Source organism: Helicobacter felistomachi, assembly GCF_030296895.1.
In the GTDB taxonomy this organism is placed as follows: Bacteria; Campylobacterota; Campylobacteria; order Campylobacterales; family Helicobacteraceae; genus Helicobacter; species Helicobacter felistomachi.
The window spans coordinates 1,595,706-1,651,832 of sequence record NZ_AP028022.1 but is presented as its reverse complement, the minus strand read 5'-3'; the positions used below and the strand labels follow the sequence as shown (position 1 = coordinate 1,651,832).

Below are 56,127 nucleotides of genomic sequence, written 5' to 3'. Positions count from 1 at the left end.
CCCTAAAAAAACCCTCTTGCCTCTTATAGCTTTGTTGAACTAAGCACACAGGTAACGGTCGTTTGGGCGATTGACATTAGGGATTGAATGAAGAGAAAAGTTTTAATCATTGGGGGCGGAGCGCGCGAGTATGCACTAGGGCGCAAGCTAAGAGAGGACCCTAGAGTGAGCGAGCTGTTCTTTTGCCCGGGCAATGGCGGGACGCAGAGCATTGGCGAAAATGTCTTGTTGCCAGACTTCGCCAAGATCGCCGCTTTTGCCAAAGAGAAGATGATTAATTTCGTGCTAGTGGGGACGGAAGGGCCGTTGGTGGGGGGTTTGGCGGATTTTTTGCAAGAAGCGGGCGTGGCGGTCTTTGGGCCAAGCAAGCAAGTGAGCAAATTAGAGGGCTCTAAGAGCTTTGCTAAAGAGCTGGCCACCACCCATAATATCCCCACCGCCCCTTATGCCATCGCCACAAGCGTGCAAGAAGCCCTAGAGTTAGTCCCAAGCTTTGGCTACCCTGTGGTGCTCAAAGCCGATGGGCTCGCGCAGGGCAAGGGTGTGGCTATAGTGCAGAGTGAAAATGAAGCCAAAGTGGCTCTAGAAAGCTTGTTTAAAGTGCATTCTAAAGTCGTTTTAGAGAAGTTTCTAGACGGCGTTGAGCTGTCCATGTTTGCGTTTGTGAGTGGACAAGATTTTTTACTTTTGCCGGCTTGCCACGATTATAAAAGATTGCACCCAAATGGACCGAACACGGGGGGGATGGGGGCGTTTGCACCCTCCCCTATGGGATGACACTCTAAAAGAAAAGCTTGTAGAGCGCATTTTAAAGCCCACCCTTAACGCCTTGCACGCACAGAACACGCCCTTTGTGGGGGTGCTGTATGCGGGGCTCATGCTCGTGGAGCAAGAAAGGGCTTTAGAGCCTTATTTGTTGGAGTTTAATGTGCGCTTTGGCGACCCTGAGTGTAGCGTGCTCTTGCCCTTGCTTAAAACCCCTCTACTGGACTTATTAGAAGCCACCTTACAGGGCAATTTGGCGCAGGTGGAGTTAGAATTGCACCCACAGCATGCCTTGGGCGTGGTCTTGGCAAGCAAAGACTACCCCCACCAAATCTCGCAAGGACAAAGCGTCTACATAGACCCCATTGATGAGAAAAACGCCCATTTGGACTTAGGCAAAATCACACAAGAGAATGGGGTGTTCTTGGTTGCGGGGGGCGGGTGTGCGTGTGTGTGGGTTGGGGCAAGTCGCTGGCTGAGGCTAAAAGCCACGCCTACCACCTAGTAAAGAAGGTGCAGTTTGATGGCATGCAGTTTCGTGAGGACATTGGAGTGCTTTGATTGGATGCCAAACTAGAAGAGAAAATTTACAAGGAAAGGCTCGTGATCGCCCCCTTTTGGTGGCGGGTGGGGGCTTACTTGGTGGATTTGCTCTTGATTTGTTTTTTGGCGTGGGATTTGCATCCTTACTTACCCCTGCACTCCGTGTTTTTGCGCTTTTTATGCGCCTTTGTGGCGGTGCATGTGGTTTACGAGTCTTTGTCTATGCTGGGTTTTGCAAGTAGTGTAGGCAAACTCGTGTTTCACTTACGGGTCTTGGACTTTAAAAGTCTAGACAAGCCCCTATTTGCCGCCCGTTTAAGGCGGTATTTATTGAAGGAACTCTTGCTTTTTTACCCCTTAGGTTATTTCTTTAGGGATAAATTTGGGCGGACTTTTTATGACAGACACGCACAGACTTTTACCATCGTGTCTAAATGAGTGGTGTGGCGCGGTACTTTTATCATTGTTCTTTTCTTGGGTGTGTTGTTTGGCAAGCAACAGCAAGTGGCCGTGCAAAAGTTTGACAAGAAAAACCATAAAATCTTTGAGCTACTAGCCGACCGTGTGGACGCTAAGAACAATGTTGTTACGGCTACGGGGCATGCGGTCTTACTCAATTACGATGTTTATATTTTGGCGGACAAAGTGAGCTACGACACGAAGAAAAAAGAAGCCACGATGGATGGGCATGTCAAAGTCTATCGGGGCGAGGGACTCTTGGTGCAAAGCGAGCACATGAAGGTGCGTATGGACGACAAATACGCCCTCATGTTCCCCTTTTATGTGCAAGACAGCGTTACGGGCATTTGGATCAGCGCGGACATCGCCCACTCGCAAAAAAACCACTACTACATCAAAAACCTCACCACCTCCGGTTGCGACATTGAAAATCCCATTTGGCATGTCAACGCCTCTTCGGGCAAGTACAACGCCGACAAACAACATTTGTCCCTCGTCAACTCCAAAATCTATTTAGGCAAAATCCCCGTGTTTTACCTGCCCTATCTTTTCACGTCTACAAGCACCAAACGCTCTAGTGGGTTTCTCTACCCTGAGTTTGGGACTTCTAACCTCGCCGGCTTTATTTATTTACAGCCCTTTTACATTGCCCCCAAAGATTCGTGGGACATCACGTTGACTCCGCAGATCCGCTCTAAAAGGGGTTTGGGCTTAAATTTTGAAGGGCGTTTGATTAACTCCCATCAAGATAAATTTTTATTCAACGCGCGGTATTTTCGCAACTACAACGCCTACACTAAAAAATACGACTTAAGAAACCAAAATGTCTTTGGGTTTGAAGTTTTGCACGCCAGCCGCCAAGCCTTGCAAAAATATTTTGGACTAAAAAAGCCCCTAGACAACGCCTTTTATTTAGACTTCTTGTATATGAACGACCTAGACTATGTGCGCTTTGAGAAGGTGAATAAGCGCATCACGGACGCGACCCACATGTCTAGGGGCAACTACTATGTGCAGACGAACAACCACTTTTACGGCTTTTACCTCAAATACTTTTTAAATCTGAATAAAATCAACAACAACAACACCTTCCAATCCCTACCAAATTTGCAATACCACAAATACCTCAACACCTTGGGTTGGAAACACCTGCTCTACTCGTTAGATTATCAATTCCACAATGTCGTGAGACAAGTGGGCTATGGCTACGCCCAAAACACCATCAATGTCCCCCTGGGCTTGCAATTTTCCATGTTTAAAAAATACCTCTCTGTGGGGCTGTGGAACACGGTGCAACTCAGCAACCTTGCGATACTCAACACTAAAACAAGCTACATCCCGCAGGTGAGCGGACAATCCAAAGAGTTTGGCAATTACTTTTCTAGCTCCTATGCCCTGTATTTAAACACCGACCTAGCTAGAGAGTATCACAAGCTCTTACACACCATCCAATTTCAAGCCCTACTTAGCGGGGCTTACTACACCTTTGCTAATGGGCTGTTTGACACACAAATGTATGATTTAAGCGCACAGGCACTTAACAACTTCACTTCGCCCACGCTCAGCAACTACGCCGTGGGGGGGCGTTTGTACGATGCCGTGTGGAATCCCTCCCTGCTTTTTGCCCCAAACCCTTCTAACAGCCAACTTTATTTGAACTTAACGCAGTATCTCTATGGACTAGGGGGGCAAGAGTTGCTCTACTGGCGCATTAGCCAGGTGCTAAACTTTGCTGACCCAACTTCTATCGCCAGCTCACCGATGGAGAGCAAAATCGGGTTTTCGCCCTTAAGAGGGCTTGATGTTTACGGGACTATCTTTTATTCGTGGTATTACAACAGTCTAGAGGAAGCGTCTATCAACGCCAACTACCACCGTAAATTTTTAAGCGCAAACGTTTCCTACTATCTTAAAAAGAACTTCGATGAAAGTGGCATTAATAAAATCTCGACAAACAACTCTAACTATTTAAAGGCCGGCCTTAGCAACGACTTTCGGTGGTTTTCTTTAAACGCTTCGGTGGGCTACGACATTGAAAATAATGTGATTTTAAATTGGCGCATCGGCATTTTTAAACAAATCCGCTGTTTTGGCATCGGGCTACAATTTGTCAACCAACGCCGCCCCGTTTTAACCAGTAACCCCGCCGACCCCTTAAGGGTGTATGAGAACAACTATATTAAATTGACCCTAGACTTCTCACCCATCACCAAAACCAACATCACCTACCGATCATTGAGGCGTTGAATGAGTAATTTAGTCGATGATTTCATGTTTGCTAGCCCTGAAGACGCGTTGCAGTTGCTGATGAATGAGATTTTAATCCGCCATTTAGACACCAAAAACGCCTTAATGCTCGTAACAAGCCTAAAGGGCTTGAAGTTCGCCCATGTTTTGGCGCAAAAACTAAACACCCCCCTAGATTTTCTTTTCACTGCCCCCATTTACGCCCCCCTTAATCGAGAGTGTGAAATTGCCTTAGTGAGCGAGAGCATGGATATTTTAATGAACGAGAATTTAATCAACTCTTTTGAAATCACCCTAGATTATGTCTATGGGGAAGCTAAACGGGTGTATGAAGAAGAGATTTTATCTAAGATTTATAAATACCGCAAGGGCAACACGATCAAATCCCTTGAAAATAAAAATGTTTTCATCATAGACTATGGCATTGAAACGGGCATCACGGCGAATTTAGCCATCCAAACCTGCATGGCAAAGTCGTCTAAAAACATTTATGTACTCACGCCTATTTTGCCAAAGAGTGTGGCGGATGCCTTAGCCATGCTTTGCGATGGGGTGGTGAGCGTGTACCGCCCCGATTATTTTGTCAGCATAGACCACTACTACAAAACCCCGATACAAATTGAGCCCACCGAGATTGAAGCCATTTTAAAGAAAATTGAAGAAGCCCAAATGAAAGGAAATGATGCAAAAAATTAACATAAACAACGAAGAATTTATTTTAGATTACATGGCGCGCCAGGCCACAAGTTCCCTGCTTTACCGCCATAAGGACACTACGATTTTAGCCAGCGTGGTGGTGGAGCCACAAAGCGTAGAAGAGGACTTTCTGCCCCTAAGCGTGCAATACACCCAAAGGGCTTATGCTGTGGGTAGGCTACCGGGCAGTTTTACCCGCCGTGAGGGCAAAATGGAAGACTTTGAAACCTTGACTTCAAGGCTCATTGACCGCTCTTTGCGCCCCCTTTTTGCCAAAAACTACCGCCATCCCACACAAATCACGCTCTTGCTGCTAAGCCACGCTTATGAAAGCGATTTACAAGTATGCGCCCTAAACGCCGCGGCAAGTGCCCTTTACTTAGCCAATGTGGGCGTGGAAGAAACGATTCATGCCATGCGCTTAAAGGAAAAGGGCGATCTCTTTGTGGCAGGCAGTGTGGATAAGATCTTAATGATAGAAATGCAGGCAAATGGGGCGCACAACCCCTTAAGCGAGGCGCAGCTTTTAGACCTACTTGCCACCGCCCACACCCACATTAAAACCCAATGTGCCCTTTACACCGAGCATTTTGCCCCCCATAGAAAAGCCAAACTAGAAACCCCCCGAGAAAAGCCATTAAACCCCCATTTAATGCAGATTTTAAGCACCCGCTTTAAGCCCCAAATCCTAGAAACCATGTCCTTAATGGCAAAGAGCGAGCGGGGCGCACAGCTAGAACACCTCTTAGATCACATCGCCCATGAGCTGAACGAGCATTGCCCCACAGAGTTACAACACGCCCTGCACGCCTGTTTTAAGGAACAAATGCATAGAAGCATTTTAGACAGACAAGAGAGGGCGGATGGACGGAGTTTAAAGCAAATCCGCCCCATACGCATAGACACAAACCTACTCCCAACTTGCCACTCCAGTGTGTTTTTTGAAAGGGGGCACACGCAAGCTCTAGTAACCTGCACTTTGGGGGCCGAGGGCGATGCCAAACAAAACTTTGGCTTGCAAGAGGCAAGCCCCAGCAAAGAGCGCTTCATGCTCCACTACAATTTTTACCCCTTTAGCGTGGGGGAGGCGGCCCCGCTTAATGCGCCCAGCCGCCGCGAGCTAGGGCATGGGTATTTAGCCCAAAAGGCATTGGCTTGCTCTTTGCCCGAAAACGCCCCCGTGATCCGCCTTGTGTCTGAGATTTTAGAGTCCAATGGCTCTAGCTCCATGGCGAGCGTGTGTGCCGGCTCTTTAGCTCTAAAGGCGAGCGGCATTGAGCCCACCGCCTTAGTGGCTGGCGTGGCGATGGGGCTTGTCTTTGATGGCACAAGGCACGCTATTTTAAGCGACATCAGTGCCCTAGAGGACATGCAAGGGGACATGGACTTTAAAATCGCGGGCACAAGTGAGGGCGTGGTCGCCATGCAAATGGATACAAAGTTGGCGGGCTTGCCTTTAGAGTGGTTGGCAGAGATTTTAGAGCAGGCCAAAGAAGCCCGTTTGGTGGTGCTAGAGCGCATGCAAGAGGCGGTGGTCTCCATGCAAATCAACACAAATTTACCCACCACCCAGAGTTTTTACATCCCCGCGCAGAAAATGAGCGCGCTCATTGGTCCCGGGGGCAAGCACATTAAAGACATTTTGCAACGCTTTGGCGTGCAGATTGACTTAGACAAAACAAGCGGGCTTGTAGCGATCAGGGGTATGCAAGAGGCGGCAACACAGGCTAAAGAGTACATCAACCAAGCCCTGCAACTGCAAAATTTGAGCGTGGGGCAAAAGGTGCAAGCCTTTGTCAAACGGGTGGTGGATTTTGGCGTGTTTGTGCGCTTAGAGGCAGGGGGTGATGCCTTGTTGCATAAGAGCAATGTGGGGGATTTGGACTTAGAAAGCCTAGAAAATGGCGCGCCGCTTTTGTGTGAAATCTCTAAAATTGAGCAGGGCAAGGTGCATGTCATTTTAGCTTAAGCTTAGAGTTGCTATAATTGGGGCTTGTGTAGATTTTAAATAGCAAAGCGAGGTTGTGGCGGTATGAAGTTTTTTGTGCTTTTCTTTTTAGGAGCTTTAGGGCTAGCCTTTGGAGCAGATATGAGCGGGGTGGATATGATTAAATCCTACTCTGTCGTGGGGGCGGTTGTGGGGCTAGGCGTGGCTGCCTGCGGGGGCGCAATCGGTATGGGCAACGCCGCCGCCGCCGCCATCACAGGCACAGCCCGCAATCCTGGCGTGGGTGGTAAATTACTCACCACCATGTTCATCGCGATGGCGATGATTGAGGCGCAAGTGATTTACACCCTTGTGTTTGCCATCGTGGCGATTTACAGCAACCCTTTCTTGGCCTAAAATCAAAAGGGAGGGGGATACAAGCACTGGTGGTGGAATTGGTAGACACGCCATCTTGAGGGGGTGGTGGGGCAACCCGTGCGAGTTCGAGTCTCGCTCAGTGCACCACACGCAAAACCGAAGGTTTGCAAAAATCAACGCGAAGTGTCTGTTCGCATGCGTGGTGTTTGTGCGTTCATAGTTTTAGTGGCTTGGTCGTTAGACTTAAGTGCAAAAAGCCAAAATGGTGGAATTGGTAGACACGCTAGACTCAAAATCTGGTGGAGGCAACTCCGTGTCGGTTCGAGTCCGACTTTTGGTACCATTTAATCAATCTTTCAATTTTTAGACATTTTGGGTTAGAATAGGGGCTTTCAAAAAAGGATTGACATGACCCAAGAAACCCCCCCCATTATCTTACTCATTGACTTACAAGAGCGTTTGTTTCAGGCCATGCCCCAAAAAGAGGCGTTGCTAGAAAACTCTTTACGCTTTTTGCAAATCGCGAAAACCCTTAAAATCCCCATTGTCGCTACAGAGCAAAACCCCGCTAAGCTGGGCGCAACTTTGCAAGAGGTTAACCCCTTTTGCCAAACGATTGCCACCAAAGAGAGCTTTAGCGCCTACCGAGTGCTGGATTTGCCTAAAGCCCCCTTGTTTGTGCTTGGCATTGAGGCGCATGTGTGCGTGTATCAAAGCGTGCTGGATTACTTAAAGGCGGGTTTTAGTGTGAGCGTGCTGGCAGAATGTGTGGGCTCAAGAAAGCCCACGGATTGCACCCTAGCCCTAGAGGATTTACGCACACAGGGGGCGAGGATTGTCTCCATTGAAATGTGTGCCTTTTCTTGGCTACAAACCTACACCCACCCGCAGTTTAAAGCCATTTCTAGCTTGATTAAATAGGACGGTTTGTGCGGATATTTTATGTGATTTTGCTCGGGCTACTCTTGGGGGCGTGTGCCATGAAACACAGCCTTAGTGCGAGTTTGGTAACCTTTGACATCGCCCATCAAGGGGGTGTGGTGAAGACTTACTGGCGAAAACTAGGCGACAAGCCGTCTAAGGAGTTTGTGCTGGGCGATAATAACTGGGTGTTGTTGCTGTTTAAAGACCCTTTTAAAAAAGCCAAAATAGAGCAACGCTACTTAGAACCGGGGGTGTATTATCTCGCGTCCTTTGTGTTGCAGGTGGGCGATCGCTTGCTAAAGAGCCAAAGCACCTTGCCTAGATGGCGCACAGGCTGGGACAAGGTGCATAATAAGCCCCTCTTTTTAGCCTTTGAGGTCAAGCCCCACACCCCGCTCAAACTGCCCCCCATTGAGCTAGTCGTGCGCCACATTTTGCCAAATAAAAAGCAAAAGATTAAAGAGAGTTACAAGGTTAATTTTCTCTTTAACGACAAGAACCATGTCTTCATCAAGGGGGCTTATCTCAAGTCGTTTTGAATTTGGTTATAATGGGGGTTTAAATTTTAGGGGAGTTTATGGATAGTCTCTTGAACTTTTTGACGAATATCAATGTCATTTTTTATATTTTGGGCTATGTGGTGGGGGGCATGCCCTTTGGGTATTGGCTGGTGAAGGTCATGTATAAGGTGGATGTTACAGCACACGGGAGTGGGGGCATTGGGGCGACTAATGTCGTGCGGGTGCTTAAAAACATTGACCCGGATAAGGCCAAAAAAATCGGTTCTCTTGTCTTGATCTTGGACTTAGTGAAGGGGGTTTTTTGTGTGTTGCTTGCCAAAATAGCAGGCTTGAACTTTGCGGCACAATGGATGGTCGCCATCGCCACAATTTTGGGACATTGCTATTCGCCTTTTTTAAACTTCAAGGGTGGTAAGGGGGTCAGCACCACAATGGGGGCGGTGCTTTTATTGATCCCGGTAGAAAGTTTGATCGGGCTTGCCTTGTGGGCGGTGATCGGCAAGGGGCTTAAAATCTCGTCTTTAGCGTCCATTGTGGGGGTCGGCACGGCGACTATTCTCATTTTTTTCATGCCTAAATTCTTGCCCGCTCCCATTAATATTGTACATGAGGTCGGTACGCAAACGCCCATGGTGCTGATTTTTGTTTTCACACTTTACAAGCATTGGTCTAATCTACTCAATCTCTTAAGCGGGCAAGAGGGCAAGATTTTATGACCCTAAGCGTACAAGATTACCAAATTGATGCCATCATTGGGGTGCTAGAGAGCGAGAAAAAAGCCCCGCAGCCCTTGATTGTGGATTTAAGCATTGAGTACAACTACACCCCCCAAAACCACCTAGACTACATGGACATTTTAGAGGTGGTGCAAAACAAACTGGCCACCACACAATACGGACTTTTAGAGGAGGCCTTAAGCGAAATCACAGCGTGGCTTAAGACCTGTTTTCCCATCATCACGCAAATCACCATGGCGATCAAAAAACCCCAAGCTTGCCAAAAGGCGTTGGTCGGGGTGAGCTTGTGCGTTGCTTTTCCATAAAAGTGCGGTGTTTAGGGGCTTTTTTGGGGAGTTTTTAGAGAAAATTTAGCAAAACTCTAGTAAAAATACGCATGCTAAAAATTCTACAAAAAAGGGGTTTTCGTGTCTTTATTGGTTAGTCAAGAGTGTATTGCTTGCGATGCGTGCCGGGAGGAGTGCCCCACAGAAGCCATTGATGAAAGCGACCCGATTTATTGCATTGACCCGGATCGGTGCACCGAGTGTGTGGGCTACAGCGATGAGCCTAGCTGTGTCGGAATTTGCCCGGTAGATGCGATTGTGCCCGACCCCAACAACGCCGAAACCCAAGAGGAATTGCAGTACAAGTACGAAAGCCTGCGCGAAGAAATCTAGACTTTTATGGCAAAAATCACCACCATCATTGACATTGGCTCGAACTCTGTACGCATGGCGATCTTTAAGAAAACGAGCCAATTTGGCTTTTACCTGCTCTATGAGATCAAGGCCAAAGTACGCATTTCGCAAGGCACTTACGAGCATAAGGGAGTTTTGCAAAAAGCCCCACTAAAACGGGCGTTGCGGGCACTCAGCGACTTTAAGGACATTGCTGAAAAATACAAGAGTCGTAAGATTTTATGCGTGGCAACTTCAGCCGTGCGCGATGCGCCCAACTCTAAAGAGTTTGTCGCCCTTGTCAAGCAAGAATGTGGTTTGCAGGTGAAGGTCATTGATGGCAAGAAAGAGGCGTTTTATGGGGGCGTGGCGTGTGCGAATCTCTTGCACCACAGAGATGGGATCACCATTGACATAGGCGGGGGGAGCACCGAGTGTGCGCTGATTGAAAATGGTAAAATCAAGGATTTGATCTCGGTCAATCTAGGCACCATCCGCCTAAAAGAGTTGTTTTTTGACAAAAACCTAGATTTGAATTTGGCAAAAGAGTTTATCCAAAAAGAACTAGCCAAGCTCCCCCCCCACTTCAAAACAAGCTGTGTCTTTGGCGTGGGCGGGACGATCCGCTCTCTGGCTAAAGTCGGTATGTTTCAAAACAACTACCCCATTGATGTGATCCACGGCTATGAAATGGATGTCAAAAGCAACTGGCATTGGATGCAACAAATCATAAAAAGCAGCGAGTCGCAACTTGCCGAGTTTGGCATTAGCGAGGATCGCAAAGACAGCATCCGCAGCGGGACCTTGATTTTCACCATGTTTTTGGAGCATTTTAAAGCGAGCACCATTGTGGCTAGTGGGGTGGGTGTGAGAGAGGGCGTGTTTTTAAGCGACATGCTAAGAAGCCACAATCACAGCTTTCCTAAGGGCATTAACCCCTCCATTTTATCGCTCCTTGATCGCTTCTTGCCCCACTCTAAACACAGCCAAGAAGTCAAAAAAGAATGTGCCAAACTCTTTGAAGCTCTGCAACCCTTGCATGGCATTCATGAAAAATATTTATACCATTTAAAAATCGCGGGGCAACTCTCTAGCATTGGTAAGGTGCTGAACTTCTACAATGCCCACAAGCACGGGGCGTATTTGAGTTTGCACTCTTTGAGCTATGGCTTTTCCCACCAAGATCGGGCGATCATCTGCCTATTGGTGCAATTTAGCCACAAGAAAATCCCAAGAGACAGCAACATCGCCCACATCAGTGCCATCATGCCCCCCATTTTGACCTTGCAGTGGCTCAGTTTCATTCTAGGGCTTGCTGAAACCATGTGTCTAGCCCGCGTGCCCAAAGGCACGCACTACAGCCTAAAACACAAGACCCTACAAATCAAATGCCCGAGCGACACCTATTTATGCCAAGAGATCGCCGCCAAACTCACCAAACCCGTACCCTTTGAAATTGAGTTTGTATGAAAATCGCCATCATTCGGCTCTCAGCCCTAGGCGATGTGATCGTAAGTGCCGTGTTTTTACCCTTTTTGAAGCAACACTACAAGGGGGCTAAGATTCATTGGTTTGTGGACGAAAACTTTGCCCCTATGCTCAAAAACTCCCCTACATTGATGTCTTACACGCCTTGCCCTACAAAAAAACCTTGCGCTCCAAAAACCCCCTAAAAATTTGGCGTTTTTATTGGCATTTGCGCTCTTTGGGGGTGTTTGATCTCATCATTGACATGCAAGGGTTGTTAAAATCCGCTTTAATCGGGCTATTTTTGGCAAAGAAAAAGCCTAAATATTTTGTGGGTTTTGACAAGCACTCCATTCGAGAAAAGCTCGCAAGCTTCTTTTACACCCATAAAACTGCTATCCCCTACAATGCCCACATTCTAAAGCGCAACGAAGAGGTCTTGCACTGCGCCTTTAACCTTGCCTTTGGGGCACAAGAGTGGGGGGACACTTTAGCCTCTAGAAACCTCGCCTTTTTCTGCCCCAACAGCCCTAAGTTAGAGCCGATCTTAAATACCCCCACGCCCAAGGTTTTGTTTGTGCTAGAAACTTCTAAGGTGCATAAAACCTACCCTTTAGAGGGCTTTAAGCAAGTGGGGTTAGCCTTGAGGAATCACGGGCTAGAAATTTTAATCCTAAGCCACGCCCATGTAGAGCAAGCCCAAGAGCTTTACACCGATTTAAGCCCCCAAGTGCAAGTTACACTTTTGCCCCCCTTAAGCCTAGAAGAGGTGAAAACCCTTGTGGCTAGGGTGAGTGTGGTGGTGGGTGGAGATACGGGTGTGGTGCATTTAGCGTGGGCTTTAAAAATCCCTTCGGTAACTCTGTATGGCAACACGCCTAAAGAGAGATTTGAACTAAAGGGCATAGGGCATGTTGCCCTAGTGGGTAACCCTAAAGCCGACTACAACAAAAACGACCACTCTATTAAGGACATCCCGCCCCTTGCCATTCAAGAGGCGGTGCTAACCATATTGAAAGGGACAAACAAACTTGGCTAAAGAGAGCGGTATTCAAAGGGAGTGGGGGATATTTTGGGGCAAGGTTTTAGAGTGGGCTTTAAATGGATTGGGCTTTGTGTTGGCACGCTTGCCCCATTCTTGGTTTGTGGGCTGTGTGCGGGCTTTGGGATTTGTCTTTTACAAGCTAGACAAGAGGCGTTACTACGATGCTAAGGCGAATTTAGACTTTATTTTCCCCGAAATGGATCACGTCCGTAAAGAAGCGATCATTAAAAGGGCTTACCAAAACTTCGCCTTCATCATCTTAGAGAGCGTACGGGTGGAGTTTCTACCTAAAGACATTTACGATGCCCGCTTCACGCTCATCGACCAAGAAAATGTCTTAAAGTCTTTAGCCAAGAACGGGCAGGCGGTGGTGATGGGCATGCACTTTGGCTACTGGGAGGCGGTGGGGACTTCTTTGGCACAATATTATGCCCAATACGATCGGGGGTCTTTGGGGCGTTTGACGAAATTTGAGAGCATTAACCGCTTGATTGTTAAACACCGAGAGGCTTTTGGGGTGCGTTTTATCAACAAAGTCGGAGCGTTTAAAGAACTCTTAAAAGTCTATAATGGAGGCAAGGGCTTGGTGGGGATTTTAGTCGATCAAAACATTTCGCCCAAAGAGGGGGTGGAGGTGGATTTTTTCGGACATAAGGCGACCCACACGACCATAGGCTCTATTTTAGCCCGCCGTTACAACATAGACATTGTGGCGGTGATCATTGACTTTAACGAGGATTACAGCCACTACTTCGTAACTTACTACCCCCCCATTAAAATCAACATCACAGAAGACAGCCAAGCCGACATCCAAGAAGCCACGCAAGCCCAAGCCACACTCAGCGAGCAAATCATTAGAGCACACCCTGAGAGTTGGTTTTGGTTCCACCGGCGCTTTAAAAGCACCCACCCGGAGATTTATAGAAAGCCTACTTAAAGCGGCTGGTTAAAAACAACACACATAAAATGCCGACACTAAAGCCCGCAATGAGTGCCCCGATAGTATGCGCATTAAGATAAATCCTTGCGCCCATTGTTAAGAGGGCTAGGGGCAAAAAGCCTAGCCACCCCCACCCATAGCGGCGCACTAAAAAGCCCAAAGCACAAGCGACCATCGAAGAATGTCCGCTCGGCATGTTCTTGTTGCTCCCATTGGGCCGCTCGCCCAAACGCCGCCCAAAAAGCACGACATCATTTAACCCCCATTTAAGCGCGTGTGTGGCGATCGTGGTGGCGATGCTGACATGGATGATTTGCACCAAGCCCACAATGTCTCTTTTGGCTAAAGGCAGGGCAAAAGAGGCGATGGTGGGGATGAAGCGGGCGTAATGCTCGGTAACGCTAAAAGCGGTGGGGACTTGGGGCTGTTTGGCAATCTTGGGAAAGGGGGTGATGACCCCCGCCAAAAAGAGCAGGAAAAAAAGCACAATGCTTTTGATCGGTAAGTGCTTAGGCAGACTGCTTAAACAAAGGGTTTTAAGCGTCATTGGAAAATATCCAAATGGGGGTTATAAGCGGGGCTTTTTTGCAACCCAAAGGCGTGCAAGACACTGGAAAAAATCACATCTTGATGGTAGTTGGGTTTTATAGGTTTGGCTTGCAAACTCGTTTGGAAGGCGGGGTTGATGTAAACAATGAAGGGGACTTGTTTTTGAAAATCGGGGGCGATAAAATAGGGTGTGCCGTGTAGATACAACCCATGTTCGCCCAAACTCTCGCCGTGATCGCTCATGTAGAGCAACACCGCTTGGCGGGATGTGTGGTGCAAAGCGTGGATGGCTAAATCCAAAACCCGATCGTTGTAGGCGATGGTGTTGTCGTAGGCATTGATGAGCTGTGAGGTTTGGCAAGTGTTGAGCTCATTGTGGGTGCAAATGGGTTTAAAGGGAGCGAAGTCCTTGGGGATTTTATCCACATACAGCGGGCCATGCGAGCCCTTGAGATGCAAGATCACCAATAAATTGTCTTTAGGGTAGCGTTCAAACAAATGGGGCAAGGCTAGAGCTAGGGCTTCATCATAGTTTAAAATCTTAGGCGCAACCCCTCTTTCTTTCAGCCACTCTTGCCACATAGATTTAGCAGGTTCCCAGTCCACATCCATGGGTCCTGGCCCATCATTAAGGCTCAGCCACACCACCTTAATCCCTTGTCGGTGCAAGAACAAGGGCAAGTTCTCATACCCGCTCTTGGCGTTTAAAATGCACGCCAGTGCAGCGGTGGTGTAGGTGGCGCAAGAGGTGGCCTTAAGGGCTAAAATTTCGTGGCGGTTTAAAAGCTCTTGCAATTTGGGCGTGGTGGGCCTGTTGTAGCCATAGATGCCATAGTTAGCCCGCCTTGCGCTCTCGCCAATGGCTAGCACCACCACCCGCCCCTGCACCTGCATAGGGACTAAGCCAAAGCGTTTTAAGGGGGTTGTTTTTAAGGAGAGCAGGGCGGCACGCACGGTGTTGATGCTATAGTTATAGGGCGCAACCAGCCCGCCGATGGCCTTAGCATGGCGGTCAAAAAAGAGCCATTGTTTTGTGTGCGTTGCCCCCCACAGCGCGAAGACAAGCCCCGAGCCTAAGAAAAAATAGGCTTTATTTCTAAAGGGAGCTGTTTTTAAGGGCAAGGCCCAAAAGATAGCCCCCACAACAAGCCCTAGCAAGACATAAGCCCACAGATGCCCACCTAAAAAGGCACTGGCTTCATTGAAGTTGGTGTTGAGGACATTGCCCATCATTTCTCTTGTCAATAGGGCGTGGTAAGTGCCAACAAAGTAAAGGGCTAGGGCATTGAGCAGGCTAAAAAGGGCAAGCAAAAAACGCAGCACGACCAAGCCAAACACCGACAGAATCGCAAAGACCATGTTTGTGGTGCAAATGTAGGCGGCGCACACGCTAAAAGCCACGCTAAAGCCCCCATTTTCTCTCAGCACAAATCCCAGCAAGGGCAGGTTAAAGAGAACTAAAGAGACAACGCTGTAGATCAATAAGCCCCAGCTGAGGGGCAGGGGCGCGACACGAAAGGACATTAAAACCTATTTACCGATGTAAACCTGTCTAGGGCGGGCGATTCTAGCTTGGGCGTTTTTGACATGCTCTAAAAGCTGGGCGCACCAGCCCACCGTGCGCCCGATCACAAACACGGGGTGAAAAAGCGCACGGGGATTTGCAGGGCCCGCAAAATCGTGCCGGAGTAAAAGTCTACATTAGGATAGAGGTTACGCTCAATGAAGTAATCGTCTTTTAAAGCGACTTCTTCGACTTTAGCGGCGATTTCATCGAGTTTGGGGTTCATTTTAATCCCCTTGGCTTGCAAGTCGTCTTTGAGTCGCTTTAGGATCTTTGCCCGTGGATCGTAGCTCTTATACACCCGATGCCCAAAGCCCATGAGTTTAAATGAGTCGTTTTTGTCTTTCACCCGTGCGATGTATTTATCTACATTTTTCACATCGCCGATCTCTTCAAGTTGGTTTAAGACCTTTTCATTTGCCCCGCCGTGTAAATGCCCCCAAAGTGCGCTGATGCCTGCGCTGATCGCCGCATAAGGGTGCACGCCCGTAGAGGCAACATTGCGCACGGTGGTGGTGGAAGCGTTTTGCCCGTGATCGGCGTGTAAAGTGAGGATTTTGTCTAAAGCCTCCACTTCTAGGGGGGTGATCTCCACCTCGCCATTGAGACCATGTTTAAGCCGCTCGTGCGGGTAGGCTCTTAGCATGAATAAAATGTTCTCAATGTAGCTGCGGCTGATGTCGGGGTGGATGATGGGCGCGCCAATCTCGTTGCGGTAGCAAATGGTCGCTAGGGTTGGTATTTTTGCCACAATGCGCCTTGCCATTGTTTGGCGGTCTTCTTCGCTGTCCATTCTGGCGTGATCGAAATAAAAAGTGGAGAGGATAGACACTCCACTGCTGAGTTTTGCCATAGGGTGGGCGTTTGTGGGGAAGGCGGAAAACATGTTCATCAAGGTTCTATGGATAAAACTGCGGTGGCGTAGTTCTAACTCGAACTCTAGCGACTCGGTCTCATTTTTTGGCAATTCATCGGTGAGCAAGAGCTTACACACATCCACATATTTATATTTGGCGACCAGCTCTTCAATGGGGTGCCCCTTATAGTAGAGCTCACCCTTTTTGCCATCAATATAGCTAATGGTGGATTTGCACCCAGCCGTAGAAGCGTAACCCGGATCGTAAGAAAAAATTCCCGAAGTTTCAAAAAGCTTAGAGAAATCGATCGCATTGGGACCACGGGTGCAATGGATGGTCTCAAACTCAAACTTCTCGTTTGTTTCATTGTTGATCAGTGTGATAGACATGGGCTTCCTTTCTAAAATATCTTAAATTATACACACAAAATGTAAAAGGAAACCACTTTGGTGGGTTGTGTACTTGCCCTATTGTCGGGGTGGCTTACACTAAAGTGCGCAATCTACACAACCTATAAGCCAAAAACTCCTCTCACCATTGTGTGTTTGACTTCTCAAAAAGTAACTTAAAAGTGAGCACCACTTGGGTAATTGCCCCCTCTTCTTGTTCTTTACTCATTTTTATTTTGGGTTTTTGCAAGGTGATGAGCTTGTCTAGCTCCATGTTCTCTCCCTGCCAAAGCACCCGATCCCTCTTGCTAAAGAGTCCAAGTAGGGGGATTTTAAGGTTGTTGGCAATATAGGCGTTGCCCGTGCTGGGCGAAATGAGGAGCCAAAGGCGGGAGATGAGCTCAACCATGTTGAATAAATCGCGATTGTTTTTAAAAACCACAATATTAGGCAGTGTGGGTGTGAAATCAAGGGCAATGGGATTGCCCTGATAAGTGGGTAGAATGAAAAGAACTTGCGGGTAAAGTTTGGCAAGTTTGCAGGTGAGATTTAGCCAGTCCTGAAGGCTGAGATTATGCACGCATGTGCGTGAAAAGGGGTTTAAGCAGACCAGCTTAGAAAACGCACCATAGGGAGCAAAAAATGAATCGATTCTTTCTTTTGTGTTTAGGGAGGGTTTTTAGGCGTGTGACTTTGACACACTCCCCCTAGCTAAAGCTAGGGGGAGTGTGGAATCATCAAGGTTTGCCCACTAGGCATGTTTTACAGCCTTGACTCCAAGAGCAAGCCCGCTCTCTATGAACATCAATGCTTGCATTGAAGTCTCTATCCAAAGAAAAGCCACAAGAGAGATAATTTTGGCAGGCATTATAGGCCCGCTCTCTATCTTTTAGGCTCAAATCCTCTTTAAGTGCTCCACAGCTAGAACAAGTTTTAGAGCTGGGAACAAAAGCAACGCTTTTGATGAGACCTATAACCACTTGGGTTTTTCTCTCTAGAGGATAGCCCTTGCATTATAACAGTCCTCGCAGTTTGGCATTAGACGCGCAACCCTTCGGCTTGCGCACCCCCAAAGTTTAACCATACCCTTCAAGTTCAAGTCTTCAATGAAAATAGTGGCGTATTGTCTGGCTAGACTATTGGCAAGCTTGTAGAAAAAGTCTGTTCTCAGGTTTTTGATTTTTCTGTGCAATCTAGCAAGCCTTCATCTAGCTTTCAAGCGGTGATTCGAGCCTCTTTTCTTTTTAGAGATTTAGAACAAGATTTCATCAAAATAATATTTAGAGAAAAATAAAGGTAAGGGGATTTGTGCGCCATGAGAGCAGGTGAGAAATGTTTTTAACCCAGCAAGCCCCACGCTGTTAGTGCCTGCAGGTTTAGGGGAAAACGCTTGGCGTTTTTCTCCACACACCAGGCACAAGAAAACATCGCCTAGATTATCTCTTTTAATGGTTAAGGTCTTAGGTTTGCCATTGAACTCGTAGGTTTTAACAAACTTAAAGCAACAACCACTAAAAGAAATAATATTGTCTTGGATTTTATAACCCGTTTTCCCTTTAAAAGTGAAAGATTGATATAGAGCCACTCTTTTAAATCTAGGAGGTCTGCCTTGTTTTTAAAAAATCTTTGATAAGCCTTGTCTATCCTCTCTACTAACTCCTGCAAGGTTTGAGAACCCAAAGTTTTAAAAAAGCAAAGTGTGTTGTTTTCATTGAGTTTGGTGATGTGCTTTGCAGAGTGTAGAGATTTAAGTGTTTCTTGTAGAGCCTTCATATCTCTTATGCCAAGCCATACCATGGTTGTAGCAAATGCCATAAAAGCGTAGAAGCTTGCTGATGTGCTTGTGCTTGCTTGCATGGTAGAGTTTCTGCTTGTAGGCGATTAACATCGTCTTTCCACTTGTTTTCAAAGGCGCACCCCCCTATAGAAGAAATCAAACAAGAGTTTGTCCATGGTGTGGGTAGTCTTGTTCTCAAATGCACAAACTCTTGCCTTAAAAGCCGACTGCTTCTGCCTTTAGCTGTTCTAATAAACTTCATCACTCCAAAATGAGCGCAGCGGAGTTTCTATGCTCCTTTCTGTTTCCATTTCTAAAATCTCCACCTCTAATTCTTGTGCCACTTCTAAAACAATTTGTTTCAATCTTATCTCTACCTGATTTACAAGAACTTTTCTCTTGTATTTAGGACACCACACAGCATGGTATTTGCAAGTATAGACAAGATTGTTGTTGCTCTTGTATTTGATCGTGGTTTTCGTACAAAGTGCCATGCAAGATTATATTAACTGACACTTTAAGATGATTGTCTTTTGTTATGCTCTCAAGAGCATGCGTGGTAATCCCCTTAGCTAAAGAGCAAAGCATTCTGCTTTGTGGGGCTTTAGGGCGCGGTTGGTAAGATGTCTATATCCACGGGCTCAAAGACCACCCGCACCGCGAAACGGCGTAAAAACTCCCGTTTCATGCCACATTCTATCAAGTCTTCACTGGTGAAGTGGGGGATTTTGGGGACTTTGCCAAACAGCACATTGTTAGGCTCTTTAGGTTCGTTGTTGTGCCACAGCTTTTCAAAATGCCCTAGGATGATAAAAAGCATGTTCTCCGTCTTTAAGGTAATCTTCTCCCCCATAGCCCGATTCCCATAGTCAAAGGACACAAAGCCCTTTTCAATGACTTTTAAAAGTTCGTTTTGCACCCCCTGCCGCCACTCTTTGTCATGCCAGCCGCCCTGCCCGAGTTTGTCGATCTCATCTAAAACCAGCACCCCTTGTTCGGCTTTTTCTTTATCATTGCCCGCATTGCTATAAAGCGTGGCAAACATTTGGTTGGTTTCATTGCCTATGTAGCCCGTGGGGGTGAAGGCGGCGGCGTTGGCGATGCAATAGGGGATGTCTAAATACTTGGTTACCATTTCAATTAAAAAAGTCTTGCCACTCCCTGATGGTCCTATACAAATGGCATTGGCTTTTTCTAAAGTGGATTGTCCGTTGATGCGCTTATAGTGGTCGCTAAAAACTAAACTCATTTGTTTTTTAGCATTCTCTTGTCCAATGACAAACTGATCCAAATACGCCTTAATGGCTTTGGGGAAGTGATCGATGCTTTGGGGTTGTGGGGTTTCTAGCTTGGAGGTTTCTAGTGTGCTTTCTTTTGGGGGGTTGTTGCCTTTAGATCTTCAAGAAAAACGCCATGATCATTAAAAAAATGTGCTTGTGCTCTAATGACTAATTTTAAAAAGGCGGGTCTGTCATCAAAAAATAGGGCTTGCTTATCTTCACTGATATAGTCAATGACTAAAGCAATAAAACGATCTATCAGGCTCTCTGTCGCTTTGTCTAGGGCTTGTTTAGCTTTTAAGGTGGCATTGATCAACTCTTGTTTATCGCTTATGGAGTCTGTGATGGGGGTGATTTGCTTGGCGCACCACTCTAAAACATGCACCCAAAAATTTGTATTTTCTTGGAGAAATTGCTGTTGCATTGCAAAGATTTGTTTAAAAAATGAAACTTGGTGATCAAAAAATAAGGCTTCTGTGTAGGCATCGATCTTGTCGGCGCACCATTCACAAAATGCTCGTTCTAAACCCGTAGGCACTAAAAGGGGGTAGGGTGTGGGCTTTATAGATTTGTGTTCTTTAAAGTTTAAAAAGCAAGTGCAAAAACTCTAGGCTGTGGGGGCGGTTGTTTAGATAAACATGGGGTTTAAAGTCAGGATTTGGCACGACCACACCACTACACGACCACACCACTATTTTTAAGCATGATGGGCAAATTTAAATGGCTTGCAAGGGCGTTTATCGTGCTATCTATCCCGGCGTGTCTTTAGTTAAAGACTTTTGAAAACTCCAGGGCTTGTGCAGAACCATGCTTGAGTCTTTTTAATAAGGTGTGCTCGATTTCTTGCATTTCAATTGAGCCGTTAAAAATCTCTAACAAGCGTTGCAAAATCCATATCTGTAGGGCGTATTCAAAGTAGTAATGCTTGTGTTTATTAAAAGTGAAGCGGTGCTTGTGTAGAGCACTATACGCTTTAGGGCGGTCTAAATTAAAGGTTTTAAAATCTTGGGGGGCTAGTATGCCACAAGTTTCTTGCAAGCGGAGTTTAGCGATTTGCTTACGGGTTTTGCGCTTGAGTTTTGGCTTGTTCTTGGGGCGTACAAGGCTATCGACCACACCCGCTAAAGCCCCTTGATAAATCCTTAAATATTCCTTAATGTTATGATATAGAATATCTCGATCAAAGGTGGGCAAGTCCTTAGGCTTTCTGTGCGTGGTTTGAAACCTATAAAAATCTCCATCGTGGTAGAGTTCTAAAACTGGGGCGATTTCTTGAGGCAAAAAGGGCATGGCTTTTATGCAGAGTTTGGCGCAATCGGGAGCAGTTTGTAAATTTTTCTTTAAGCGATCTGTAAAATCTAGCTCCCATTCTTTGAGAATTTCTACATACAGACGCGCGCTAAAATGCTCCATATCTACATCTACATATTGCATGGTGTCGTGGGCGGCACTCAAATGAAAAACATGGTTAGGGTCTTGGATGGCAAAGGGCTTAAACAGATCTACTGAAAAGCAGATCACCTCCCCAACATTTGTAAAATTAATGCTGCATGGTCTTGGTTTCTGTAGTTGGGGGGGGGCTTTAAGCTTGTTTAGTTGTTTAGCATGTCTATCAAACCACTTGATAATACTCTTACACAGATTAAAGGCAAGAGTGACGACAAGAATGCATAAAATCAGCCCGACTTCGGCACAAAGCCAAATCAAAATGCAATGCATGCAATCCCCTTAAGTTATCTGTTATTTTGCTCTTTTTGGGTTAACACAATGTTTTAATGACCACTTCAGCTCCCCTTAAGCTCCAAACCGCTAGTATTGCGTTTTGCTTCTAAGAAAGCTTACATCGAAAAGGTGAAAACTTTTTTCTAAAGCGTCAATCTTAAAAGCGTGTTATTTGACTTTTTATTGTCAATAGCCTATGTAAAGGTAAAAACTACAAAGCCAAAAGAATTATACTCAATAAGGCGGTGTGGCTCTTATGCAACGCTCTAGCGGATATGCTAGAGTGGCAAACAAGATATTAAGAGTGGATGGTGGATGCCTTGGCAAAGAGAGGCGATGAAGGACGCACTAGACTGCGATAAGCTACGGGGAGCTGTCAAGAAGCATTGATCCGTAGGTGTCCGAATGGGGCAACCCAATCCACAGCAATGTGGATTACTCTATTTATAGAGAGCGAACCTAGCGAAGTGAAACATCTCAGTAGCTAGAGGAAAAGAAATCAACGAGATTCCCTCAGTAGTGGCGAGCGAAAGGGGAAAAGGGCAAACCGGGTGCTTGCACTCGGGGTTGAGACACGGCAACATTCAAGGGGTTTTCTAGCAAAGTTGTTTGGAAAGACAAGCCATAGAAGGTGATAGCCCTGTATGCGAAAGGAAAACCCTAGATAGCCGGATCCAGAGTAGGTCAGGACACGTGAAATCCGGGCTGAAGCCGGGGAGACCACTCTCCAACCCTAAATACTACTCTTTGACCGATAGCGCACAAGTACCGTGAGGGAAAGGTGAAAAGAACCGTGGGTAACGGAGTGAAATAGAACCTGAAACCATCTACTTACAATCATTCAGAGCCCTATGATTTATCAGGGTGATGGACTGCCTTTTGCATAATGATCCTGCGAGTTGTGGTGTCTGGCAAGGTTAAGTGAAAACGAGCCGTGGCGAAAGCGAGTCTGAATAGGGCGCATCAGTCAGACGCTGCAGACCCGAAGCCAAGTGATCTATCCATGGCCAAGTTGAAACGAGTGTAACAGCTTGTGGAGGACTGAACCCGTGCCCATTGAAACGGGCTGGGATGAGCTGTGGATAGGGGTGAAAGGACAAACAAACTTGGTGATAGCTGGTTCTCTTCGAAATATATTTAGGTATAGCCTCAAGTGATGACAAAGGGGGTAGAGCTCTGATTGGGCTAGGGCTGCTCGCCGCAGTACCAAACCCTGTCAAACTGCGAATACCTTTTGTTGTATCTTGGGAGTCAGGCGGTGGGTGATAAAATCAATCGTCAAGAGGGAAACAACCCAGACTACCAACTAAGGTCCCCAAGTTCTATTCTAAGTGGAAAAAGATGTGTGGTTACTCAAACAACCAGGAGGTTGGCTTAGAAGCAGCCATCCTTTAAAGAAAGCGTAACAGCTCACTGGTCTAGTGATCATGCGCTGAAAATATAACGGGGCTAAGATAGACACCGAAGTTGTAGATTATGTTTCACACATAGTGGTAGAAGAGCGTTCTGTGCAGCACTGAAGGCATACCGGCAAGGAGTGCTGGAGCGCACAGAAGTGAGCATGCAGGAATGAGTAGCGATAAGATGCGTAAGAATCGTATCCGCCGTAAATCTAAGGTTTCCTACGCGATGTTCGTCATCGTAGGGTTAGTCGGGTCCTAAGCCAAGTCCGAAAGGGGTAGGCGATGGAAAATAGGTTAATATTCCTATACCAATTGCAATGCGCGATGGGAGGACGCATAAAGTTAGGTGAGCCAGCTGATGGATGTGCTGGTCGAAGGGTGTAGATTGGGAGAGTGGCAAATCCGCTCCTGTATTTCAAACCTGACAGGCTCTCTAAAGTACTTCGGGTCAAGGGGAGAATCACTGACACTATCGTGCCAAGAAAAGTCTCTAAGTTTAGTTGCAATTGTCCGTACCGCAAACCGACACAGGTAGATGAGATGAGTATTCTAAGGCGCGTGGAAGAACTCTCTTTAAGGAACTCTGCAAACTAGCACCGTAAGTTCGCGATAAGGTGTGCCTACGCAAGTAGGTCTCAGCAAAGAGTCCCTCCCGACTGTTTACCAAAAACACAGCACTTTGCCAACTCGTAAGAGGAAGTATAAGGTGTGACGCCTGCCCGGTGCTCGAAGGTTAAGAGGATGGGTTAGCCGCAAGGCGAAGCTTTGAATTGAAGCCCGAGTAAACGGCGGCCGTAACTATAACGGTCCTAAGGTAGCGAAATTCCTTGTCGGTTAAATACCGACCTGCATGAATGGCGTAACGAGATGGGAGCTGTCTCAAAGAGAGATCCAGTGAAATTGTAGTGGAGGTGAAAATTCCTCCTACCCGCAGCAAGACGGAAAGACCCCGTGGACCTTTACTATAGCTTAGCACTGCTAATGGGAATGCCATGCGCAGGATAGGTGGGAGGCTTTGAAGCAGACACTTTGGTGTCTGTGGAGCCATCCTTGAGATACCACCCTTGGCGTTTTTGTTAGCTAACTGGCCTAAGTCATCCTTAGGCAGGACAATGCTTGGTGGGTAGTTTGACTGGGGCGGTCGCCTCCTAAAAAGTAACGGAGGCTTACAAAGGTTAGCTCATGGCGGTTGGAAATCGCCAGTTGAGTGTAATGGCACAAGCTAGCTTAACTGCAAGAGAGACAACTCAAGCAGAGACGAAAGTCGGTCATAGTGATCCGGTGGTTCTCGTGTGGAAGAGCCATCGCTCAAAGGATAAAAGGTACCCCGGGGATAACAGGCTGATCTCCCCCAAGAGCTCACATCGACGGGGAGGTTTGGCACCTCGATGTCGGCTCATCGCATCCTGGGGCTGGAGCAGGTCCCAAGGGTATGGCTGTTCGCCATTTAAAGCGGTACGCGAGCTGGGTTCAGAACGTCGTGAGACAGTTCGGTCCCTATCTGCTGTGGGCGTAGGAAAGCTGAGGAGAGCTGTCCCTAGTACGAGAGGACCGGGATGGACATGCCACTGGTGCACCAGTTGTTCTGCCAAGAGCACCGCTGGGTAGCCACGCATGGTTGTGATAAGAGCTGAAAGCATCTAAGCTCGAAGCCAACTCCAAGATGAGCTTTCCCTGAAGCTCGCATGAAGACTAAGATGTTTGATAGGGTGGGTGTGTAAGTGCAGTAATGCACTCAGCTAACCACTACTAATAGAGCGTTTGGCTTGTTTGCTTGCGTAATAGCTTCACTGCCTTATTGAGTGTAATGGGGCTTTGTAGATAGACCAACATAGGTTATTGATTTAAAGCGTTGCTTTTTAAGTTTGCTTTTTTAAATAAAAATGCTAGAATGGCGTTTTTATTTTAGGGATGGCTTAGTTTTAACTTGAGCCATCCTTGATTGTTCTAGGAGTTTAACTTAGAATAATCGAAGCTCAGTCCTTAAGACAAGGGCGTAACCCTAGGCTCTCTTAAAACTTTAAGAGAACCGAAAGCCTTAAAAAGCTTCGCTTTTCCCGTGTCCCTAGAAGAGAGGAAATACCCAGCCCCATCCCGAACCTGGAAGTCAAGCTCTCTTACGCCGATGATACTGCGCTTTTCAAGTGTGGGAAAGTAGGGTGATGCGGGGGAGTTGTTTTAACTTCTTGATCCCATCCTAGCAATTCCATTCCAAATATTTATCCCTATGTCTTATTTGTAAAGTTTTGGTTTGTCCTTTTTGGTCGATTGTTGTTCCTTCACTTCTTCTAAAACCATTTTGACTTTTTTAGAGCCTACACTTGTAGGAGAATCTAAATCCTAGAGTCTTAGTGGTTTAGTGGTTTATAGGATTGGGATAACAATATTTTAAAGTAAAAGTAATAGTGGCAGATATAACAAAGTAAAAAGATTACTTAAGGCACAAAGAAATAAAGAAGTCTCCAAAAGACACATGGCGCAAGCGCAGTACCAATACAAATCCAAAAGCAAAATAAAGTAAAATCTTAAGGAATATAATGGCAAGGGGCGGTAGTCTAGAAGTAGGAGGGGTATGCTCTTTTAGGGTGCGGAAAAGATGGGGGATGTGAGAGGCTTATGCTGCAACCATGTGATAAGGATCAAAAAACCAATATCTTTTGACACACGCTTAGCATCGCATCCATTAAAAGCTTCTAAGCCAAGTTAGTCTCTAGTGCTATTTTTTTCAAAAACAGCGGCAACCCGCTGTTCTCCTCCTATTTCTGTGGTGTAGTAGGCCTCGCACACAATATGGTAGAGAGAGTCCAAATCAGCGACCTTGCAGATAACCAACTTATGATCCTTAAGTATTTGAGGCCGATACTTTTGAGCGTATTTTAAATAGGCATTCCGTTTTCCTGGATCGCCATTCTTTCTAAAAATCTCCAAGTTCCCCTTTTGCAATAAAAAATCGATTCTAGCCAGCTTTGTTTTTGGTAGAGTGGGTTGGATTTTGTCTAAGTCTAAATCTAGATACAAATATTGGTAGTCAGAGTTCTTAATAGATCTAAGTTCTTGTCTAAGATCTTGAACTTTTTTTTCAAAAAAGTGGGGCAATATGCGCTCCAAGTCCTCAATGTTTTTAAAATAAAGCTTCTCGTCTTTACGACTCCAATAAGCATCTATCTGTTCGCGAATCAAAATGACTGCTCCATTTTCAATACATGGTTTGTTGCCTAAAAGAACAAAACCTTTCTTGATGACAGCACCCCGTCTAATTGCCTGGAAGTACAATTTAACATCACCCCCTTCTTCTGTACGCACAAACAGCACTTTAGGCTGGTTTTCTTGATTGCCACCATTTTCTTTTAAGACATTTAAACTAATCGTATTGGTACTAGATGTGTCGCCACCTATCACAAGCTCAAGATTGTAGTCCTCGAGCATTCTCAAGGGAGCTTGGATATAAAACACCTCCTTTTTTCCTAAACTTCTCCCATGCTCTTTGCGATAGTCTTTCTTTTGGCAATTCTCATATGTTTTATGTTTTAAGATCCCATGTGTCCTCTAAAGGCATGTCGCCAACACGATAATTTATCCCTCCTATGTGGCAATAGAGCATAGACATTGTTATTTCACTTCCTTCTCAAGAAAAACAAATTCATTAAGACCAATAAGCTTTGGATACTGCTTTTCTATTTTGAGCTTTCTTTTTGAGATCACAAACACTTTATATTTTGCATACTTTGAGGAGTCGCCGGTGATTTGACTAGGGTCAATAGAAATCTCGTAAAAGTGGTAACCAAAAAACAAAAGATAAGGATTAAAATATGAAAACTTCCCTTGAGAATTAAAAGATAAATAAGCATAAACACCACAACAAATAGGACGCAATTTTTAAGGCTAACGGCAATCACAAAATAGGCAATATAAATAGGAATGTATTTAGGTTCAGCCACCTCCACCATCTCCACAGCGCACATTGCATCCTCCGGAGGCATGTACCTTGCAACAAGGTGCATGTAAAGCCAAGATAATAGGGCAAAAATTCCACATACAACCACAACACTCAAAAGATTAAAAAAGGTGTGATGAGCGTGGTGCTTGTGCAAATAAAAATCGCCCATGTAGGTGTGAGTGCAAGCCCCACATAGACAAAGTAGAATAAATTCAAAAAGACCCTCATGCTCAAATACCTTAATCAATATCTTAATTCACAACAAAAATCCTATCATGGGTTTTAAAGTATAAATGCAAAAATATAAGGGGTAGCACTTTTTGCCACCGTATGTTTTTTGGCTTGATTGCTTGAAAGTATAAAATGTAAATATTTAGAACATATAAGTTTGGTTTTAGTGAAATAGAGCAATGAGGATGATCAAAGATTGTTTTTATACTTGTGAAGAAAAACCAGGGCATACAGTCAGTCCTCCAAGACCGATAGAGGGCAAGAGTGCATAGTTCCCATAGACCCAAAATCTGCAACAATGCGCTAAAATCCACCCATGTTAACACAACCATCTTACTCCTACTCCAAGGTCTTAGCGGGGCAGTGGTTGCGCTTTTGACCTTTAGCAGTGCGCTAGCGGGGCGGCGGCTTTTAGGGCGCACAACTCTAGCCACTTTGCCTGTTATCACGACCCTTACGGGGGCGTTTATTGCCATGTTGTTTTCGGCTTCTATCTTTTCAAGGTGGGGGAAAAATGGCACTTTGGGCGTGTCTTTGCTAGGGAGTGTGGGGGCTGGTTTAGCCGTTGTGGCTTTGTGGGCTAAAAGTTTTCTGTTCTTCTGTCTAGCGACTTTTTTGCTAGGCTTTTTTCACAGCTATCAACCAGTTTTACCACTTTTTAGCCCTAGAAGCCATTAACGCAACACACAAAACGTCCAAAATAGGGCCACTGCTCTTGTGGTGAGTGGAGGATCCTGGGGGCATTTTAGGGCCTCATTTAGGCAATATAGGGGTGCATCTCTTAGCGTACCCTTTGTGGGTTCTTTTGCTTTTGTGGGCTTGCTCTGTGCGCTCAATATGGCATCTAGCTTTTTGCTAAAGTTAAACCCTTTAGCGCTAAAGGAAGTCCCAAAGTCCCCCTAAAAACTCTCTTTAAAAAACCCCATTTTCTCTTAGCCACCTATGCGTGTGCTGCTTAAGCTTTGGCTTAATGACTTTAGTAATGAACGCCACGCCTTTAGCCATGCACGCGCATGGCTTTAGTCTTGTGCTGAGTAAAAGCGTGTTGGCCGCGCATTTTGCGGCGATGGTTGCGCCCAGTTTGTTTTTAGCCTTTAGTAAGAGATTAAGCCCTATGCACTTGGTCGTGTCGGGCATGTTGTGTTATGTGGGGCGAGTGTCATTGCGCTTTGTAGCGCCAGTTTTGCTCGTTAAAGAGTGAAGGGGTGGGATTTTAAAGGGCTTGCAGGTTTGGGGAGGAAGCCACACTATGAGTGCAACGCCTTGACAAACCCAAAGGATGTTAGTGGCTTAGAAATAACCTTTTAAGTGCCGGAAGCAGGAAATGTTTAGATTTGAGTGCTTTTTTAATGGAGCAAAAACTTGCCCCTAAGAATAAATAAATGTCGGCCATGCCCACATACAAAATGGGCTCTTTGGTGAGGATTTGTGTGGCAAGTGCCCCCAAAAATAGCCAGCCCAACACGCGATCTAAGCAAAAGGCGATGAGGGCAAAGACACCTAAACTAGGCAGAGCATAAGCACCATAAACAAAACTAAAAGGCAAGAGTCCCAACGTGTCTACAAACACAAACAAGCAAAAAATGGCTAAAAAGACACATGCTCTTTGGGATAAAAAGGGCGTTTGCGCGCATTTAGCCACCAACGCCCCCACGCTTAAAAGCAAACTAAACGAACTTGGTGCCCCAAACAATCCCACAAGAACACCGCTCAGACTAAACCCACCAATGGATACACTCAAAAAAAGGAAACCCACCATCCCCCAAAGGGCGTTAAAACCTACAAACACCCACACTCCCAAACAAAAGGCTAAAAACAAGGCATCCATCACAGACTCTTTAAATAAGAGAGATTAAACACCAAGTGTGCGATCGTCTTACGCTCTTTGGTGTAGAGGACATGGATTTGGTTATGTAAGATCAACACAGAAGGGTAGCTCACCTCCCCCTTAAGACTTGTGTCTAAAATCTTTAAAGGCACAAACACCCTATTTTTGGCATCAAAGCGGGCTAAACGCAGTGCACTTCTTGCGCTTGGATTGTGGGGTAGGGCTTGGTTATAAATTAAATACAGCACCCCATTGGCATTAAAAAGGGCGTTGGCGCTGTCGTAATTGTTGAGATTGCTTAGGGCGGGCTTTTGCCAATGCCAAAAGTCTAAACAGCTTTGGGTGTAAAAGCGCGTGGTTTTATAACTTCTAAAAACCACAAAGGCGCAATTTTGATACGGGACTAGGCTGGGCTGTAATTGTTGCCTTAGGTCGTTGGTCTTGACTAAAAATTGCAAATGGGCTTCTTTGTCAAACTTTAAAAACACAGGGGATTTGTTGGCTAATTCGTGATAAATGGGGAGGATAAAGCCCCCGTCCGTGGTCTGTGTGGGGGGGTTTCTCACTAGGTGGCTGATGTTTAAAAAGGGGCTTAGGTGCAAAGTTTGCACGTAGTGCAAGGCTTTGGGATTGCTTAAGGGGGCGCTTAAAACGTAGATTTTAGAAGTTGCCCACCCGCCCAAACTTGCCCCCACCACAAATAAATAAAGCCGATTTCTATGCGCCAAAAGCACGGGGTTACCTAGGATTTTGACAAATTCATGGGCTTGTCGGCTTAAATCACGGGCGGATAAAAGCTTAAAAGCCTCGCTCCATCGCTGGAGTTTATCCGTGTAAAGATTGCCCCAGATATTGACATCGCTTTGTGCTTCCTTGCTTCCGCCAAAGTAAGCAACCAACATTGTGTGGTTGTCTAAAGCGGTTAGGGTTGCTGCATGCACGCTTTTAACGGGCGGGGGGCAAGCTTAGAGCACTAAAAAGGGGTTTGTTTTCTGTGAGCGTGGGGGCTATTAAATTTATTAAGGGCTTTGAGGGCTTTAAAAGCACCATAACCCCAAAAAGTACAAGATAAAAGCCAAAAATTGCATGGGCTTCCTTTTTTACTCAAAAGTTGTAGTTTCTCACAAAATAGCTTAAGGCGCGGGGTGTTCTCATCAGCATAAGCAACCCATTTTCTGTGGGTTTAAGGGTGCTTTAGAGAGATTTGATTTTCTAGGGGGTGTTAGAGGTCCAAGTGCTCATTTGAAGACTTTGTGCCGCACAATAACCCCAGCGTTAGCCCTCACTTTTTGGTGGGGCGACTCCAACGCTGTGTGTTTTGCCCGTAAAAACCTATGGCAATCGTTCAGCCAAAAAATCTACTTTGTAATGCTCTAAATGGCTTTCAAGGGGGTAATTGCCGTGCCAAGCCTCTGTTTTAAGCAAAATCCTCTAATCTTAGGTGTTTAATAACCCCCTCTTTTAAAGCACGGATAATGAAAACTTAAAATTGTGGGTAAAATTTAAGTGGGTGTGCCCTATGCCTTAAAAATATCCTTATAAAAAAAGACAAAAATCCCAAAAATGACAAGCATTAACCCTAGGATTTTAGACAGGCTGATGGTTTTTTGCGCCAAACCAAAAGCCCCAATGGAGTCTAAGAACAAGCCCATACACAACTGTCCCACGAGCAAAAAGATAATCATGGGGGCTAGCCCGATTTTGGGCGCGCTGATGATGGTTGTAAAGACCACAAACGAGCCCAAAAGCCCACCGATGAACTTCCACCATTCTTGATGGGATAAGAGTTTTAGGGTGTCGCTGCCTATTTGGTGGAACACCCTTGATAAAACCAATAGACATAAAGTCCCCACCAAAAACGAAAAAAACGCCGCAAAGACACTCACTCCTCCCATGTCCCTGGCTAGGGACGCGTTGATGGGGGCTTGCAAAGCCAGGGCCATGCCGGCTAAAAGCGCGAACAAATAAAACATTTTAAATCCTTTTTAAATTTTTTTGTAAAGGGGGGAGATTTTAGCGTTTTTTGGCTTTAAATTTTAATCTCTAGGCATTTTAATTCTTTGCTGTGTGGGTCAAATTCACCCACTAGAGTGAGAGGGCTTTGGGGGCAAAAGTGGATATGGTGCTTGGGGGGGCAAAACCACCACTTACACACCAAAAGGGCGGTGTGATCTTCTAAGATGAGTTCGATGTGTTGGCCTGTGCGCCCTAGAAAACGCCACGATTTTAAGGGGGCACAAACCTCAAATAGGGGTGTGGGGTTACCCACCCCATAAGGCTCACCTTTGGTATAAAGCTCTAAAAACTCGGGGTTAAAAAACACCTCCAAATTGGGGGCTTTAAAAGTCATGGGAGTGCGCCTAAAATCTCTAGAGCGTGGTAAAAGTCGTTTTGGGTTTCAAAGACGAGTCCGCACGCTTGCTTATGCCCCCCGCCTTGCACGCTCACGCCCTGCTCTTTCATTTGTGCTAAGGCTTGCATTAAATCCGCCTCTTTGGAGCGCAAGGACACTTCTACGCTTGTGTTTTCAAAACGCCAGCACAAAGCCACCTGCCCCCCCATTTCTAAGAATTGGTTGGCGAGCATGCCTAAAACCCCTCTAGGGATTTGCCCGCCTACATAGATCAAGCCCCCCTTAGTGGTGGGCTTTAAGGTCTTTTTGATTTCTTGCACGCATTCTTTGCGCCGCTGGTTGGTTTGCACTAAGAGCGTGGCGTAAGTGGGGTTTGCCTCCCTTGTGGCGAGCAAATCCACGACTAAATTACAATGGCAAAACCCCTCAATGCCATCGAGCCGTCCCACGGCGTTGATGAGCGGAATGATGTCCCACGCTAGAGCACTCAGTTTATAGGGGTTTTGGTATTTTTGGGCTAAATATAGGGCTTTTAAGGAGTCTGGCATGGCAGTCTTTAGAGTGTGGTCCATGCGCTGCACGAGTTGGCGGTTGTAGGGCGCGCTCAAGTCCATCATGTCGCCTATGGTGCTAAGTCCGGCGAGGACTTGTAAATATTGCAGGTGATCTAGGCGCATTTTCACTTTGGTGTGTTTGGCGTAAGTAAGCAAGAATAAATACCCTACACACGCCCCGCTGATGCCTTGAAAGGGGTGGTTGTCGCCAAGTAAAGGGTGGATGAAGGCATCGCAAGCGGGGACACGCCCCTCTAAAAATTCGTGGTGGTCGCTTAAAATTAGGGGTGTGTTGTAAGCATGCAAAAAAGCGCACACCTCATCAGGGATCGTGGCGCCATTGTCTATGGTGAAAAATAGGCTGTCTTGAAAGTCTAGGGGTTTGCCCCCTAAAAGCTCCCCCCTAGCGTTGTAGTGGGTTTGAACTAAGCGTTCTTGGCTGGCGTAGCTTCTTAAGAGCTCTACACTCATGCCATAGCTGTCTGTGTTGCGTCTGGGGATAATGTAGTTAATGTTAGGGTAGTGCAGCACCTCTTTAAAGAAATACAGGGCTAAAGCCGTGCCACTCATGCCATCGCAATCGTAATCTCCCCCGATGATGATTTGCTTTTGCGCTTTTATGGCTTGGTCTAAAAGCTCTAAGGCCTTTTGCCCCGCGCCCATTTCCAGCACGCTGTCTAGGCTAAATTTATGTGTGCCATCCCCTTTGCTAATGCTCTCAATGTGTGCCCTAAATATCTCTAACATTTTTAGTGTCCCGGTGTGTTGCCCCAAAGCTGGATGTGTAGCCTTTGGCCTAAAGAGTAGCCATGCTCTAAACACAAGGGCACTAGGCTTTTTAGCCCCTCTTGTAGCTTTTCTTTGTCGGTGGCTAGGGGCATGAGATAGATCAAGGGGGGTTTTTTAAAGTGTAGGTTTTTTAACAAAGCTTGCACCTCGTGGATGTCTGTAGGGCTTTTTAACACGAATTTTAACACCACCTCTAGGGCGTGCTCTAAGATGTTTTGCAAGGGCTTTAGGGGGGTGGCTTCGCCACTAAAGGACAATTTGGGGCTTAGGGTGAAGTGCAGTGCATCTAAGGGGGGTTTGAAGTCAAAAAACACACTCCCATTGCTCTCCACCCATAGAGTGTGCCCTCTTGTCCGCAGAATTTGCAACACCTCTAACAAAATGGGGTTTTTAAAGTGCAAACTAGGCTCCCCCCCAGTGAGCACAATTAAGGGCAAGGGCTCTAGGTTATGGGGGGGGAGTTTGTCTAAAAGCTCCTTGGCACTTTGAAGATATTGCCATTGAGAGTTAGGGCGCACAGCGTAAATGCTATCACAGCCAATAAACTCTTGCCCCTCAATAGTTGCTTTACCCCCAAAGCCACTACATGTAAAATTGCACCCCCCTAGACGGATAAAAAGGCTAGGTTGCCCCACACAAGAGCCCTCGCCCTGAATGCTGTAAAAGGTTTCTACAAGGGGCAGGCTCATATCTGGGCTAGGGGCAAGGGGCTTTTAAAGGGTCTTGGCGTGTCAAGCCCATTTTCTTTAGCTTTATGGTAAGCCAAGAGTTGTTCTAAGAGCTTAGGGTTTGGCATGTCCTTTAAAATGGCGGGGGAGAGTGCCACGCCCTCTAAAGAGATCGCCCCCATTAAGTTGGGGTTTTTTAAGTCCTCAATCTCGCTTTGGGCGTAGCCATAGCTGGTTTCATGCACCCTCACAGAAACCACCTCCACCGCCTCGCCATTGTGTAACTCGGTCGCCTCTAAAATCGCGCTGATAAAAAGGTGGAACATTAAGGCGTAATGCTCGGCACTGGGATTAAAACTGAGTTTCACATAGCGGGTACAGGTGCTGACAATAAAGCTCTGGAAGCCTTCGGCTTCTTTGTCCCAAAAATGATGCGCGTGGTCAAAGGCATCTATGAAGCTGGCGATCTCATTTTTAAAAATCCCAAAATCTAAAGCCATGCCCGCCTTGTCTAGTTTGTGTGCTTTTAAAAAGATTTCTACTTGGTAGTTGTGCCCGTGTATGCTGGTGGCGCAGCGCCTAGAAGTGCAATTACGCACAATGTGGCTAGCGCAAAAGTGGAAGGAACGGCGGATTTGCATTTAACGCCGATAACAGGGTTTGAAGGGGGGGAGCTGGTGGTAGTAGCGGTAATGCTCCGACCTTGTAAAGTCGATACGCCCGATGGTGTTGGAGATGAGTTCTTCATATAGGCGGTCGTAACCGCAAGTGTCGCCGCTCACGCTCCCGTCAATGTAAAGCACCCGTTTATTGATGAGATTGTCCCACCAGTCTAAGATAAAATGCGAGCCGGCGAGCATTTTAGAGTAAGCCGAAAAGCCGTTGATGGCGTAGTAGTCTGTGGGGACTTTGGCGCAATAAAATTGCCCCTCATGCCAGTAACAATGGTTGCTTTTGGCTCTGTCTATGAGGGTGTAGTGGTAGGCAAGCACGGGCACAGCCGAGATGTTACGCACGACTTGGGCGTAAATGACATTTTTGGCTTTAGCGGGGGGGTATTCTTGCATGCTAAAGACATTGTAAAAGCCTAGTTCTTGCAAGTCGTAGATGATGAGCTGGATGTAAAAGGAGGTGACCATGTCAGCGGGGTCGTAGACCACGACCGTGGGCGAATTCACATTAAAAATATAGCCCGCCCTCACCTCCGAGAAATAGCCCATATTCAAGCGGTAGCAACCGCTAAAGAGAAAAACTAAGGGCAACAACCACAAAAAAAGGTGCTTTGTTTTCATAAATTCCATTTTACTATAAGTTTAGGCAAACCAGCCCTCTAAACTCTCTAAATCGGCGTAACTTGTCATGTTGAGCGTGATGGGGCTGATAGACACAAACCCCTCTTTTAAGGCTTTAAAGTCGCTCATAGCTCCCTCTCTCTCCTCCCAGCGCAAAGGGTTAACCCCCATCCAGCAATATTGCTTGCCCTTGGGATCTTGCTTGCAATGGATGTTGTTGGCGTATAGGCGTTTACCTTGTTGTGTGATTTTCACACCCTTAAAATGCCGGCTTTGAGGGACATTGACATTTAAAAACTTGCGCCCTTTTAAGGGGTAGCCTTGTAGGCAATGTTCTACAAGTTTCAAGGCGATTTCTTTAGCCAGCGCAAAATCAAATTGGCTAAAGAGTTTGCGCTCCTTGATGTATTGCGACAGGGCGATGGAGGGGATGTTGTGGATCGTGCCCTCAATGGCTCCGGCGGCGGTGCCTGAGTAGAGTACATCCTCGCCCATGTTTGAGCCGTGGTTGATGCCTGAAATCAGCAAATCAAAGGGGCGTTTGGCAATCGATAAAGCCAAACACACGCAATCTGTAGGTGTGCCGTCATCGACTCGGTAGTATCCCCCCCCCATTTGCTCTAAACGCAAGGGCAGGGTGGTGGTTACCCCATGCCCGCAAGCGGACTTTTCATTTTTTGGGGCGACCACCAACACCTCAGCGACCGCTTCTAAAGCTTCTTTCAGTGCCAAAAGCCCCCGTGCCTCGTAGCCATCGTCATTGGTTAGCAAAATATAAGGCTTCATGCCAAACTCTCCAGCAAATGCGTTAAATAGCCCTTTAGGGCAGGGCAGGGACTTTAATTTGTCTAAAAGTTGTGCTTGCAAAGTGCTTAGATAGCTTTGTGCTCCCTCTAGCTCGAGCAAGCGGACATAGGTGTTTTTCAAGCCGTCTGTGTGGGTGCTCTTGCCCGATTGCTCGGGGCTTTGGGTCGCGTCAATGATGTCATCGCGCACTTGGAAAAACAGCCCCACAAGTAGCCCCAAATCAAAAAGGGTTTGCGCTAGATCTTTGGGGGTCTTGCTAAACTCTTTAGCAATGAGCGCGCCCATTTTTAAGCTGGCGGCGATGAGTTGCCCCGTTTTCAAAGAGTGCAAAGTTTCTAATTGGGCTTGCTTGAGCTCTTGCCCCTCAAAGTGGCAATCTAGGGCCTGCCCTAGCACCATGCCCCTAACCCCCCCACATTGTGCTAGAGTCGCCACTAAGTGCACCTTTAGGGGGCTTGAGAGTTTAGATTTGGCGATGAGCTCAAAGGCGTAGGTGTTTAAGCCATCGCCCACTAAAGTAGCGGTGGTTTCGTTGTAAGTGGTGTGTAGGGTGGGATGACCGCGGCGCAAGGGAGAGTTATCCATACAGGGCAAGTCGTCATGGATGAGCGAATAAGTGTGTAGCACCTCTAAAGCTAGGGCAATGGGGTAGGCTTGTTTGATGTTTTTAACAGAGCGCACAAAGGCGCACACGACCGCTAAAAGCAGCTTGGGTCTAAAGCGTTTGCCTCCATTTAAGAGCATTTCCCAAAAGGCTTTTTCAAAAAAGGGGTGGAAAGTCTGTATCTGGGGCGCACTCTCTCTTAGATACGCCTCAAAGGCGGCGCACACCTGCTCAAACAAGTGCAAATCACAAACGGACATAAAACTCAAATCCATTTCTCAACACCAACATTTCAATATGCCCTTGCATGTAGGCGTGGCTTAGGGCGTGGCGCAAGGCGGCGAGTTTAGTGCTGAAACTTGTTCCTGTGGGGGCTATGGGTTTGCGGTTGATCCATACAAGCTTGTCGCCCACATGTAGGACTTTAAAAGCGCGTGGGCGGCTCTTATTGATGGCTTGGATGACAAAATGCGGACTGAGCCGAATGCCAAAGCGTTCTAGAAAACTATCGGGCAGTAAAAACCCCCCATAGCGTCTATCCACCCTAACGCTTAAAGTCTTGTAATGCCCCCCCCTTAAGACTTGCACGCGCGCCCGCTCTTGGTAGGCTAAATTACTCACCACCCACTCAAATTCTCTCATGTTGTTGATGGCGCGCCCATTGATGTTGGTGATTTTATCCTGCTCTAAAAAAGGGTTGTCTTTGAAAAAGGGGTCGACATTTTCCACCACCACGCCCCCTTTGACGCACCCTAACCCCGATGTCGCCATAGTAGGGCGACTTTTGGCGCAAAAAGCGTTTGATGTAGCGGGCTTCTATAAAGCCCCCGCCCGTCCCCACGCCATAAATCTGGTAACAAATGTTGCTCACCACCCCATTGGCCGCCACAGGAGCGGAGAACTTGGCATAATCCAAAAACCCCTCTTGGCGTTTGGCAATTTGTCCCCTTAGGGCTTGGTGTGCGCTGACGCTGGCTAGGGGGTGGGTGTAGGCGTGCGCGTCAATGTCTAAGAGAGTGTAGGCAAACTCAGTAGGGGGGGTCTTAAGCAGGTAAAAGCCGATGAAAGGGTCGGCTTTTAAAACTTTTGCCCCCTTGGGAATTTTGCCATAGGCAAAAGACACATGTCCATCCTTCCAAAACAAGGACACACTGCCCGGGTGGCTTGCCCGCTTGTAATAGCCTTGGCAATGCGAGAAGTCATAGCCCTGAAGTGCGCTTAAAAAGAGCCCCAAAAGCCCTAAAAAAGCAAGTAAAAAGCGTTGGCGTGCGTGGGGCATTAGGCGGCTTTAAAAGTCAAAAGAGAAACCCTATTTTGCAAAGGGATTGATCCCCCCGAGCATGCCAAAGGCAGCGTTTTTTCGTGCATCCTCCACTTGCTTATACGCCTCATTAAGCGCGCTCATTAGATAGATTTGCAAGGCCTCTTTATCTTCAAGCAAGCCATCATCAATGAAAATGTCGAGCAACTCGCCTGCCCCATTAAACTTCACCTTGACAAGCCCACCCCCGCTCTTGGCCTCAAAGGTGGTCTCTTTGCTTTTGTTCTCCATTTCTTTAATCTGCTCTTGCAGGCTAGAGAGCAAACCGCCAAATTGACTAAAATCTAACATTGGGTATCCTCCATGGGGGCGTTGTTGTGGTCCACAAACACGATATGGGGTTTGTGGCTTGGCAGCTCCTCTAAGCTCAGCGACACATAGGCAACAATGATGACAAGGTCGCCCTTTTGCACTAAGCGGCTTGCTGCTCCATTGACACACACCTCACAGCCCACACCCTCAATGACATAGGTGCTAAAGCGCGCCCCGTTGTTGATGTTTAAGACATCAACTTTCATGAAGGGGGCGAGCTTGGCAGCCGTGATGAGATCTTGTCCTAAAGTGATCGAACCTTGGTAATTTAAATTGGCATCCGTCACAACGGCGCGGTGGATTTTGCTATACAGGGCTTGGATGAGGGGCATTTTAGGGCGTTTTCGTGGTTTGGCGCAGTTTGCGGGGTTTGTTTGCGCTTTTGAGCGTTAATTGCATTTCTTGGTTGCGCCATGTGAACTTCGCACTCCCACCCTCTTTGAGCCCGCCAAAGAGCAGCGCGTCGCTCAACTTGACTTTAATGTGCTGGTGGACTAATTTTTCTACAATGCGTGCACCCAAAGGGTCTTTTTGGCATAAAGCGGCGAGGTGGCTTATGGCGGATTTATCCACCGCTAAGCTGATGTTGCGGGGAGCAAGCATGGCCTCTATTTTCTTGCATTCTTTTTGCACCACGCACTCCAAATGCGCCAAGTCTAGAGGTTTGAAAGTTAAAATTGCGTCTAGTCTTGAGCGCAATTCAGGGCTTAAAATCTCTTTTAGGGCGTTTTGGTATCGGTGGGTGTTGTCCTCTAAAAAGCCGAGTTTGCCTAGGGTTTGGCTGCCTGCATTGGAGGTTAAGATCAAAATAGTATGGCTAAAGTCGCTCTTGCGCCCAGTGTTGTCGGTCAAGGTTGCATCGTCTGTGATTTGCAAAAGCAGGTCATAGACATTGGGGTGCGCCTTTTCAATCTCATCTAAGAGCAGCACACAGCGGGGGTGCTTTCTTATGGTATTTACCAAGAGCCCGCCTTGCTCAAAGCCCACATACCCCGAGGGCGCGCCAATGAGCTTAGAAATGCTGTGGGGTTCTTTGTACTCGCTCATGTCAAAGCGTTCTAAATGTAGGTGTAGGTGCTTGGCTAGGGCTTTGGCTAGCTCGGTCTTGCCCACCCCACTAGGTCCGACAAATAAAAAGCTTGCTACGGGTTTTCTTAACCCAGCTAGACCCGAAGCGTGGATTTTGATGGTTTCTACTAAACGGGCGATCGCCTCGTCTTGGGCGAAAACCTCTTTTTTGAGTTGATCCTCTAGCCCTTTGAGGTGGTTTTTCTTCTCGGGGCTAATGTGGGCCTTGGGGATGTCTATTTTAAAAGATAGGATATTTTCAATGTCGCTTTTGGAGATGGTGGGAGGGTGGCTGCTTGGAGCGTAGATTTTTTTAAACGAGCCGGCCATGTCCATTAAGTCAATCGCCTTGTCGGGCAGGAAGTTTTCATGCAGGTAATGCACGGACAAATCCACGCACGCCTTCAGTGCCTCTTTGCTGTACTTGACCTTGTGGTGGTGCTCATAGTAAGTGGAGATGTCTTCTAGGATGCCATAGCAATCCTCTTTAGAGGGCTCTAAAATGTCAATTTTGCTAAAGCGGCGGCAAAAGGCCTTGTCTTTTTCAAGCACCGTGCGAAACTCGTCAAAGGTAGTCGCCCCTATGCAACTCAAAGAGCCATCGGCGAGCATGGGCTTTAGGATGTTTGCCCCATCCAGCGCGCCCGCACTTGAAGCCCCCGCCCCCAGTACGGTGTGGATTTCATCAATGAATAAAATGCTCCCCTTGTCCTTTTGCAACTCTTTTAGGGTTTTTTTGAGGCGCTTTTCAAACTCACCCCGATACTTACTGCCCGCCACCATCGCGCTTAAATCTAGGGCGTAAATGGTGCGCCCCAATAAAAAAGGGGGGACTTCTTGGTTAGCAATCTTTAAGGCTAGCCCCTCGGCGATGGCGGTTTTACCCACGCCCGGCTCGCCCACCAAGAGCGGGTTGTTTTTCTTGCGCCGCCCCAAAACCTCAATGACTTTTTGGATCTCTATCTCTCTATGCGACACGGGGTCGATGGCGTGTTTGGAGGCTAGGGCGTTTAAATCCCGTGCGAACTTCCTTAAAGCGGGGGTTTTCTCTTTGGAGAAGGTTAAGGGGGGCTGCTCTAAGATCTTAGGGCCATCAATGCCATAGGTTTTCAAAATGTCTGTGGCATAGCAGGGGATTTTTTCTACCATGAGCCACAGTAAATCCTGCACATCCAGGACCTTGTGGGGCATTTCTTTGGCGTAGCGACTTAAGGCCTGAAACAAGCGGTTTAAATGCTCGTCATTGACGGGGGTTTTGCCATGCCCCTCCAGGGCATTTTCATAGGTGGGAATGCTCTCGGTGAGGTAGTTTTGGGTGAGTTGCTTCGCCTCTTCAATGTCTAAATCCAAACGCCTTAAGAAGCCTTGCACCTCTTTGTCGTTGAGCATGATAAAGAACAAATGCTCGGGGGTGATGTAGCGGTGTGAGAGCTTGCTCGCCAAAGCCATCGCTGCGTTTAACAGGCGGTTGAGCCTTGTGGTGATCGGGGGCATCACTTTGCCACCAACACGGGAATGGGGGAGTTGTCAATGAAACTATTTTGGTGTGAGCCAAAAAGGCGGTAGAACATGGACGACTCGCTTGCCCCAATGACTAATAAATCAAAGCTAGGTGCCATTTCTAGTATGATGTCCACGGGGTTACCCATTTTCAACACCGTTTCGCAAGAAATGCCCTGTTGGGCGAACAGCTCCGTGAACTCATCAATGAGATGCTTGGATTGCTCGTTCTCGGCCACCTCGGTTTGGCTGTAATTCATGATCCCACTCTCGGGGTAAATCAACACCTCGGGGCTGACATGCACCAAGGTGAAATGTACCTCCTTCATCTGAGAAAAGAGCCTAATTGCCGCATCCACCCCGCTTCTGCACTCTTGTGTGTCGCTAATCCCAAAAAGCACTCTAAGCATGGCAAGTCCTCACACAAAATTTAGCCCCATTATAGAAAAGTTAAGCTAAAAGTATCGTTAGGGGGCATTTGTATTATAATACCCCACTACCAAAACCCACAAAACAAGGATATTCAATGCGTCGCCCAATTTTCATCAGCGCCACCAATACAGATGTGGGCAAGACCACCATAGCCCTTAAACTCGCCCAACTTTACAACGAAAAAGGCATCAAAACCCTACTTGCCAAGCCCATTGAAACAGGCATCAACACTCAAGAAAAAAGCGATGCCGACTTATTCCTAGAAGAAAACCAGCACATCGACTCCGATTTGACGTTAGATGACATCAGCTTTTACCGCTATGTTTTAGCGGCTAGTCCCTTTGTGGCGGCGCGCTTTGAACCCCACCTGCCCCCCATAGACCTTAAATACATTGAAAAAAAGCTCAAGGTTCTGCAAGAAAAATGCGACCTTCTCATCATTGAAGGCGTGGGGGGCCTACTCGTGCCTTTAGATGAGAAGGTGCGGATTGTGGACTTAGCCCTCTACCTAAAGACCAAATTGCTCCTCATTAGCGGAGGCACGCTTGGCATGTTAAACAATCTCTTGTTAAACCTGCACTACCTCAGTGCCAACAAAATCCCCTGCCAAGTCGCCATCAACATGCGCGACAACCGCGCCTACTACCAAACGAGCAAGCCCTATGTGGACTACCTCAACAATGGCCTAAAAGAGCCCATTTTGGTTTTTCAAGAGCAACAAGATCTCTTGCTAAACCGTCTCTTAGAGTCTTAAACAAGGCTCGTTTATCAAATTTTCATTAAAATGATTATAATAGCCCCCTAACTCAAATTCAAGGAGAAAACATGTTTGTTTTAAGAAATTTGCCCTACAGCAAAGACAGCATGGGAGATTTTTTAAGCCCCACCGCCTTTGACTACCACCACGGCAAGCACCACCAAGCTTATGTCAACAACCTCAACAACCTCGTCAAGGACACGGAGTTTAAAGATAGTTGTTTGTTCACTATTCTCACTAAGTCTAGTGGAGGGGTGTTTAACAACGCCGCGCAGATTTACAACCACGATTTTTATTGGGATTGTTTGAGTCCTAAAGCGACCGAAATGAGTGAAGAACTCAAACACGCCATCACCACCGATTACGGCTCACTCGAAGCCTTTAAGGAAGCCTTCATTAAAAGTGCCACCACGCTCTTTGGCTCCGGGTGGAATTGGGCGGTTTATAACCCCGCGACAAGCAAAATTGAGATCGTGCAAACCAGCAACGCCCACACCCCTGTAACCGAGCAGAAAGTCCCCCTTCTAGTCGTGGATGTGTGGGAACACGCCTACTACATCGATCACAAAAACGCCCGCCCTGTGTATTTGGAGAAATTCTACGAACACATCAACTGGGCGTTTGTGTCCGAGTGTTTAGAGTGGGCAAAAAAGGAAGGTTTGGGCTCTGTGGATTATTACATCAACCAAATCGTGCATAAGAAAGCCTAGCCGTGCAAGACCCCCTCATCATCGGCTCTAAGACCTTTGCCTCCCGCCTCATTGTAGGCAGCGGCAAGTATAAAGACTTTGCCACCACCAAAGAAGCGACCTTAGCTAGCGGGGCGGACATGCTCACCGTGGCGGTGAGAAGGGTAAACATCACCGACCCCAATAGCGAAAACCTGCTAGACACCTTTAAAGACACGCACATCAGCTTTTTACCCAACTCCGCCGGCTGTGTCAACGCCAAAGAAGCCATTGCGCTTTTTAGGCTTGTTAAAGAAGCAACGGGGATTGATTTTATTAAGCTTGAAATCATCGGCGATCAGCGCACGCTCTATCCCGACACTCTAGAGACTCTAGAGGCGTGTAAAATCCTTGCCAAAGACGGCTTTTGTGTGCTTGCCTACAGCAATGACGACCCCGTCATGGCTAAAAAGCTAGAAGATGCGGGCGCGAGTGCCGTGATGCCTTTAGCCTCACCCATTGGCAGCGGGCTTGGGATACAAAATCGCTACAACATCGGTTTCATCAAGGAAGCGGTGAGTGTGCCTGTGATTGTGGATGCGGGCGTGGGCTGTGCCTCGGACGCAAGCATTGCGATGGAGCTAGGCGCGGATGGGGTTTTAACCAACTCTGCCATCGCTCTAGCCAAAGACCCTGTTTTAATGGCAAAGAGCATGAAGCACGCCGTTTTAGCCGGGCGCCAAAGCTATCTAGCCGGACGAATCCCTAAAAAAGCCTATGCCAGTCCTAGCTCTCCCGTCTTTGGGCTCGCCCAACTTTGAAAGACACCCTTTTTTGTGCCCCCCTGCCTAAACGCTTTGAGTTTGATAGCCAAGTGGCGGGCATGTTTGATGACATGCTCACTAGAAGCATCCCCCACTACCAAGAAACCTTGAAACTTGCCAGCCACTTTGTGGCGCAGGATTTGGTGGGCGTGGTTTATGATTTGGGTTGTTCTACGGGCAATTTTTTAGCCACGCTTGCGCCCCTACTGCCCGCTGACACCTCCTTAGTGGGCGTAGACAATGCGCCCAGCATGCTAGAAAAGGCAAGAGAAAAACTAAAGGCCCCCAATATCACCTTTCGCTGTGAAGACCTCTTAAACACCCCTTTAGAGAACGCGGGGGCTATCGCCTTGCTCTACACCTTGCAATTTGTCCGTCCCTTGCAACGCCAAGCCTTGATCGAGCGCATTTTTACCGCTCTAAGACCCGGGGGGGTGCTCCTTGTGGCGGAAAAAATGATGAGCTTGGATCGTATTTTAGATAAGCAAATGGTCGAACTCTACTACCTTTACAAGCAAGCGCAAGGTTATAGCCTAAATGAAATCAGCTTTAAACGAGAAGCCTTAGAAAATGTCCTTGTGCCCTACAGCTTGCAAGAAAACATGGCCCTCATGGAGCAAGCGGGCTTTAAGCATGTGGAAGTGCTGTTTAAGTGGGTGAATTTTGGGCTGCTTTATGCGCGCAAAACTTAGGGGCAAATCGCCTCTAATAAATCCAAATCAAAGCCCTTTAGAGCGGTGTACTCGGGGCGATCTTGCGTGGTAAGAAGCCTAAAGCATTTGATGCCAAGGCTCTTTAGCACCAGTGCCCCGATGCCAAAGTTTTTCAGCGTGTCGTGCACTTTAGCCTGCGGGTCAATGAAGATCAGCACCCCACCCTCAAGCTGCAGCCGCTCCACCACCCGCATAAAAAAGCCGTAGTTTGCTGCATGGCTCAAGAGCTCGCGATCGCTCCTAATGATGTGGAAGCGCACCAAAGGGGCATCGTTTAGGTTGCCAAATTGGTAGACAAAGTGTTTGCGCTTTAAATGGTCTAAAAACACCAAGCTCTTGCAAGCCACGCCCGCCAAGTGGGCGGGTGATTCCTCCACAAGGTTTAATAAGTTTTCGCTCTGCAGGCGATAACTCACAATATCGGAAACATATAAAATCTTTAGCTCGTGGGTTTTGGCAAAGTCTAGCAGGAATTTATCCCCCCTCTTTGCCATAGAGCCATCTTCTTTCATGATCTCGCAAATCACGCTGACTGGCTTTAGCCCCGCTAATTTGCATAGATCCACGCTCGCCTCTGTGTGCCCTGTGCGCACCAACACCCCTTCTTCTTTGGCAATCAGGGGGAAAATATGCCCCGGGCGCACAAAGTCGGCGGGGCTGCTGTGCTCTTTACACAGTAGCTCAATGGTGAGTGAGCGCTCATAGGCGGAAATGCCCGTTTTGGCGGCCTTTGCGTCAATGGAGATCGTAAAGGCCGTTTCGTGCTTGGAATCGTTGTGGCTCACCATGGGTTTTAAATCAAATTTGCTCGCGATCTCTTGGGTGAGGGCCACACAAATGAGCCCCCTGGCGTATTTTGCCATGAAGTTGATCTTCTCAGGACTGGTGAAAATGCCCGCCATCACCAAATCCCCCTCGTTTTCGCGATCCTCGTCGTCCATTAAAATCACCAACTCCCCATTTTTGAGGGCGTTGATCGCCTGTTCCACTCTCTCTAGATTTGTCATGCGCTCCCTTTAGGCTAAATCAGGCATTGTAGCACAACTCAATATTTGTCTGTATGAGCTTATAATAGGGTGATAATTTTCACATAGAAAGGATTTATATGCGTTTATTCATTTTCGCTTTGGTGGTGTGTTCTTGCTTTGGAGCACAGATCAAGATTGCGGCGGCGGCAAATTTAGGCCAAGCCCTAAAGGCGATCAAAACCGCGTTTTTAAAGCAACACCCCAAGGATAAAGTTTTGATCAGCTTTGGTTCTTCAGGGCAGTTGTTTAACCAAATCACCCAAGGCGCGCCCTATGATTTGTTCATCAGTGCTGACAAAGCCCGCCCCCTACGACTGGTGCGAGGCGGCTACACCTCTTACCCCGTGCAAGTCTATGCTAGAGGGGTGTTGGTGCTTTGGAGCGCAACTAAGCCGGTCAAATCCTTAGACGCGCTGCGCGATTCTTACGACCATTTGGCCATCGCCAACCCCACCCTCGCCCCCTATGGACGCGCGGGCATGGAAGTGTTGAAAAAATTGCGCCTTGCCGACACTTTGCAGCTTAAGATCGCCGAGGCCAACTCCGTGGGGCAGGCAACCTCCTATGTTGCTAGTCAAGCCGCACAGCTAGGCTTTAGCGCCCTCTCTTTAATGGATAAAAAGGCGCATTATTTCGTCATACCCCAAGAGTATTACAGCCCCATCGAGCAAGCAATGGTGCTCACTAAATGGGGCGGGGGCAAAAAATTAGCCAAAGAATTTGAAAGTTTCATTTTAAGCGCCAAAGGGCAAGCCCTTTTAAAAGCCTATGGCTATTTGATCGCCCCCTTTGACAACTGATTTCATCGCCACGCTCGCCCTCACCTTCAAGTTGGCGGGCCTCACGACCTTGATTTTATACCCCATCGGGCTAGCTTTGGGGGCGTATTTGGCGTTTAAAGACGGGGTGTTCAAACTTTTTGTGGAAACCTTAACTTGGATGCCTTTAGTCTTGCCTCCCACGGTGCTAGGCTTTTATCTTTTGGTGCTCTTTGCGCCCACAAGCCCCCTGGGGGCGTTTTTGCAAAAGTTTCACATCCGTTTTGTTTTTAGCTTTAGCGGTTTGGTGCTTGCCAGCGTCATTTTCTCTTTACCCTTTATGGTAAACCCCATCCAAAACGCCCTAAAGAGTTTGCCAAAGTCCCTAAGAGAAGCCAGCTATACTTTGGGCAAAAGCAAGGTTTTTACCTTCTTTCGGGTACTGCTGCCCAACATCAAACCCGCCTTATTGATGGCGGCCATCACGACTTTTGCGCACACTGTGGGCGAATTTGGGGTCGTGATGATGGTGGGGGGCAACCTTGAAGGGCAAACTAGGGTGGCTAGCATCGCCATTTATACCCAAACCGAAGCAAACAATTTAACGCTAGCCAATCAATACGCCCTCATCTTGAGCGTTTTGAGCTTTGCCCTGCTCTTTGCTGTGTTTTTGATTCAAAAACGCACGCAGGCTTTTTACAAATTTTAGGGTTTTTGTGTTAAAATGGGGGCTTAAATTATTAAAAGGTTTGCGTGATGAAGCGAGAAGCGAATTTGGCAGTCGGTGTTGGCGTTTTGAAAAAGGCCGTCCCCTTGTGCCTCTCTGTTGGTTTAGCAACAGCGTTTGTGGGGTGTGGCTGGTTTAAAAAACCCGGTGTTACGCAGCTCATCCCGCCCTCAGCCACAGGTCTACAAGCCCCCATTTATCCGCCCACGACCTTTAACAATGGGCGCAGCCCCCACTCCATGCCCGTTTTCCCCAAAGAAGCCCCTACCTCTCCACAGATCACGACCCGCTTTGACAACTCTAACCAAAGTGTCGCTCCCTCAGCGGGCGAAAATGGCATGATCGCCAACACTCCGATCCTCACTCCCACCAATGTGATCGAACTTAGCGCAGTGGGCATGGGTGTGGCACCTGAATCGACCATTTCCCCCTCCCAGGCCCTCGCTCTTGCTAAAAGGGCGGCGATCGTAGATGGCTACCGCCAACTAGGCGAAAAAATGTATGGGATTCGTGTGAATGCGACTGACACAGTCAAAGACATGATTTTGCAAAACTCCGTGATTAAAACCAAAGTCAATGCCTTGATCCGCAACGCCGAGATCACCGAAACGATCTACAAAGATGGGCTGTGCCAAGTGAGCATGGAACTCAAGCTCGATGGGCGCATTTGGTACAACGTCTTTAACCGCGCGCGCGGATAAGGCAGCGGGCTTAAATTTTGCGTTGGGGTGTTTTTTGGGGGCGGTTGTTAGCAGCCGGGCTCTTTGGACTGCTTTTAAGCGCGTGTAACCACCAGCCTAAAGTGGCTAAGCCCAAAAAACCCCATAAAAAGCTCTTTATTAAGAAGAGTTATGCGCAGCGTCAAAGGGAACAAGCTGCTAAGATCAGACAAGAGTTGGAGAAATTCAAGCTCATTTACATTTACACGCCCGTGTTGCGCTTTTACGACTACGGGACCATTGGGCGCACCAAAGAAGGGGATTTAGAATTAGTGCTCTATAAACTCAGCAAACGCCTAGGCGACATTGTCATCAAGAAAAACTACATTTGTTTTTCAGGGACTTGCACGGCGAAGTGGAGCGCAGCTAGGGACATGTTTGGCAAAGTGAGCTATGGCGATTTATTTGACGACATCGTGCTCGGGCGCGACATTTTTCATGGGCTAGGCAAGCAAATCGCTCCTAATGGCACGCTGATTCAGCGTTTTGTAGAAAATGGGCAGCTCATCTACTACGAGCGCAACCCCGAAAAAACCTTGTTTCAAAACATGACCACGGGTGTGGCGATCGTGTTTGAAGCCTACCATCCGCAATGATTTAGGGAGCTTGTTTTGCGCTTACGCTTTTTATGGCCTTTTTTACCGGTTTCTTTGGCGGCCAATGGGTTTCAAATCTCCGAGCAGAGCCTGAATGGCACCGCTTTGGGTTCGGCCTATGTGGCCGGGGCACGCGGGGCGGATGCGAGTTACTACAACCCCGCCAACATGGGTTTTACCAACGATTGGGGGGAGAATCGCAGCGAATTTGAAGTGACAAGCACGGTCATCAACATCCCGGCCTTTAGGTTTATGGTGCCTAGCAGCAATCAGGGACTCTACTCCATCACCAGCCTTGTGGTGGACAAGAGCAAGCAGAATTTATTGAAAATTCTTGACATTTTGGGGCTAGGCGATGTCGGCTCCACCATAGGCAATAAAATCATCGTCAATGGCATGCCCGCCGCCCAAAAGCTCATCAATGGCCTAGAGAATCTAACCAACCAAAAGGTCTTCACCGTAGCCTCCATGCCCAGCAATCAAGTGGTGCCCGGTTGGACGGGCACGACTAATTTTGTGTTGCCCAAATTCTTTTACAAGAGCCGCACGCACAACGGCTTTACTTTTGGAGGGAGCTTTACCGCCCCTTCAGGGCTTGGCATGAAGTGGCATGGGCCCGGGGGCGAGTTCTTGCGCGATGTGTTTATTATGATGGTCGAGGTCGCTCCGAGCATTAGTTATACCATTGGCAACCGCTTTTCTGTGGGTGTGTCGGGGCGCGGACTATATGCCACCGGCAGCTTCAACAACACTGTGTATGTGCCTTTGCACGGTGCCTCTGTGCTCACCGCGAGCCAAATTTTGGGTCTGCCTAACAAAGTCTTTAGCCAACAAGTGCCAAGCTCTATGCGCCAGCAGCTTGCCAACATCGGCTGGCAACCCGCCATGAACTGCCAGCCCAATGTCAACCCCAACTCCACATCTTGCCAAGCCTATTACAGCGGGCTCAAGCAAATCATGCAATACAGCGGGCTACAACAAGCCGACTCCGATCTGTATGGAACGGCGCAAGTGGTGCAACAGAGCAATGGCAGTGCGTGGAGTGGGGGTTATCGGGCGGCGGCGAGCATGCGCGTGTTTGACAATGGCATGTTTTCTGTGGTTTACAACAGCAGCGTGACATTCAACATGCACGGGGATTTAACCGCCTTGACTGAGTTGGGTCCTAGCTTAGGCGATGTTTTAACAAGGGGGCATTTGAACATCAATGTGTCCTTGCCAGAAATGCTAGACATCGCTTACGCCCACGAGTTTTTTAAGCACCACTTGCGCATTGAGGGGGTGTACCGGCGCACCTTTTGGTCGCAGGGCAATAAATTCTTGGTCACCCCCGACTTTGCCAATGCGAGTTACCAGGGCATTGGTGGGGCGGTGCAGACTTTAAACGCAGCCACCTTAAAAAAAATGGTGGGGTTGGCAGACTTTAGCGGGGTGATGAACATGGGAGCGGGCTGGCGCGACACCAACACCTTTAGGGTGGGGGCGACTTACATGGGGCGCTCTTTGCGCTTGATGGGGGCGTTTAGCTACGATCAAGCCCCCAGCCCGCAAGAGGCCATCGGCATTCCCGACTCCAATGGCTACACCATCGCCTTTGGGGCGAAGTACAACTTTAGGGGCTTTGACATCGGTTGGGGGGGGACTTTCACCTTTAAAAGCAACCGCAATAGCTATTACCAATCAAACGATTTGGGACAATTGCGTATTTTCTCTGCATCTTTGGGCTACCGCTGGTAGTTTTCTAGTAACTTTAAGTGCATGAAAAAGTATATTAGCTTAGAATGAAAGTTTAATTTTAGTTTTCAAGGATTGTCATGCCGCAGTCGGGTAGCACCCGTTGTATCCCATGGGTCGGGTTTGTTGCTGGGCTGGTGTTGGCGTTGTTGGTGTATTTTTCTATGGCACACCATTTAGAAAGCATCCAGCACAGCCTCAATCAACCCAAGCTGAGGATCGAGAGCATGCCCTTTGTCGCTGCCATTGCGGTTTTAATGGGGGTGTGGTGGATGAGCGAAGCCATTGAGTTGGTGGCGACCGCTTTGTTGCCCTTAGTGCTGTTTACCCTTTGTGGTGTAGCGGGTTTTAAAGAAGTGGGGGCGAGTTACGCAAGCCCCATTATCTTTTTGTTCATGGGCGGCTTTGTGCTGGCGATGGCGATGCAAAGGTGGAATTTACACACCCGAATCGCTTTAAACATCATCGCCCTAGTGGGGACTAGCCCTAGGGCCTTAGTCGCCGGGTTTATGCTCGCCACCGCATTTTTGTCTATGTGGGTTTCTAACACCGCCACGGCGGTGATGATGATGCCCGTGGGGCTTAGCGTGCTGCAATTGGTCGCCAAACTCTTAGAAGAAAAGCAGGGGCAAGCCACGCCCTTAGATTCAAGCCCGCTTTCACGCGCCAGCACACAGGGCGGGATTTTACAAAACATCGTAGATAAGGGGCAGGACGCTAAGACCCCGGTGCACCGCACCAATTTTAGCGTGTGTCTCATGCTAGGCATCGCTTACAGTGCTTCTATTGGCTCACTGGGCACGCTCATAGGTACGCCCCCCAACGCGCTTTTAGCCGGTTACATGCAAGAGGCCATGCATGTGAAAATTGACTTTGGCAAGTGGATGATCCTTGGCATGCCTTTATCTTTACTCATGCTCTTTGCCGCTTGGGCCCTGCTCACTTATACGATCTTTCCCATTGAAATTAAAAACATCCCCGGGGGCAAAGAGATGATTCAAGAAGAGCTAAAAAAACTAGGTGCGATGAACTCCGGGGAGCGTTGGGTCGCTTTTCTCTTTGTAGTCGCCTCTCTTAGTTGGATTTTCTTAGGCAGCTTTTTGCACTCTAGGGGGATTAAAATCCCTAACATCGATTCGATCATCGCGATGTCTGTGGCCGTGCTTTTATTCATTATCCCCGCGCAAAACACCTGTCTCATTGATTGGAACACCATGAAAAAGCTCCCGTGGGATGTGCTGCTGCTCTTTGGGGGGGGATTAGCCCTTTCAGCACAATTTTCTAAAACGGGCTTATCCTTGTGGATTGGCAAACAAGTCGCCCTGCTAGGCCACATCCCCCTTTTGCTCTTGATTGTATTGGTTACAACGATGGTGATCTTCTTGACCGAGATCACCTCCAACACCGCCACGGCGGCGGCCTTCTTACCCGTCTTAGGGGGCGTGGCGTTGGGGCTGGGCTTTAAGGGGGCTGAGGTGCTTTCACTCACCATCCCCGTGGCACTTGCCGCCACCTGCGCTTTCATGCTCCCTGTGGCGACACCGCCCAACGCGATCGCCTACGGCTCGGGCTATTTGCAAATGAAGGACATGATCAAGGCCGGCTTGTGGCTCAACTTGATCGGGATTGTCCTCATCAGCGGCTTTGCTTACAGCCTCGTTCATCTTATTTTTGTACGCTAAGGATTGTCATGAAACTTAAATCAAAATTTTTTGGCGAAAGTGCGCGTTACTTCACGGGAGGGGCTTTAGTTCTTTTAGCCATTGTGGTTTTTTCTTTAAACTCTTTATGGGTGTTTTGGGCGGTGTTAGGAGCGGCTTATTTGATCGGCGGGCACGAAGCCTTGCACCTTTATCAAAAAATCTATGGCTATGCGCCCAATGTGTGGCATTATGTGGGCTTGATCTTTGTGTGGTGTTTTGTCTACATCGCCCCGCCCATTGAGAGTGTGGTGATGATAGGGATGTTTGTGGTCGGGTTCTTGGCTTATAAGGGCTTTGATGTGCGCCACAGCTTTATCTTCATTTACCCCACTTTGCCTTTTGTCTACATTTTGGCTCTATTTAGAGAGTTTGGGGTGATGGCGGTGGTGTGGCTTGTAGTGGTGGTGGTGTTTACCGATGTGGGGGCGTATTTTGGCGGACGACTCTTTGGCAACATCCCCCTAAGCCCCACCTCGCCTAAAAAAACCCTTGAAGAGTATTTTATCGGCTTCATGTTTGCGAGTGTGGTGGGGGGGCTGGTGGGCTTAAAATATGTAGACTTTCTTTATGCCTTCGTAACCAGTGCTCTCATAGTATCAGCGCGATTTGGGGGGATTTGTATGAGAGCTCTTTAAAAAGGCGGGCGGGGGTGAAGGACAGCGGAAGCATCTTGCCCGGGCATGGGGGGGTGTTAGACCGCCTAGATGCCATGTTCTTTGCCGCCATAAGTTTGCACTTCTTGTTGCGTACTAAAGCCGCTATAGAAGCCGCTTTATGATCATTTTAGGCAGCACGGGCTCAGTGGGGCGGCAAGCCCTAGAGGTGGCACAGCTGTTTAACTTACCCATAGAGGCTTTAAGTGCGGGGCGCAATGTAGAGCTACTAAATACACAAATCGCCGCCCACAAGCCTAAAAAAGTCGCCATTTTAGACAAAAAAGACTACCCTCTACTAAAAGCCCCGCAAGGCACAGAAATTTTTATTGGAGCAGAGGGGATCGCCCAAATGGTGGCGCGTGCCCAAAGTTCCTTAGTGTTAAACGCCCTTGTGGGCTTTGGCGGGTTAGAGCCCAGCTTGTGCGCTTTTAAAGCGGGCAAGACTTTAGCTTTAGCAAATAAAGAGTCCTTAGTGGTGGGTGGGTGGCTTTTAAAAGGGGCGAAGATTTTGCCCATCGATAGCGAGCACTTTGCGCTCCACTCACTGCTCAAAAACACAGCTGAAGAGAGTGTAGACACGCTGTTTTTAACGGCCAGCGGGGGGGCGTTGCGCGACACCCCCTTAGAGCAAATCGCCAGCCAAAACCTTGGTGCGGTGCTAAAACACCCTAACTGGCACATGGGCGCAGACATCACGATCAACTCGGCGAGCATGGTCAATAAACTCTTTGAAGTGCTGGAAGCCTTTTGGCTCTTTGGGGGGCTTAAAGTGGATGCGTGCCTTGAGCGCAGCTCTAGCGTGCACGCCTTAGTGCGCTTTAAAGACCAAAGCTACCATGCGCACTTAAGCCGTCCTGACATGCGCTTATCCATCCTGCACGCCCTAAGCCCCCAAAATGTCCCCAAAGCTCCTATCAAACCCCTAGAGATATTTAGCACCCCACTTAAATTCGAACCCATAGACACCGATAGATACCCCCTTTGGAGATTTAAAAACCTCCTTCTAGATCAACCCAAATTAGGCGTGGTGCTCAACGCCAGCAATGAAGAGGCCCTAAGAGCCTTTAAAACGGGAGCCATACCCTTTGGCAACATCAATGCCCTAGTGGCTAAGAGCCTAGAACATTTTAAAGGCCAACTCCTGCTTTAGAAAATTTGGAGCAAATCCAAGCGTTAGACAAAGAAGTGCGCTGTTTTGTGCAGGGCTTACGCTAAACTTACAGGCGCACTAAAACTTAAGTTAAAGTTAATTTTGTTTGGATAGAATCAGCCTTTTACGGAGTATGGCGCAGCCTGATTAGCGCGCACCCTTGGGGTGGGTGAGGTCGTGGGTTTGAATCCCGCTACTCCGACCATTTCCTTGTAAACTTTTTTACCCAACAAGTGCTTAGACGGATTGTGGATTTCTAGTTGTGCCCTTAGTCTGCAGTTTTGCTTGTAAAGACTTGCTCGTTAATTTAGCTTGCAGTTTCTTGTGGACCTAGCCCACACACCACTCAACCCTACTTTTTCCCCCGAATTAAAGATCTTTCATAGTTGATGCCGTCATCGTCTTGGTTTTGCTGGGTGCTTTGTTGTGTCGTTTGTTTTGCGCCAGGGGCTTTTTGTGTAGCGGCGGGTTTGCTAGGCGCTGTGCTTTTAGCAGGGGTGCTTTGGGCAGCACACCCTGTGATGAAAAGAGCCGCCAAAAAAGCGGTGGTCAAGGCGTGTCTGTTCATGGGTTCTCCTCTTATCTTTTTTCAGAACCCGCTATTATAGCACGCCTTGCGCCCAAGATTGCCAAAATTACATTAATGTGGCAAATCGTAGATGGGGCAATCTTTCACGCCGATGTGGTGTCTTGTGAATTTCTCCACATTGGCTTGGGCTTTTTTGGGGTCAGTCACCCACGTTCTGTAAAACTCAAAGGGGCATTCGGCCACGCCTTTATCTCCATCACCACTGATGAAGACCCCGCTATAGCCTCTGTGTAAGAGTTTGAAGAGTTGGTTTTGGCTTTGGTCGTGTTTGCGTGCATCGCGGATTTCGTGCACAGAGAGTTGGGCGTATTGAATCCCATACTCTTCTTCCCCACACTCACCCAAAGTGCGTCCGTCAAAGCCTACAATGCTGGAATGTCCGAAGTAAGAATACACTCCATCAAACCCAGCGGCGTTGGCCACCGCCACATAGCACTGGTTCGCCCATGCCATGGCTTTGACCATTGTGATTTGTTGTTCTTTAGCCGGATACATATAGCCTTGACAGCGCACAATGAGCTCAGCCCCACGCATGGCGCAGTCACGCCAAATTTCAGGGTAGTTGCCATCATCGCAGATGATGAGCGAAACTTTTAAGCCTTTAGGCCCATCCACGACATAGGTTTTATCCCCCGGATACCAGCACTCAATGGGGCACCAGGGCAAAATTTTGCGGTACTTTTGCACGATCTCACCTTTGTCATTGATGAGAATGAGGGTGTTGTAGGGATTCTTTTTAGGGTCTTCGTGCTTTTCACCCGTTAAAGAAAACACGCCCCACACCTTGTTCTTTTTGCAGGCGTTGGCAAAAATCGTGGTCTCTTCACCAGGCACACTCGCCGCCGTGTCAAACATTTCTTTGCGGTCGTACATGATGCCGTGCGTGCTGTACTCAGGAAAGATGATTAAATCTAACCCAGGCAAACCTTGTTTCACGCCTGTAATCATGTCTGCAATTTTATGGCAATTGTCTAGGACATCTTGTTTGGTGTGTAGCCTAGGCATTTTGTAATTCACCACCGCCACGCCAACGGTGTCGGGACTGCTGCTAATATCTCCGTGTCGCATTGCTGCTCCTTTAAATTTTATCAAAATGCGCCGAGACTTTAAGCCTACAAAGTAAACAATTCCATAATGCTTATAGCGGATCAAATTGTCAACAAGGTTGTTTTTGAGCAACAAGACAAAGGGCCTTTAAGTGGGTGGAGGGCAAAAACCCTAAAAAGCTTACAACCCAAAAAAAGGCAGAGAGCACAGAAGTTATTTTAAAAAACTAAAGCAAGGTTTTTTATAAAAACCCTCAAATGGAGGAAGTGGTGGATCTTTGTAGATTTTATTAAAGATTTAATTAAAAAATTAAAGTTAAATCAAGGAGATAACTAGTAGGAACGAATCGGTTTGGTTTTTAGCTTTAAAAACCGCCTAGATAAATTGTCTAGTGTAAGCCCGTGTCCCTGCAAAGAGCGCACATGAAATCTAATAGAAAACTTTTATTTTTTAAACTATAATAATCTCATCTTTTAAGGGAGAAAAATGGCAAATTTAGTAAAAAGTACGAGTCAAATGGTGTTGCTGATTTTGTTGTGTTTAAGTGGGAATTATGCTAGTGAATATACCAGCGTCAAGACGAGTGAAAAGGCAAACTTTTATCTTAAGTCTGGCTTAAAGGCCTATAAGAGTAGACATTATTCCAGAGCTCTGCAAGACTTTCAAGAAGCAGCAGATTTGGGGAGTGGTGAGGCTTGCTATCATTTGGGCTTGATGTATAAAAACGGCCAAGGCACTTCTAGAAAGTATCTTAGAGCTTTACAGTACTACCAAAAAGCAGGGGAACTGGGGGATGCTAGGGGTTATTACAACTTGGGGGTGATGTATAAATATGGCATTGGAGTCAAACAGGATAAAAGGACAGCTCAACGTTATTTTCAACAAGCTTGCGATTTAGATCATCAAGATGGTTGTGAAGATGTTGAAGGGACAGAACCATATCAAGATCTTAAAAATACAAAATCCCATGAGCCCTAAAACAGTTACACAACACTTATTTCCCGTTAGCTAGATAATTATGTCAAAGGCGATTTTGGGGGCTTGTTTGGCAACTCAGGTGATTTACATATCCCCTTTGAAGCGTTTAAATGGGATTTGCTTGAAGCTTTTAAGGGTAATGATTGGGAGTTGCAAAGGGCATTTTGCAAATTGCAACCCTACTTAGTGGGAGAAATCTTGCTCTTTGAAATCACAAAAGACACAAACACCCCCCAAAGATTTTTGTCTAAAGACTCTGTGGAAAACATTTGCAAGACACTTAAACAACAGGAAATGCAAGAGAGAAACAACCTCACACATTTAGTGCATATCTTGTGCCAAACCCCCTTGAAGTCGCCCCTTTTACAGCCAAAAACAAGACTGATGCGCCTTTACTTAGAAAAAGGCTGTGGGGTTTTAGAGCTAAACGCCTCGTTTGCACTAGACAGAGCTTTGCAACGCACAGAGATCGCTTTTACAAGTGTCCCTATCAACATAGATGGCACACACCGCTATTATTTTCCTCTTGTCTTTAGATTATGGGCTTTAGAACGCTTGCAAGAGCTGTTTAAAAGAGAGCATAAAGGCACCTTAGCAGCTTTATTGTCAAGACTAAGACCCCCTCACTTCTCTATGTTATGCCGTTTTGGGCGTTTTGAGCGGGAGAGATGGCACTCTTGTTTTTATGCCATGCTCGAGCATTTACAACTCCCCTTACACATAGCAAGAATAGAGGGGGCGTGGCAAGCAGATCGCGTGTTAGGGTTCCCCCCTTTTGCACTCTTGTTAAACGACAAGCCCACGCTCTCTAGAGATATTAATTTTTTTCTACAAGGAGGCAGACACAACACTCTCCCCCTTCTTCAAAGAAGCGAAAGATTTGAAACAAAGACTCCCAGAGAAGAGAGATTGAAGCACACCAGCGAGGGGGATAG

At 47.3% G+C, this 56,127-nt stretch carries 59 protein-coding genes, 3 tRNA genes, 2 rRNA genes and 5 pseudogenes (1 of these 69 cut by a window edge); 38 read left to right on the top strand and 31 right to left on the bottom strand.

Going from position 1 to position 56,127, the window contains the following annotated elements:
- Window positions 1-87: 87 nt before the first annotated feature.
- The 18 genes and pseudogenes from QUE23_RS08780 to QUE23_RS08695 all read left to right on the top strand — a co-directional run bounded on the left by QUE23_RS08780 (window position 88) and on the right by QUE23_RS08695 (window position 13,305).
- Window positions 88-777 carry a phosphoribosylamine--glycine ligase gene (locus tag QUE23_RS08780; protein WP_286348632.1) on the top strand — a complete coding sequence of 230 codons (690 nt, stop codon included), beginning with the start codon at window positions 88-90 and terminating at the stop codon, window positions 775-777.
- Window positions 755-1,270: a hypothetical protein gene (locus QUE23_RS08775; protein ID WP_286348631.1), complete on the top strand. Its 516-nt coding sequence runs from the start codon at window positions 755-757 to the stop codon at window positions 1,268-1,270. The genes QUE23_RS08780 and QUE23_RS08775 overlap by 23 nt, the downstream gene beginning before the upstream one ends.
- Window positions 1,237-1,326, top strand: coding sequence for a hypothetical protein (locus QUE23_RS08770; RefSeq protein ID WP_286349455.1), 90 nt, complete (start codon window positions 1,237-1,239; stop codon window positions 1,324-1,326). The genes QUE23_RS08775 and QUE23_RS08770 overlap by 34 nt, the downstream gene beginning before the upstream one ends.
- Window positions 1,327-1,746, top strand: a complete 420-nt coding sequence (locus tag QUE23_RS08765; protein ID WP_286348630.1) for an RDD family protein — start codon at window positions 1,327-1,329, stop codon at window positions 1,744-1,746.
- Entirely contained in the window at window positions 1,747-4,014 is a 2,268-nt protein-coding gene (locus QUE23_RS08760; protein ID WP_434801986.1) for an LPS-assembly protein LptD, read from the top strand. It abuts the gene before it with no gap.
- Window positions 4,015-4,710 (top strand): phosphoribosyltransferase, encoded by a 696-nt coding sequence (locus QUE23_RS08755; protein WP_286348629.1) that lies wholly within the window; start codon window positions 4,015-4,017, stop codon window positions 4,708-4,710.
- Window positions 4,697-6,679, top strand: coding sequence for a polyribonucleotide nucleotidyltransferase (locus tag QUE23_RS08750; protein ID WP_286348628.1), 1,983 nt, complete (start codon window positions 4,697-4,699; stop codon window positions 6,677-6,679). The genes QUE23_RS08755 and QUE23_RS08750 overlap by 14 nt, the downstream gene beginning before the upstream one ends.
- Window positions 6,680-6,742: 63 nt before the next feature.
- The gene (locus QUE23_RS08745; protein ID WP_053828868.1) at window positions 6,743-7,054 is read left to right on the top strand and encodes a F0F1 ATP synthase subunit C; all 312 of its coding nucleotides are present in this window, start codon (window positions 6,743-6,745) and stop codon (window positions 7,052-7,054) included.
- Between the two features lie 23 nt (window positions 7,055-7,077).
- Window positions 7,078-7,162, top strand: a tRNA-Leu gene (locus QUE23_RS08740).
- Window positions 7,163-7,271: 109 nt separating this feature from the next.
- Window positions 7,272-7,358, top strand: a tRNA-Leu gene (locus tag QUE23_RS08735).
- Window positions 7,359-7,423: 65 nt separating this feature from the next.
- Entirely contained in the window at window positions 7,424-7,936 is a 513-nt protein-coding gene (locus QUE23_RS08730; protein ID WP_286348627.1) for an isochorismatase family protein, read from the top strand.
- An 8-nt stretch (window positions 7,937-7,944) separates the two neighbouring features.
- Window positions 7,945-8,478 (top strand): hypothetical protein, encoded by a 534-nt coding sequence (locus tag QUE23_RS08725; RefSeq protein ID WP_286348626.1) that lies wholly within the window; start codon window positions 7,945-7,947, stop codon window positions 8,476-8,478.
- A 38-nt stretch (window positions 8,479-8,516) separates the two neighbouring features.
- Window positions 8,517-9,176, top strand: coding sequence for a glycerol-3-phosphate 1-O-acyltransferase PlsY (plsY, locus tag QUE23_RS08720; protein WP_286348625.1), 660 nt, complete (start codon window positions 8,517-8,519; stop codon window positions 9,174-9,176).
- Window positions 9,173-9,502: a dihydroneopterin aldolase gene (locus QUE23_RS08715; RefSeq protein ID WP_286348624.1), complete on the top strand. Its 330-nt coding sequence runs from the start codon at window positions 9,173-9,175 to the stop codon at window positions 9,500-9,502. Before plsY ends, QUE23_RS08715 begins: the two co-directional genes overlap by 4 nt.
- Window positions 9,503-9,604: 102 nt before the next feature.
- Window positions 9,605-9,856 (top strand): YfhL family 4Fe-4S dicluster ferredoxin, encoded by a 252-nt coding sequence (locus QUE23_RS08710; protein ID WP_053828833.1) that lies wholly within the window; start codon window positions 9,605-9,607, stop codon window positions 9,854-9,856.
- A gap of 6 nt (window positions 9,857-9,862) precedes the next feature.
- The gene (locus QUE23_RS08705) at window positions 9,863-11,326 is read left to right on the top strand and encodes a Ppx/GppA phosphatase family protein (protein ID WP_286348623.1); all 1,464 of its coding nucleotides are present in this window, start codon (window positions 9,863-9,865) and stop codon (window positions 11,324-11,326) included.
- Window positions 11,323-12,362 (top strand): annotated as a pseudogene (gene waaC, locus QUE23_RS08700) (lipopolysaccharide heptosyltransferase I). The gene QUE23_RS08705 and the pseudogene waaC overlap by 4 nt, the downstream one beginning before the upstream one ends.
- Window positions 12,355-13,305 carry a lipid A biosynthesis lauroyl acyltransferase gene (locus QUE23_RS08695; protein WP_286348622.1) on the top strand — a complete coding sequence of 317 codons (951 nt, stop codon included), beginning with the start codon at window positions 12,355-12,357 and terminating at the stop codon, window positions 13,303-13,305. Before waaC ends, QUE23_RS08695 begins: the two are co-directional and overlap by 8 nt.
- Here QUE23_RS08695 and lpxE read toward each other — a convergent pair.
- The 10 genes and pseudogenes from lpxE to QUE23_RS08650 form a co-directional block, all read right to left on the bottom strand.
- On the bottom strand, window positions 13,298-13,855 hold the full coding sequence (gene lpxE / locus QUE23_RS08690; protein WP_286348621.1) for a lipid A 1-phosphatase LpxE: 558 nt from the start codon (window positions 13,853-13,855) through the stop codon (window positions 13,298-13,300). The genes QUE23_RS08695 and lpxE overlap by 8 nt on opposite strands.
- A complete protein-coding gene (locus tag QUE23_RS08685; protein WP_286348620.1) occupies window positions 13,852-15,381 on the bottom strand; it encodes a sulfatase-like hydrolase/transferase in 1,530 nt (509 codons plus the stop codon). Before QUE23_RS08685 ends, lpxE begins: the two co-directional genes overlap by 4 nt.
- A 6-nt stretch (window positions 15,382-15,387) precedes the next feature.
- Window positions 15,388-16,667: pseudogene (locus QUE23_RS08680) on the bottom strand (citrate synthase).
- A 142-nt stretch (window positions 16,668-16,809) separates the two neighbouring features.
- Window positions 16,810-17,247 carry a hypothetical protein gene (locus tag QUE23_RS08675; protein WP_286348619.1) on the bottom strand — a complete coding sequence of 146 codons (438 nt, stop codon included), beginning with the start codon at window positions 17,245-17,247 and terminating at the stop codon, window positions 16,810-16,812.
- A gap of 157 nt (window positions 17,248-17,404) precedes the next feature.
- Window positions 17,405-17,647 (bottom strand): zinc ribbon domain-containing protein, encoded by a 243-nt coding sequence (locus tag QUE23_RS10240; protein WP_286349221.1) that lies wholly within the window; start codon window positions 17,645-17,647, stop codon window positions 17,405-17,407.
- Window positions 17,648-17,661: 14 nt separating this feature from the next.
- Window positions 17,662-17,859 carry a transposase gene (locus tag QUE23_RS10235; protein WP_286349220.1) on the bottom strand — a complete coding sequence of 66 codons (198 nt, stop codon included), beginning with the start codon at window positions 17,857-17,859 and terminating at the stop codon, window positions 17,662-17,664.
- A gap of 586 nt (window positions 17,860-18,445) precedes the next feature.
- Window positions 18,446-18,938: pseudogene (tnpA, locus tag QUE23_RS08665) on the bottom strand (IS200/IS605 family transposase).
- 110 nt (window positions 18,939-19,048) lie between these two features.
- Window positions 19,049-19,735 carry an AAA family ATPase gene (locus QUE23_RS08660; RefSeq protein WP_286348618.1) on the bottom strand — a complete coding sequence of 229 codons (687 nt, stop codon included), beginning with the start codon at window positions 19,733-19,735 and terminating at the stop codon, window positions 19,049-19,051.
- A gap of 68 nt (window positions 19,736-19,803) precedes the next feature.
- Window positions 19,804-20,262: a hypothetical protein gene (locus QUE23_RS08655; RefSeq protein WP_286348617.1), complete on the bottom strand. Its 459-nt coding sequence runs from the start codon at window positions 20,260-20,262 to the stop codon at window positions 19,804-19,806.
- Between the two features lie 227 nt (window positions 20,263-20,489).
- A complete protein-coding gene (locus QUE23_RS08650; protein WP_286348616.1) occupies window positions 20,490-21,443 on the bottom strand; it encodes a hypothetical protein in 954 nt (317 codons plus the stop codon).
- Between the two features lie 291 nt (window positions 21,444-21,734).
- Between QUE23_RS08650 and QUE23_RS08645 the strand changes: the two genes are divergently transcribed.
- Both QUE23_RS08645 and rrf read left to right on the top strand, forming a co-directional pair.
- Window positions 21,735-24,623, top strand: a 23S ribosomal RNA gene (locus tag QUE23_RS08645).
- A 281-nt stretch (window positions 24,624-24,904) separates the two neighbouring features.
- A 5S ribosomal RNA gene (gene rrf / locus QUE23_RS08640) occupies window positions 24,905-25,020 on the top strand.
- A 532-nt stretch (window positions 25,021-25,552) separates the two neighbouring features.
- Here rrf and QUE23_RS08635 read toward each other — a convergent pair.
- The gene (locus tag QUE23_RS08635; protein ID WP_286348615.1) at window positions 25,553-26,302 is read right to left on the bottom strand and encodes a hypothetical protein; all 750 of its coding nucleotides are present in this window, start codon (window positions 26,300-26,302) and stop codon (window positions 25,553-25,555) included.
- A gap of 156 nt (window positions 26,303-26,458) precedes the next feature.
- Entirely contained in the window at window positions 26,459-26,722 is a 264-nt protein-coding gene (locus QUE23_RS10260; RefSeq protein WP_491904318.1) for a KwaA family protein, read from the bottom strand.
- Between the two features lie 658 nt (window positions 26,723-27,380).
- Here QUE23_RS10260 and QUE23_RS08630 point away from each other — a divergent pair.
- Both QUE23_RS08630 and QUE23_RS08625 read left to right on the top strand, forming a co-directional pair.
- Window positions 27,381-27,695: a hypothetical protein gene (locus QUE23_RS08630; RefSeq protein ID WP_286348614.1), complete on the top strand. Its 315-nt coding sequence runs from the start codon at window positions 27,381-27,383 to the stop codon at window positions 27,693-27,695.
- Window positions 27,696-27,987: 292 nt separating this feature from the next.
- The gene (locus QUE23_RS08625; RefSeq protein WP_286348613.1) at window positions 27,988-28,218 is read left to right on the top strand and encodes a hypothetical protein; all 231 of its coding nucleotides are present in this window, start codon (window positions 27,988-27,990) and stop codon (window positions 28,216-28,218) included.
- A gap of 81 nt (window positions 28,219-28,299) precedes the next feature.
- Here QUE23_RS08625 and QUE23_RS08620 read toward each other — a convergent pair whose 3' ends face one another.
- The 16 genes and pseudogenes from QUE23_RS08620 to QUE23_RS08545 all read right to left on the bottom strand — a co-directional run bounded on the left by QUE23_RS08620 (window position 28,300) and on the right by QUE23_RS08545 (window position 40,523).
- Window positions 28,300-28,845, bottom strand: coding sequence for a hypothetical protein (locus QUE23_RS08620; protein ID WP_286348612.1), 546 nt, complete (start codon window positions 28,843-28,845; stop codon window positions 28,300-28,302).
- Window positions 28,845-29,786, bottom strand: coding sequence for a sialidase family protein (locus QUE23_RS08615; protein WP_286348611.1), 942 nt, complete (start codon window positions 29,784-29,786; stop codon window positions 28,845-28,847). Before QUE23_RS08615 ends, QUE23_RS08620 begins: the two co-directional genes overlap by 1 nt.
- 576 nt (window positions 29,787-30,362) lie before the next feature.
- A complete protein-coding gene (locus QUE23_RS08610) occupies window positions 30,363-30,818 on the bottom strand; it encodes a DMT family transporter (protein WP_286348610.1) in 456 nt (151 codons plus the stop codon).
- A 56-nt stretch (window positions 30,819-30,874) separates the two neighbouring features.
- Window positions 30,875-31,195, bottom strand: a complete 321-nt coding sequence (locus QUE23_RS08605; RefSeq protein WP_286348609.1) for a single-stranded-DNA-specific exonuclease — start codon at window positions 31,193-31,195, stop codon at window positions 30,875-30,877.
- Window positions 31,192-32,499, bottom strand: coding sequence for a DHH family phosphoesterase (locus QUE23_RS08600; protein WP_286348608.1), 1,308 nt, complete (start codon window positions 32,497-32,499; stop codon window positions 31,192-31,194). Before QUE23_RS08600 ends, QUE23_RS08605 begins: the two co-directional genes overlap by 4 nt.
- 2 nt (window positions 32,500-32,501) lie before the next feature.
- Entirely contained in the window at window positions 32,502-33,230 is a 729-nt protein-coding gene (locus tag QUE23_RS08595) for a 7-carboxy-7-deazaguanine synthase QueE (protein WP_286348607.1), read from the bottom strand.
- Window positions 33,227-33,850: a 6-pyruvoyl trahydropterin synthase family protein gene (locus QUE23_RS08590; protein WP_286348606.1), complete on the bottom strand. Its 624-nt coding sequence runs from the start codon at window positions 33,848-33,850 to the stop codon at window positions 33,227-33,229. The genes QUE23_RS08595 and QUE23_RS08590 overlap by 4 nt, the downstream gene beginning before the upstream one ends.
- The gene (locus QUE23_RS08585) at window positions 33,851-34,501 is read right to left on the bottom strand and encodes a hypothetical protein (protein ID WP_286348605.1); all 651 of its coding nucleotides are present in this window, start codon (window positions 34,499-34,501) and stop codon (window positions 33,851-33,853) included.
- Window positions 34,502-34,522: 21 nt separating this feature from the next.
- The gene (gene surE, locus QUE23_RS08580; protein ID WP_286349453.1) at window positions 34,523-35,287 is read right to left on the bottom strand and encodes a 5'/3'-nucleotidase SurE; all 765 of its coding nucleotides are present in this window, start codon (window positions 35,285-35,287) and stop codon (window positions 34,523-34,525) included.
- A 192-nt stretch (window positions 35,288-35,479) separates the two neighbouring features.
- Window positions 35,480-36,052: pseudogene (locus QUE23_RS08575) on the bottom strand (polyprenyl synthetase family protein); the annotation flags it as partial.
- Window positions 36,053-36,158: 106 nt separating this feature from the next.
- Entirely contained in the window at window positions 36,159-36,644 is a 486-nt protein-coding gene (locus tag QUE23_RS08570; protein WP_286348604.1) for a PDZ domain-containing protein, read from the bottom strand.
- Window positions 36,589-37,191, bottom strand: coding sequence for a DUF7488 domain-containing protein (locus QUE23_RS08565; RefSeq protein ID WP_286348603.1), 603 nt, complete (start codon window positions 37,189-37,191; stop codon window positions 36,589-36,591). The genes QUE23_RS08570 and QUE23_RS08565 overlap by 56 nt, the downstream gene beginning before the upstream one ends.
- A 30-nt stretch (window positions 37,192-37,221) precedes the next feature.
- Window positions 37,222-37,524, bottom strand: a complete 303-nt coding sequence (locus QUE23_RS08560) for a YbaB/EbfC family nucleoid-associated protein (RefSeq protein WP_221272082.1) — start codon at window positions 37,522-37,524, stop codon at window positions 37,222-37,224.
- Entirely contained in the window at window positions 37,518-37,877 is a 360-nt protein-coding gene (gene panD, locus QUE23_RS08555; RefSeq protein ID WP_286348602.1) for an aspartate 1-decarboxylase, read from the bottom strand. Before panD ends, QUE23_RS08560 begins: the two co-directional genes overlap by 7 nt.
- Before the next feature lies 1 nt (window position 37,878).
- Window positions 37,879-40,107: an AAA family ATPase gene (locus tag QUE23_RS08550; protein WP_286348601.1), complete on the bottom strand. Its 2,229-nt coding sequence runs from the start codon at window positions 40,105-40,107 to the stop codon at window positions 37,879-37,881.
- Window positions 40,107-40,523 carry a universal stress protein gene (locus tag QUE23_RS08545; RefSeq protein ID WP_286348600.1) on the bottom strand — a complete coding sequence of 139 codons (417 nt, stop codon included), beginning with the start codon at window positions 40,521-40,523 and terminating at the stop codon, window positions 40,107-40,109. Before QUE23_RS08545 ends, QUE23_RS08550 begins: the two co-directional genes overlap by 1 nt.
- 116 nt (window positions 40,524-40,639) lie before the next feature.
- Here QUE23_RS08545 and bioD point away from each other — a divergent pair, with 116 nt between their 5' ends.
- The 4 genes from bioD to cmoA all read left to right on the top strand — a co-directional run bounded on the left by bioD (window position 40,640) and on the right by cmoA (window position 43,486).
- A complete protein-coding gene (gene bioD / locus QUE23_RS08540) occupies window positions 40,640-41,299 on the top strand; it encodes a dethiobiotin synthase (protein ID WP_286348599.1) in 660 nt (219 codons plus the stop codon).
- A gap of 71 nt (window positions 41,300-41,370) precedes the next feature.
- Window positions 41,371-42,012, top strand: a complete 642-nt coding sequence (sodB, locus tag QUE23_RS08535; protein ID WP_286348598.1) for a superoxide dismutase [Fe] — start codon at window positions 41,371-41,373, stop codon at window positions 42,010-42,012.
- Between the two features lie 2 nt (window positions 42,013-42,014).
- Complete coding sequence (locus QUE23_RS08530; protein ID WP_221272077.1) at window positions 42,015-42,791, top strand: thiazole synthase; 777 nt, start codon at window positions 42,015-42,017, stop codon at window positions 42,789-42,791.
- Window positions 42,788-43,486 carry a carboxy-S-adenosyl-L-methionine synthase CmoA gene (cmoA, locus tag QUE23_RS08525; RefSeq protein WP_286348597.1) on the top strand — a complete coding sequence of 233 codons (699 nt, stop codon included), beginning with the start codon at window positions 42,788-42,790 and terminating at the stop codon, window positions 43,484-43,486. The genes QUE23_RS08530 and cmoA overlap by 4 nt, the downstream gene beginning before the upstream one ends.
- Here the strand turns inward: cmoA and QUE23_RS08520 are convergent.
- Window positions 43,483-44,514, bottom strand: a complete 1,032-nt coding sequence (locus QUE23_RS08520) for a bifunctional 3,4-dihydroxy-2-butanone 4-phosphate synthase/GTP cyclohydrolase II (RefSeq protein ID WP_286348596.1) — start codon at window positions 44,512-44,514, stop codon at window positions 43,483-43,485. The two genes, cmoA and QUE23_RS08520, sit on opposite strands and share 4 nt — an antisense overlap.
- A 98-nt stretch (window positions 44,515-44,612) precedes the next feature.
- On the opposite strand from QUE23_RS08520, the gene modA reads away from it, so the two are divergent.
- From modA to QUE23_RS08475, 10 genes and pseudogenes are all read left to right on the top strand, one after another.
- Window positions 44,613-45,335 (top strand): molybdate ABC transporter substrate-binding protein, encoded by a 723-nt coding sequence (gene modA / locus QUE23_RS08515; RefSeq protein WP_286348595.1) that lies wholly within the window; start codon window positions 44,613-44,615, stop codon window positions 45,333-45,335.
- On the top strand, window positions 45,325-46,002 hold the full coding sequence (gene modB, locus QUE23_RS08510) for a molybdate ABC transporter permease subunit (RefSeq protein WP_286348594.1): 678 nt from the start codon (window positions 45,325-45,327) through the stop codon (window positions 46,000-46,002). The genes modA and modB overlap by 11 nt, the downstream gene beginning before the upstream one ends.
- An 86-nt stretch (window positions 46,003-46,088) precedes the next feature.
- Entirely contained in the window at window positions 46,089-46,721 is a 633-nt protein-coding gene (locus QUE23_RS08505; RefSeq protein WP_434802018.1) for an LPP20 family lipoprotein, read from the top strand.
- A 101-nt stretch (window positions 46,722-46,822) separates the two neighbouring features.
- Window positions 46,823-47,335, top strand: a complete 513-nt coding sequence (locus QUE23_RS08500) for an HP0838 family lipoprotein (RefSeq protein ID WP_434802017.1) — start codon at window positions 46,823-46,825, stop codon at window positions 47,333-47,335.
- A gap of 15 nt (window positions 47,336-47,350) precedes the next feature.
- On the top strand, window positions 47,351-49,072 hold the full coding sequence (locus tag QUE23_RS08495) for an OmpP1/FadL family transporter (protein WP_286348592.1): 1,722 nt from the start codon (window positions 47,351-47,353) through the stop codon (window positions 49,070-49,072).
- 77 nt (window positions 49,073-49,149) lie between these two features.
- Entirely contained in the window at window positions 49,150-50,751 is a 1,602-nt protein-coding gene (locus QUE23_RS08490) for an SLC13 family permease (RefSeq protein WP_286348591.1), read from the top strand.
- An 8-nt stretch (window positions 50,752-50,759) separates the two neighbouring features.
- Window positions 50,760-51,407 (top strand): phosphatidate cytidylyltransferase, encoded by a 648-nt coding sequence (locus QUE23_RS08485; protein WP_353622229.1) that lies wholly within the window; start codon window positions 50,760-50,762, stop codon window positions 51,405-51,407.
- Entirely contained in the window at window positions 51,389-51,550 is a 162-nt protein-coding gene (locus tag QUE23_RS10065) for a phosphatidate cytidylyltransferase (RefSeq protein WP_353622228.1), read from the top strand. The genes QUE23_RS08485 and QUE23_RS10065 overlap by 19 nt, the downstream gene beginning before the upstream one ends.
- Window positions 51,547-52,643: pseudogene (gene dxr / locus QUE23_RS08480) on the top strand (1-deoxy-D-xylulose-5-phosphate reductoisomerase). The gene QUE23_RS10065 and the pseudogene dxr overlap by 4 nt, the downstream one beginning before the upstream one ends.
- Window positions 52,644-52,705: 62 nt before the next feature.
- Window positions 52,706-52,783: transfer RNA gene (locus QUE23_RS08475), tRNA-Pro, on the top strand.
- A gap of 147 nt (window positions 52,784-52,930) precedes the next feature.
- Here the strand turns inward: QUE23_RS08475 and QUE23_RS08470 are convergent.
- Together QUE23_RS08470 and QUE23_RS08465 are read right to left on the bottom strand one after the other, a co-directional pair.
- The gene (locus QUE23_RS08470; protein WP_286348590.1) at window positions 52,931-53,146 is read right to left on the bottom strand and encodes a hypothetical protein; all 216 of its coding nucleotides are present in this window, start codon (window positions 53,144-53,146) and stop codon (window positions 52,931-52,933) included.
- Between the two features lie 72 nt (window positions 53,147-53,218).
- Entirely contained in the window at window positions 53,219-54,235 is a 1,017-nt protein-coding gene (locus QUE23_RS08465; RefSeq protein ID WP_285758221.1) for an aliphatic amidase, read from the bottom strand.
- 465 nt (window positions 54,236-54,700) lie between these two features.
- Here QUE23_RS08465 and QUE23_RS08460 point away from each other — a divergent pair, with 465 nt between their 5' ends.
- Together QUE23_RS08460 and QUE23_RS08455 are read left to right on the top strand one after the other, a co-directional pair.
- A complete protein-coding gene (locus tag QUE23_RS08460; RefSeq protein ID WP_286348589.1) occupies window positions 54,701-55,192 on the top strand; it encodes a tetratricopeptide repeat protein in 492 nt (163 codons plus the stop codon).
- A 63-nt stretch (window positions 55,193-55,255) separates the two neighbouring features.
- A protein-coding gene (locus QUE23_RS08455) for an AAA family ATPase (protein WP_286348588.1) crosses the window boundary here: on the top strand, window positions 55,256-56,127 show its 5' portion. The gene runs 808 nt beyond the window's last position; only the first 872 of its 1,680 coding nucleotides appear in the window; its start codon is at window positions 55,256-55,258; the stop codon falls past the right edge of the window.

What these genes read in the sequence shown, in the direction of transcription:
- QUE23_RS08780 (WP_286348632.1), top strand. Translation starts at nt 88, where the DNA reads ATGAAGAGAAAAGTTTTAATCATTGGGGGCGGAGCGCGCGAGTATGCA.
- QUE23_RS08755 (WP_286348629.1), top strand. Translation starts at nt 4,015, where the DNA reads ATGAGTAATTTAGTCGATGATTTCATGTTTGCTAGCCCTGAAGACGCG.
- QUE23_RS08750 (WP_286348628.1), top strand. Translation starts at nt 4,697, where the DNA reads ATGCAAAAAATTAACATAAACAACGAAGAATTTATTTTAGATTACATG.
- QUE23_RS08745 (WP_053828868.1), top strand. Translation starts at nt 6,743, where the DNA reads ATGAAGTTTTTTGTGCTTTTCTTTTTAGGAGCTTTAGGGCTAGCCTTT.
- QUE23_RS08730 (WP_286348627.1), top strand. Translation starts at nt 7,424, where the DNA reads ATGACCCAAGAAACCCCCCCCATTATCTTACTCATTGACTTACAAGAG.
- plsY (WP_286348625.1), top strand. Translation starts at nt 8,517, where the DNA reads ATGGATAGTCTCTTGAACTTTTTGACGAATATCAATGTCATTTTTTAT.
- QUE23_RS08715 (WP_286348624.1), top strand. Translation starts at nt 9,173, where the DNA reads ATGACCCTAAGCGTACAAGATTACCAAATTGATGCCATCATTGGGGTG.
- QUE23_RS08705 (WP_286348623.1), top strand. Translation starts at nt 9,863, where the DNA reads ATGGCAAAAATCACCACCATCATTGACATTGGCTCGAACTCTGTACGC.
- lpxE (WP_286348621.1), bottom strand. Translation starts at nt 13,855, where the DNA reads ATGACGCTTAAAACCCTTTGTTTAAGCAGTCTGCCTAAGCACTTACCG.
- QUE23_RS08685 (WP_286348620.1), bottom strand. Translation starts at nt 15,381, where the DNA reads ATGTCCTTTCGTGTCGCGCCCCTGCCCCTCAGCTGGGGCTTATTGATC.
- QUE23_RS08650 (WP_286348616.1), bottom strand. Translation starts at nt 21,443, where the DNA reads ATGCATTGCATTTTGATTTGGCTTTGTGCCGAAGTCGGGCTGATTTTA.
- QUE23_RS08625 (WP_286348613.1), top strand. Translation starts at nt 27,988, where the DNA reads ATGACTTTAGTAATGAACGCCACGCCTTTAGCCATGCACGCGCATGGC.
- QUE23_RS08620 (WP_286348612.1), bottom strand. Translation starts at nt 28,845, where the DNA reads ATGGATGCCTTGTTTTTAGCCTTTTGTTTGGGAGTGTGGGTGTTTGTA.
- QUE23_RS08610 (WP_286348610.1), bottom strand. Translation starts at nt 30,818, where the DNA reads ATGTTTTATTTGTTCGCGCTTTTAGCCGGCATGGCCCTGGCTTTGCAA.
- QUE23_RS08605 (WP_286348609.1), bottom strand. Translation starts at nt 31,195, where the DNA reads ATGACTTTTAAAGCCCCCAATTTGGAGGTGTTTTTTAACCCCGAGTTT.
- QUE23_RS08600 (WP_286348608.1), bottom strand. Translation starts at nt 32,499, where the DNA reads ATGTTAGAGATATTTAGGGCACACATTGAGAGCATTAGCAAAGGGGAT.
- QUE23_RS08595 (WP_286348607.1), bottom strand. Translation starts at nt 33,230, where the DNA reads ATGAGCCTGCCCCTTGTAGAAACCTTTTACAGCATTCAGGGCGAGGGC.
- QUE23_RS08590 (WP_286348606.1), bottom strand. Translation starts at nt 33,850, where the DNA reads ATGCAAATCCGCCGTTCCTTCCACTTTTGCGCTAGCCACATTGTGCGT.
- QUE23_RS08585 (WP_286348605.1), bottom strand. Translation starts at nt 34,501, where the DNA reads ATGAAAACAAAGCACCTTTTTTTGTGGTTGTTGCCCTTAGTTTTTCTC.
- surE (WP_286349453.1), bottom strand. Translation starts at nt 35,287, where the DNA reads ATGAAGCCTTATATTTTGCTAACCAATGACGATGGCTACGAGGCACGG.
- QUE23_RS08565 (WP_286348603.1), bottom strand. Translation starts at nt 37,191, where the DNA reads ATGCCCCACGCACGCCAACGCTTTTTACTTGCTTTTTTAGGGCTTTTG.
- QUE23_RS08560 (WP_221272082.1), bottom strand. Translation starts at nt 37,524, where the DNA reads ATGTTAGATTTTAGTCAATTTGGCGGTTTGCTCTCTAGCCTGCAAGAG.
- panD (WP_286348602.1), bottom strand. Translation starts at nt 37,877, where the DNA reads ATGCCCCTCATCCAAGCCCTGTATAGCAAAATCCACCGCGCCGTTGTG.
- QUE23_RS08550 (WP_286348601.1), bottom strand. Translation starts at nt 40,107, where the DNA reads ATGCCCCCGATCACCACAAGGCTCAACCGCCTGTTAAACGCAGCGATG.
- QUE23_RS08545 (WP_286348600.1), bottom strand. Translation starts at nt 40,523, where the DNA reads ATGCTTAGAGTGCTTTTTGGGATTAGCGACACACAAGAGTGCAGAAGC.
- bioD (WP_286348599.1), top strand. Translation starts at nt 40,640, where the DNA reads ATGCGTCGCCCAATTTTCATCAGCGCCACCAATACAGATGTGGGCAAG.
- sodB (WP_286348598.1), top strand. Translation starts at nt 41,371, where the DNA reads ATGTTTGTTTTAAGAAATTTGCCCTACAGCAAAGACAGCATGGGAGAT.
- QUE23_RS08520 (WP_286348596.1), bottom strand. Translation starts at nt 44,514, where the DNA reads ATGACAAATCTAGAGAGAGTGGAACAGGCGATCAACGCCCTCAAAAAT.
- modA (WP_286348595.1), top strand. Translation starts at nt 44,613, where the DNA reads ATGCGTTTATTCATTTTCGCTTTGGTGGTGTGTTCTTGCTTTGGAGCA.
- QUE23_RS08490 (WP_286348591.1), top strand. Translation starts at nt 49,150, where the DNA reads ATGCCGCAGTCGGGTAGCACCCGTTGTATCCCATGGGTCGGGTTTGTT.
- QUE23_RS08485 (WP_353622229.1), top strand. Translation starts at nt 50,760, where the DNA reads ATGAAACTTAAATCAAAATTTTTTGGCGAAAGTGCGCGTTACTTCACG.
- QUE23_RS08470 (WP_286348590.1), bottom strand. Translation starts at nt 53,146, where the DNA reads ATGAACAGACACGCCTTGACCACCGCTTTTTTGGCGGCTCTTTTCATC.
- QUE23_RS08465 (WP_285758221.1), bottom strand. Translation starts at nt 54,235, where the DNA reads ATGCGACACGGAGATATTAGCAGCAGTCCCGACACCGTTGGCGTGGCG.
- QUE23_RS08460 (WP_286348589.1), top strand. Translation starts at nt 54,701, where the DNA reads ATGGCAAATTTAGTAAAAAGTACGAGTCAAATGGTGTTGCTGATTTTG.